At 60.1% G+C, this 53,400-nt stretch carries 68 protein-coding genes and 2 pseudogenes (2 of these 70 cut by a window edge); 10 read left to right on the forward strand and 60 right to left on the reverse strand.

Features of this window, described 5'->3' with window-relative positions:
- The 16 genes from FQ320_RS17400 to FQ320_RS17465 form a co-directional block, all read right to left on the reverse strand.
- Positions 1 to 54: the 5' portion of a GFA family protein gene (locus FQ320_RS17400; protein WP_148474538.1), read on the reverse strand. The gene continues 369 nt to the left of window position 1, outside the view; 54 of the gene's 423 nt are visible here — the first part of the coding sequence; its start codon is at positions 52 to 54; the stop codon falls past the left edge of the window.
- A 4-nt stretch (positions 55 to 58) separates the two neighbouring features.
- Positions 59 to 451, reverse strand: coding sequence for a VOC family protein (locus FQ320_RS17405; RefSeq protein WP_148474540.1), 393 nt, complete (start codon positions 449 to 451; stop codon positions 59 to 61).
- A gap of 59 nt (positions 452 to 510) precedes the next feature.
- Entirely contained in the window at positions 511 to 1,155 is a 645-nt protein-coding gene (locus FQ320_RS17410) for a dihydrofolate reductase family protein (RefSeq protein WP_148474542.1), read from the reverse strand.
- A gap of 89 nt (positions 1,156 to 1,244) precedes the next feature.
- The gene (locus FQ320_RS25740) at positions 1,245 to 1,388 is read right to left on the reverse strand and encodes a hypothetical protein (protein WP_187393941.1); all 144 of its coding nucleotides are present in this window, start codon (positions 1,386 to 1,388) and stop codon (positions 1,245 to 1,247) included.
- Positions 1,389 to 1,638: 250 nt separating this feature from the next.
- Entirely contained in the window at positions 1,639 to 2,142 is a 504-nt protein-coding gene (locus FQ320_RS17415) for a GyrI-like domain-containing protein (protein WP_148474544.1), read from the reverse strand.
- Positions 2,143 to 2,305: 163 nt separating this feature from the next.
- Positions 2,306 to 3,142 (reverse strand): alpha/beta fold hydrolase, encoded by an 837-nt coding sequence (locus tag FQ320_RS17420; protein ID WP_148474546.1) that lies wholly within the window; start codon positions 3,140 to 3,142, stop codon positions 2,306 to 2,308.
- A gap of 80 nt (positions 3,143 to 3,222) precedes the next feature.
- A complete protein-coding gene (locus tag FQ320_RS17425) occupies positions 3,223 to 3,627 on the reverse strand; it encodes a DUF1761 domain-containing protein (protein ID WP_148474548.1) in 405 nt (134 codons plus the stop codon).
- A complete protein-coding gene (locus FQ320_RS17430; RefSeq protein ID WP_148474550.1) occupies positions 3,624 to 4,277 on the reverse strand; it encodes a TetR/AcrR family transcriptional regulator in 654 nt (217 codons plus the stop codon). Before FQ320_RS17430 ends, FQ320_RS17425 begins: the two co-directional genes overlap by 4 nt.
- Positions 4,278 to 4,481: 204 nt before the next feature.
- A complete protein-coding gene (locus FQ320_RS17435; RefSeq protein WP_148474552.1) occupies positions 4,482 to 4,871 on the reverse strand; it encodes a hypothetical protein in 390 nt (129 codons plus the stop codon).
- Positions 4,872 to 4,958: 87 nt separating this feature from the next.
- Positions 4,959 to 5,375, reverse strand: a complete 417-nt coding sequence (arr, locus tag FQ320_RS17440) for an NAD(+)--rifampin ADP-ribosyltransferase (RefSeq protein WP_148474554.1) — start codon at positions 5,373 to 5,375, stop codon at positions 4,959 to 4,961.
- An 18-nt stretch (positions 5,376 to 5,393) separates the two neighbouring features.
- On the reverse strand, positions 5,394 to 6,014 hold the full coding sequence (locus tag FQ320_RS17445; RefSeq protein ID WP_148474556.1) for a GNAT family N-acetyltransferase: 621 nt from the start codon (positions 6,012 to 6,014) through the stop codon (positions 5,394 to 5,396).
- Between the two features lie 312 nt (positions 6,015 to 6,326).
- Positions 6,327 to 6,734, reverse strand: coding sequence for a DUF6463 family protein (locus tag FQ320_RS26875; protein ID WP_222861628.1), 408 nt, complete (start codon positions 6,732 to 6,734; stop codon positions 6,327 to 6,329).
- A 91-nt stretch (positions 6,735 to 6,825) separates the two neighbouring features.
- Positions 6,826 to 7,236, reverse strand: a complete 411-nt coding sequence (locus tag FQ320_RS17450) for an SRPBCC family protein (protein WP_187393942.1) — start codon at positions 7,234 to 7,236, stop codon at positions 6,826 to 6,828.
- Between the two features lie 38 nt (positions 7,237 to 7,274).
- On the reverse strand, positions 7,275 to 7,697 hold the full coding sequence (locus tag FQ320_RS17455; protein WP_222861629.1) for a cupin domain-containing protein: 423 nt from the start codon (positions 7,695 to 7,697) through the stop codon (positions 7,275 to 7,277).
- Positions 7,698 to 7,751: 54 nt separating this feature from the next.
- Positions 7,752 to 8,135, reverse strand: coding sequence for a hypothetical protein (locus FQ320_RS17460; RefSeq protein ID WP_148474560.1), 384 nt, complete (start codon positions 8,133 to 8,135; stop codon positions 7,752 to 7,754).
- Complete coding sequence (locus tag FQ320_RS17465; protein ID WP_148474562.1) at positions 8,132 to 8,470, reverse strand: helix-turn-helix transcriptional regulator; 339 nt, start codon at positions 8,468 to 8,470, stop codon at positions 8,132 to 8,134. Before FQ320_RS17465 ends, FQ320_RS17460 begins: the two co-directional genes overlap by 4 nt.
- A gap of 312 nt (positions 8,471 to 8,782) precedes the next feature.
- Between FQ320_RS17465 and FQ320_RS26510 the strand changes: the two are divergent.
- Positions 8,783 to 8,962, forward strand: a pseudogene (locus FQ320_RS26510) (LysR family transcriptional regulator); the annotation flags it as partial.
- A 39-nt stretch (positions 8,963 to 9,001) separates the two neighbouring features.
- Entirely contained in the window at positions 9,002 to 9,718 is a 717-nt protein-coding gene (locus FQ320_RS17470) for a LysR family substrate-binding domain-containing protein (protein WP_255509588.1), read from the forward strand.
- On the opposite strand, the gene FQ320_RS17475 is transcribed toward FQ320_RS17470, so the two are convergent.
- The 11 genes from FQ320_RS17475 to trbB are packed head-to-tail and all read right to left on the reverse strand — an operon-like array spanning position 9,696 to position 19,272.
- Complete coding sequence (locus tag FQ320_RS17475; RefSeq protein ID WP_148474566.1) at positions 9,696 to 9,953, reverse strand: DUF2274 domain-containing protein; 258 nt, start codon at positions 9,951 to 9,953, stop codon at positions 9,696 to 9,698. The genes FQ320_RS17470 and FQ320_RS17475 overlap by 23 nt on opposite strands.
- Positions 9,953 to 11,152, reverse strand: a complete 1,200-nt coding sequence (locus FQ320_RS17480; RefSeq protein ID WP_148474568.1) for a TrbI/VirB10 family protein — start codon at positions 11,150 to 11,152, stop codon at positions 9,953 to 9,955. Before FQ320_RS17480 ends, FQ320_RS17475 begins: the two co-directional genes overlap by 1 nt.
- Positions 11,142 to 12,128, reverse strand: coding sequence for a P-type conjugative transfer protein TrbG (trbG, locus tag FQ320_RS17485; RefSeq protein ID WP_148474570.1), 987 nt, complete (start codon positions 12,126 to 12,128; stop codon positions 11,142 to 11,144). Before trbG ends, FQ320_RS17480 begins: the two co-directional genes overlap by 11 nt.
- A complete protein-coding gene (gene trbF / locus FQ320_RS17490; protein ID WP_148474572.1) occupies positions 12,125 to 12,808 on the reverse strand; it encodes a conjugal transfer protein TrbF in 684 nt (227 codons plus the stop codon). Before trbF ends, trbG begins: the two co-directional genes overlap by 4 nt.
- A complete protein-coding gene (gene trbL, locus FQ320_RS17495; protein WP_148474574.1) occupies positions 12,808 to 14,124 on the reverse strand; it encodes a P-type conjugative transfer protein TrbL in 1,317 nt (438 codons plus the stop codon). Before trbL ends, trbF begins: the two co-directional genes overlap by 1 nt.
- Positions 14,125 to 14,128: 4 nt before the next feature.
- Positions 14,129 to 14,398: a putative entry exclusion protein TrbK-alt gene (gene trbK-alt, locus FQ320_RS17500; RefSeq protein WP_148474576.1), complete on the reverse strand. Its 270-nt coding sequence runs from the start codon at positions 14,396 to 14,398 to the stop codon at positions 14,129 to 14,131.
- Positions 14,399 to 14,400: 2 nt separating this feature from the next.
- Positions 14,401 to 15,174 (reverse strand): P-type conjugative transfer protein TrbJ, encoded by a 774-nt coding sequence (trbJ, locus tag FQ320_RS17505; protein WP_148474578.1) that lies wholly within the window; start codon positions 15,172 to 15,174, stop codon positions 14,401 to 14,403.
- The gene (gene trbE / locus FQ320_RS17510) at positions 15,171 to 17,693 is read right to left on the reverse strand and encodes a conjugal transfer protein TrbE (RefSeq protein WP_148474580.1); all 2,523 of its coding nucleotides are present in this window, start codon (positions 17,691 to 17,693) and stop codon (positions 15,171 to 15,173) included. The genes trbJ and trbE overlap by 4 nt, the downstream gene beginning before the upstream one ends.
- A gap of 3 nt (positions 17,694 to 17,696) precedes the next feature.
- Positions 17,697 to 17,966 (reverse strand): VirB3 family type IV secretion system protein, encoded by a 270-nt coding sequence (locus tag FQ320_RS17515; RefSeq protein ID WP_148474582.1) that lies wholly within the window; start codon positions 17,964 to 17,966, stop codon positions 17,697 to 17,699.
- Positions 17,966 to 18,298 (reverse strand): TrbC/VirB2 family protein, encoded by a 333-nt coding sequence (locus FQ320_RS17520; RefSeq protein WP_148474584.1) that lies wholly within the window; start codon positions 18,296 to 18,298, stop codon positions 17,966 to 17,968. Before FQ320_RS17520 ends, FQ320_RS17515 begins: the two co-directional genes overlap by 1 nt.
- Positions 18,298 to 19,272, reverse strand: coding sequence for a P-type conjugative transfer ATPase TrbB (gene trbB / locus FQ320_RS17525; protein ID WP_148474586.1), 975 nt, complete (start codon positions 19,270 to 19,272; stop codon positions 18,298 to 18,300). Before trbB ends, FQ320_RS17520 begins: the two co-directional genes overlap by 1 nt.
- Positions 19,273 to 19,470: 198 nt before the next feature.
- Here trbB and FQ320_RS25745 point away from each other — a divergent pair, with 198 nt between their 5' ends.
- Positions 19,471 to 19,608 (forward strand): hypothetical protein, encoded by a 138-nt coding sequence (locus FQ320_RS25745; RefSeq protein WP_187393943.1) that lies wholly within the window; start codon positions 19,471 to 19,473, stop codon positions 19,606 to 19,608.
- Here the strand turns inward: FQ320_RS25745 and FQ320_RS17530 are convergent.
- Positions 19,601 to 20,035 carry an Lrp/AsnC family transcriptional regulator gene (locus FQ320_RS17530; protein WP_148474588.1) on the reverse strand — a complete coding sequence of 145 codons (435 nt, stop codon included), beginning with the start codon at positions 20,033 to 20,035 and terminating at the stop codon, positions 19,601 to 19,603. The two genes, FQ320_RS25745 and FQ320_RS17530, sit on opposite strands and share 8 nt — an antisense overlap.
- A gap of 228 nt (positions 20,036 to 20,263) precedes the next feature.
- Here FQ320_RS17530 and FQ320_RS17535 point away from each other — a divergent pair, with 228 nt between their 5' ends.
- Positions 20,264 to 21,112, forward strand: coding sequence for a DMT family transporter (locus FQ320_RS17535; RefSeq protein ID WP_222861630.1), 849 nt, complete (start codon positions 20,264 to 20,266; stop codon positions 21,110 to 21,112).
- A gap of 125 nt (positions 21,113 to 21,237) precedes the next feature.
- On the opposite strand, the gene FQ320_RS17540 is transcribed toward FQ320_RS17535, so the two are convergent.
- From FQ320_RS17540 to FQ320_RS17580, 9 genes are all read right to left on the reverse strand, one after another.
- On the reverse strand, positions 21,238 to 21,663 hold the full coding sequence (locus FQ320_RS17540; protein ID WP_148474590.1) for a ribbon-helix-helix protein, CopG family: 426 nt from the start codon (positions 21,661 to 21,663) through the stop codon (positions 21,238 to 21,240).
- 10 nt (positions 21,664 to 21,673) lie between these two features.
- Entirely contained in the window at positions 21,674 to 23,659 is a 1,986-nt protein-coding gene (locus FQ320_RS17545) for a conjugal transfer protein TraG (protein WP_148474592.1), read from the reverse strand.
- A gap of 30 nt (positions 23,660 to 23,689) precedes the next feature.
- A complete protein-coding gene (locus FQ320_RS17550; protein ID WP_148474594.1) occupies positions 23,690 to 25,429 on the reverse strand; it encodes a VirD2 family relaxase/mobilization nuclease in 1,740 nt (579 codons plus the stop codon).
- 244 nt (positions 25,430 to 25,673) lie between these two features.
- Complete coding sequence (locus tag FQ320_RS17555) at positions 25,674 to 26,432, reverse strand: lytic transglycosylase domain-containing protein (RefSeq protein WP_148474596.1); 759 nt, start codon at positions 26,430 to 26,432, stop codon at positions 25,674 to 25,676.
- A gap of 4 nt (positions 26,433 to 26,436) precedes the next feature.
- Positions 26,437 to 26,775, reverse strand: coding sequence for a DUF736 domain-containing protein (locus tag FQ320_RS17560; protein WP_148474598.1), 339 nt, complete (start codon positions 26,773 to 26,775; stop codon positions 26,437 to 26,439).
- A 46-nt stretch (positions 26,776 to 26,821) separates the two neighbouring features.
- On the reverse strand, positions 26,822 to 27,367 hold the full coding sequence (locus tag FQ320_RS17565; RefSeq protein WP_148474600.1) for a S26 family signal peptidase: 546 nt from the start codon (positions 27,365 to 27,367) through the stop codon (positions 26,822 to 26,824).
- Positions 27,364 to 27,885, reverse strand: a complete 522-nt coding sequence (locus FQ320_RS17570) for a DUF2840 domain-containing protein (protein WP_148474602.1) — start codon at positions 27,883 to 27,885, stop codon at positions 27,364 to 27,366. The genes FQ320_RS17565 and FQ320_RS17570 overlap by 4 nt, the downstream gene beginning before the upstream one ends.
- On the reverse strand, positions 27,875 to 28,936 hold the full coding sequence (locus FQ320_RS17575) for a replication initiator protein A (protein WP_148474604.1): 1,062 nt from the start codon (positions 28,934 to 28,936) through the stop codon (positions 27,875 to 27,877). The genes FQ320_RS17570 and FQ320_RS17575 overlap by 11 nt, the downstream gene beginning before the upstream one ends.
- A 20-nt stretch (positions 28,937 to 28,956) precedes the next feature.
- Entirely contained in the window at positions 28,957 to 29,238 is a 282-nt protein-coding gene (locus FQ320_RS17580; protein ID WP_148474605.1) for an AlpA family transcriptional regulator, read from the reverse strand.
- Between the two features lie 313 nt (positions 29,239 to 29,551).
- Between FQ320_RS17580 and FQ320_RS17585 the strand changes: the two genes are divergently transcribed.
- A complete protein-coding gene (locus tag FQ320_RS17585) occupies positions 29,552 to 30,352 on the forward strand; it encodes an endonuclease/exonuclease/phosphatase family protein (RefSeq protein ID WP_148474607.1) in 801 nt (266 codons plus the stop codon).
- 92 nt (positions 30,353 to 30,444) lie between these two features.
- Here the strand turns inward: FQ320_RS17585 and FQ320_RS26515 are convergent, their stop codons facing one another.
- From FQ320_RS26515 to FQ320_RS17600, 3 genes and pseudogenes are all read right to left on the reverse strand, one after another.
- Positions 30,445 to 31,050, reverse strand: coding sequence for a DUF2285 domain-containing protein (locus tag FQ320_RS26515; protein ID WP_255509582.1), 606 nt, complete (start codon positions 31,048 to 31,050; stop codon positions 30,445 to 30,447).
- A 19-nt stretch (positions 31,051 to 31,069) separates the two neighbouring features.
- Positions 31,070 to 31,216, reverse strand: a pseudogene (locus FQ320_RS26880) (transcriptional regulator domain-containing protein); the annotation flags it as partial.
- 114 nt (positions 31,217 to 31,330) lie between these two features.
- On the reverse strand, positions 31,331 to 31,594 hold the full coding sequence (locus FQ320_RS17600) for a DNA -binding domain-containing protein (RefSeq protein ID WP_148474609.1): 264 nt from the start codon (positions 31,592 to 31,594) through the stop codon (positions 31,331 to 31,333).
- Positions 31,595 to 31,814: 220 nt separating this feature from the next.
- Between FQ320_RS17600 and FQ320_RS17605 the strand changes: the two genes are divergently transcribed.
- Positions 31,815 to 32,030 carry a helix-turn-helix domain-containing protein gene (locus FQ320_RS17605; RefSeq protein WP_255509583.1) on the forward strand — a complete coding sequence of 72 codons (216 nt, stop codon included), beginning with the start codon at positions 31,815 to 31,817 and terminating at the stop codon, positions 32,028 to 32,030.
- 395 nt (positions 32,031 to 32,425) lie between these two features.
- Here the strand turns inward: FQ320_RS17605 and FQ320_RS25750 are convergent, their stop codons facing one another.
- From FQ320_RS25750 to FQ320_RS17640, 6 genes are all read right to left on the reverse strand, one after another.
- Complete coding sequence (locus FQ320_RS25750; protein ID WP_187393944.1) at positions 32,426 to 32,860, reverse strand: hypothetical protein; 435 nt, start codon at positions 32,858 to 32,860, stop codon at positions 32,426 to 32,428.
- 119 nt (positions 32,861 to 32,979) lie between these two features.
- Positions 32,980 to 33,804: an IS5 family transposase gene (locus FQ320_RS17615; protein WP_148474613.1), complete on the reverse strand. Its 825-nt coding sequence runs from the start codon at positions 33,802 to 33,804 to the stop codon at positions 32,980 to 32,982.
- Between the two features lie 109 nt (positions 33,805 to 33,913).
- A protein-coding gene (locus FQ320_RS17620; RefSeq protein ID WP_148474615.1) for an IS5 family transposase occupies positions 33,914 to 34,737 on the reverse strand; the annotation gives its coding sequence in 2 pieces (ribosomal slippage) (positions 33,914 to 34,272 and positions 34,272 to 34,737; 825 coding nt in all).
- A gap of 501 nt (positions 34,738 to 35,238) precedes the next feature.
- Positions 35,239 to 35,553 carry an MmcQ/YjbR family DNA-binding protein gene (locus FQ320_RS26885; RefSeq protein ID WP_148474617.1) on the reverse strand — a complete coding sequence of 105 codons (315 nt, stop codon included), beginning with the start codon at positions 35,551 to 35,553 and terminating at the stop codon, positions 35,239 to 35,241.
- Positions 35,550 to 35,951, reverse strand: a complete 402-nt coding sequence (locus FQ320_RS17635; protein ID WP_148474619.1) for a nuclear transport factor 2 family protein — start codon at positions 35,949 to 35,951, stop codon at positions 35,550 to 35,552. Before FQ320_RS17635 ends, FQ320_RS26885 begins: the two co-directional genes overlap by 4 nt.
- On the reverse strand, positions 35,948 to 36,451 hold the full coding sequence (locus FQ320_RS17640; protein WP_255509584.1) for a VOC family protein: 504 nt from the start codon (positions 36,449 to 36,451) through the stop codon (positions 35,948 to 35,950). The genes FQ320_RS17635 and FQ320_RS17640 overlap by 4 nt, the downstream gene beginning before the upstream one ends.
- On the opposite strand from FQ320_RS17640, the gene FQ320_RS17645 reads away from it, so the two are divergent.
- The gene (locus FQ320_RS17645) at positions 36,443 to 37,042 is read left to right on the forward strand and encodes a TetR/AcrR family transcriptional regulator (protein WP_148474621.1); all 600 of its coding nucleotides are present in this window, start codon (positions 36,443 to 36,445) and stop codon (positions 37,040 to 37,042) included. The genes FQ320_RS17640 and FQ320_RS17645 overlap by 9 nt on opposite strands.
- A 199-nt stretch (positions 37,043 to 37,241) precedes the next feature.
- On the opposite strand, the gene FQ320_RS17650 is transcribed toward FQ320_RS17645, so the two are convergent.
- Both FQ320_RS17650 and FQ320_RS17660 read right to left on the reverse strand, forming a co-directional pair.
- Positions 37,242 to 37,562 (reverse strand): DUF736 domain-containing protein, encoded by a 321-nt coding sequence (locus FQ320_RS17650; RefSeq protein WP_148474623.1) that lies wholly within the window; start codon positions 37,560 to 37,562, stop codon positions 37,242 to 37,244.
- A 740-nt stretch (positions 37,563 to 38,302) separates the two neighbouring features.
- Positions 38,303 to 38,935: a glutathione S-transferase family protein gene (locus FQ320_RS17660; RefSeq protein ID WP_148474624.1), complete on the reverse strand. Its 633-nt coding sequence runs from the start codon at positions 38,933 to 38,935 to the stop codon at positions 38,303 to 38,305.
- Between the two features lie 147 nt (positions 38,936 to 39,082).
- On the opposite strand from FQ320_RS17660, the gene FQ320_RS17665 reads away from it, so the two are divergent.
- Positions 39,083 to 39,736, forward strand: coding sequence for a TetR/AcrR family transcriptional regulator (locus tag FQ320_RS17665; protein WP_255509585.1), 654 nt, complete (start codon positions 39,083 to 39,085; stop codon positions 39,734 to 39,736).
- Between the two features lie 157 nt (positions 39,737 to 39,893).
- On the opposite strand, the gene FQ320_RS17670 is transcribed toward FQ320_RS17665, so the two are convergent.
- The 12 genes from FQ320_RS17670 to FQ320_RS17725 form a co-directional block, all read right to left on the reverse strand.
- The gene (locus FQ320_RS17670) at positions 39,894 to 40,691 is read right to left on the reverse strand and encodes an SDR family NAD(P)-dependent oxidoreductase (RefSeq protein ID WP_148474628.1); all 798 of its coding nucleotides are present in this window, start codon (positions 40,689 to 40,691) and stop codon (positions 39,894 to 39,896) included.
- Positions 40,692 to 40,708: 17 nt separating this feature from the next.
- Complete coding sequence (locus tag FQ320_RS17675; RefSeq protein ID WP_148474629.1) at positions 40,709 to 41,239, reverse strand: SRPBCC family protein; 531 nt, start codon at positions 41,237 to 41,239, stop codon at positions 40,709 to 40,711.
- On the reverse strand, positions 41,236 to 41,592 hold the full coding sequence (locus FQ320_RS17680; RefSeq protein ID WP_222861632.1) for a helix-turn-helix transcriptional regulator: 357 nt from the start codon (positions 41,590 to 41,592) through the stop codon (positions 41,236 to 41,238). The genes FQ320_RS17675 and FQ320_RS17680 overlap by 4 nt, the downstream gene beginning before the upstream one ends.
- 135 nt (positions 41,593 to 41,727) lie before the next feature.
- A complete protein-coding gene (locus FQ320_RS17685) occupies positions 41,728 to 42,168 on the reverse strand; it encodes a hypothetical protein (protein ID WP_148474633.1) in 441 nt (146 codons plus the stop codon).
- 167 nt (positions 42,169 to 42,335) lie between these two features.
- Positions 42,336 to 43,277, reverse strand: coding sequence for a DUF2493 domain-containing protein (locus tag FQ320_RS17690; protein WP_148474635.1), 942 nt, complete (start codon positions 43,275 to 43,277; stop codon positions 42,336 to 42,338).
- A 336-nt stretch (positions 43,278 to 43,613) separates the two neighbouring features.
- Positions 43,614 to 44,696 carry a toprim domain-containing protein gene (locus FQ320_RS17695; RefSeq protein WP_148474637.1) on the reverse strand — a complete coding sequence of 361 codons (1,083 nt, stop codon included), beginning with the start codon at positions 44,694 to 44,696 and terminating at the stop codon, positions 43,614 to 43,616.
- Between the two features lie 60 nt (positions 44,697 to 44,756).
- Positions 44,757 to 46,859: a ParB/RepB/Spo0J family partition protein gene (locus tag FQ320_RS17700; RefSeq protein ID WP_148474639.1), complete on the reverse strand. Its 2,103-nt coding sequence runs from the start codon at positions 46,857 to 46,859 to the stop codon at positions 44,757 to 44,759.
- A 130-nt stretch (positions 46,860 to 46,989) separates the two neighbouring features.
- Positions 46,990 to 47,520, reverse strand: coding sequence for a putative immunity protein (locus tag FQ320_RS17705; RefSeq protein ID WP_222861633.1), 531 nt, complete (start codon positions 47,518 to 47,520; stop codon positions 46,990 to 46,992).
- Between the two features lie 235 nt (positions 47,521 to 47,755).
- Positions 47,756 to 48,514 (reverse strand): LytTR family DNA-binding domain-containing protein, encoded by a 759-nt coding sequence (locus FQ320_RS17710; protein WP_148474641.1) that lies wholly within the window; start codon positions 48,512 to 48,514, stop codon positions 47,756 to 47,758.
- Positions 48,511 to 49,281 (reverse strand): sensor histidine kinase, encoded by a 771-nt coding sequence (locus FQ320_RS17715; protein ID WP_187393945.1) that lies wholly within the window; start codon positions 49,279 to 49,281, stop codon positions 48,511 to 48,513. The genes FQ320_RS17710 and FQ320_RS17715 overlap by 4 nt, the downstream gene beginning before the upstream one ends.
- Positions 49,282 to 49,568: 287 nt before the next feature.
- Positions 49,569 to 50,195, reverse strand: a complete 627-nt coding sequence (locus FQ320_RS17720) for a class I SAM-dependent methyltransferase (protein WP_148474645.1) — start codon at positions 50,193 to 50,195, stop codon at positions 49,569 to 49,571.
- Between the two features lie 102 nt (positions 50,196 to 50,297).
- Positions 50,298 to 51,254: an ArdC family protein gene (locus tag FQ320_RS17725; protein WP_148474700.1), complete on the reverse strand. Its 957-nt coding sequence runs from the start codon at positions 51,252 to 51,254 to the stop codon at positions 50,298 to 50,300.
- A 366-nt stretch (positions 51,255 to 51,620) separates the two neighbouring features.
- Here FQ320_RS17725 and FQ320_RS17730 point away from each other — a divergent pair, with 366 nt between their 5' ends.
- Together FQ320_RS17730 and FQ320_RS17735 are read left to right on the forward strand one after the other, a co-directional pair.
- Positions 51,621 to 51,851 carry a hypothetical protein gene (locus FQ320_RS17730; protein ID WP_148474647.1) on the forward strand — a complete coding sequence of 77 codons (231 nt, stop codon included), beginning with the start codon at positions 51,621 to 51,623 and terminating at the stop codon, positions 51,849 to 51,851.
- Between the two features lie 14 nt (positions 51,852 to 51,865).
- On the forward strand, positions 51,866 to 53,400 hold the 5' portion of the coding sequence (locus tag FQ320_RS17735) for a hypothetical protein (RefSeq protein ID WP_148474648.1). Its footprint extends 331 nt past the window's final position; 1,535 of the gene's 1,866 nt are visible here — the first part of the coding sequence; it begins with the start codon at positions 51,866 to 51,868; its stop codon lies off the right edge, out of view.

Raw genomic sequence — 53,400 nt, forward strand, 5'->3', positions numbered from 1 at the left:
AACACACTGACCCCATAGCTTGCCGGTAACCGCCAATCGCGGATCGCTATTCATTCTGTCACGCTGCAAGTTTCTGGGCGACTTCCCATACATGGCCCGACGGATCAGCGAAAGCAGCGGTTCGGCGGCCCCAAGGTCGATCGGTAGGACCGTTCAACAATGTCACACCGCGCTTCGCCAGCATCTGGCAGTACAGATCGCAATCATCGACCAGGAGGGTGAAGAGGGTGCTGACACCGGCAGTGTTGCCGCGGGCAATTTGCGGGCTGACGAGCTCATCTGCCTCGGATAGCGCGAGGATGTTGACCATAATGCCGCCAAACTCGAAGACCGCCGACACATTGTCGTCAAACACAAGCGTAAGGCCCAGCGCCGAATGATAGAAATCACGACAGGCAGCGAACTTATCCGAGAACAGATTGACTGTTTCGAATACCTGTCTCACATTCATCGTCTTACCTCCGATTTGGCCCGCTACGGAATGAAAAGGATGGTCCTTTTGAGGCGAACTTAAGTGGATCGATAAACCAGCGCGATGGCACCGCCGGAAAAAGTCTTTGCACTGACGAGTTGCAAGTCCAATGGTTTTGATAATCCGGAAAACAGGGGAGCCCCCTTGCCAAGTGCAACTGGAGCAATCAGGAGCTGATACTCATCAATAAGACCGTGGGCCGCCAGATCCTGGGCAAGACTGGCACCCCCGAGAACCCTGATGTCCTTGCCGCGCTGCGCCTTGAGGCGCGCAACTTCCTCTGAGAGGTTTCCACTCACCACAATGGGATTGGACCAAGTGCCTTCACCCTCGACTATCGGCTCTGTCACATCGTAGGTTGACGCCTTTGCACTTATAGTTTCGGTCGAAGCCATAGTGGTTGCATGAGGGCTTTGTTGATCCGCGATGCCATTCTTGGTGAACACCACCTTTGGAATCTTGTTCATGGGTGGGGCAAAAGGCGTATTAGCATTGGGCCAGTAGTCCGCCATTTCAGAGAAAGAGCGGCGACCCATAGCAATGATGCCTGCCTGCCACAAATTTTCGACGATCCATTCGTCTGTAGAATCGTCCCCCGACTTGAAAATCCAGTCGACCTCCCCGTTGGGACCGCTAACAAAGCCGTCGACTGAAACAAACATCCCTAACACTAACTTTCTCATGACCACCTCTCATAGTTATCATTGCGGAACCCGGCAGATGACTGATCAGATTGCACCATAAGGTGCCTTGTCGTTAAGAAGGGGCGCGATCAGCATTGAATTCCGCCAACTGTGGGGCGAACACCAGCTTGTAGGCAGGCCGCAATTTTGCTCGGCGCTGATTGCAGTCTTACAAGCGCATTGGCTTCTGAGATGACCAACAGATTGATCTTGATGCCGCCAAATTCGAGCATTGCTGACACCTCCTCAAAAACCATCGGCAGGCTGAGGGACGACAAAAGTTTCCAGGCAAGACGCGAAGTTATCGGCGAACAGGGTGACTGTCTCGAAATTGGCCTTGCAAGCATCTTTCCTTCTCCATTCAAGCGGAGGGTCAAAAAATCTAGCCGAGTCTGAGCGCCAAGCTCCCATAGCCACACCTCCCAATCGCCGACGCGAAGCTCTGGTAACGATTTGAGCGTGGGACGAACCAATGACGGGCAATCAGTGACAAATATTATCCCGTAGTTTGATCGTTACGGTGGTTTGCAGCTTTTGCGGATCTGGCTCTTCGTCAGGACTATTATGATAAATTTCTAGACGATTTTCGAACCACTCGCCGCCATCGTTATGTTCGGAATCGAAGATAAGACCAGCCTGACGGGCCCACCCGATGAGGACGCCATTTACCGTCAATAGATTCTCATAGGGCCCAAAATATGTGGTTTCAGCATATCGGCCCGCCGGAAGAACGCCGCTCGTGAAGTCCTTAAAAGGCGCGATAGCGTGGTCGACCGGCACTCCGAATTCCATCTCAATATCGGGCATGTTGATTACATTATGCTTGAAGAAAACTGGCCCGGCTTCTTTCAGCTGGTTATTCTCGACGTGTAAGAAAAGGCGTTTCAGAATTGCGGGGATCTGATCGTCGAATGGAAGAGTGACGTCCGCCTTGAGCGCGACGTAGGTTACCGCAGGGCGGTCAACAATCCTAGGAACGGTTAGCATTAATTTTCCTCTTCAGTTTTGGGAGTTTATGATTTCAGGTCGCCACAAACTTTTGCGGCGGTGTACATGCCATTCACTTCCTTTACTGCACCGGGCACGTGCATGTTTCCTGTTAAACCCGTGTCGCGATCGGGCGAATTTTCGAAGTTGGTGATGGTTACTATTAGCCTTCTCCTGACAAATGTTCTTCCGTCTTTCGGGCTATCGTGACCCTGTCCTGATGCATCTCGATCAGAAAGGTCGCCACTGCTGGCGCGACGATCTGAGGCGCGGCCGAGTGGTCCGCGCCGGTGAGGACGGCAACGCGCGCGTCTGGGATCAATTGGCCCAGACGGTGGGCAGTTTCCTGAAAGAACACGGGGCTCTGGTCGCCGGTCAGAAGCAGTGTCGGCACTGGGACCCTTCGCGCAATATCCGCAGGCAGTCTGCCGCCAGTCGACACGCCCATGAGATCGAGGTCATTTGCCATGCTGGGGGCAGAGCGCAACCGTGCAGGGTCGGCAGCCATCGCTGCCGCCATTTCGTCAGGCACCCCCGATGCAGCTAAGAAGGCTTTGATTGCTTCGGCGTGACGACCAGCGTGCAGATGACCTTCAACCTCTGCAACATAGGTATCTTCGGCCTCAGGCGCATCCTCTGACGAGAACGGCGGCTCGTAGAGAATGAGGCTGTTGATTGGCAGGCCAGTGGCGGCGGCATGCAATGCCAACGCAGCTCCAGACGAATGGCCGAAAAGCGTTGGGCGGTTGCCTAAGGCCTCTATCAGCGCGGCAATGTCCTCGATTTCCTTCTTGACGGCGTAGGACTTCCCGTCGCCGCTATCGCCGCGTCCGCGCCGGTCGATCGCCATGGTCGTGAAGTGGTCCGTCAGCGCCTCGCTCAGCGCCGCCATCCCGCCGCGGTCGCTCAGAATGCCTCCGATGAGGATTATGGCGTGGCCGCTCCCGCTGCGCTCGAAAGCGATGGGGGTTCCGTCTCTAGAGATTACTTGTTCGGGCATGGGTTTCTCCTAACAAGGCGCGTCGCGCTAGTGGCTACGCAGAGGGATCTGTAAGTTCCAATAGTCGCCAGCATTTCGGTTCAGCCGAATCGAGTGGTGAGGAAGGTGATGAAAAGGCTGACCACGACTGCCTTGACCAACGCGTCTCCTGTGTGGATTGCGTAGAGCTTCGCCGGGTAGCCCTCGTGGACGACTGCGCCTGCAAGGCCTGCCGCTTGGAACCCGGCCCAGACAAGGAAGGCAAGGAGAAGGGCATGGGACAGGCTGTCGATCCCCGTCCAGCGGATCAGGATCGCCAGTCCCGCTGCCACTCCTAAGCAGCGCAGTGCCTCAAAAGCGACCGTCGACGCCTGTGGTGTCGCGGCTTCAGCGTAGGCGGGGCTTAGTGACGCGGCAGCCCCGCCGAAAAGTAATCCGTACCAAAGGGCTCCGACAACGAAAGCCAATACCGCGCCGGCCAACACGCTCCCAAGCCAGATCGTCATGGTTGATCTACTTCTGCACGAAATTCAGTATCATTCCGAGAGAAGAGCAATTCGATGTAGCGGCGCAGGTGGTCAACGCTCCCGATCGCGACATCAGCTGTGCCTTTGGCTTTTGCCATGACAAGGGCCCCTTGGATTACGGCTTGCACATGCAAAGCCAGGCTGGTGGCATCGTCTTCGTCACCCAGGCCATGGGCGCGAAACGCCTCAACCAGATCGGCCTCGATGATCCGCGCACCATCTGTAATGATTTCGTCACAGGCTCGGCGGATCGCATCGCTTGTCGAGTGGGCTTCTTGCACGAGTGTGCCGGCAAAACAGGTAAACTCAGCGATCTCACCAACAAGGAGAGATCTCCGCAGTTCGAGATAGGCCAAGATTCGATCGACCGGGTCGACCGGGTCACGCCATGGGATTGCGGCGAATATCTCGGAGGCCAGTGCGCCCCAGCGGTGTGTTGCCACAATACCCAACTCTTCCTTGGTCGCGAAGTGGTGAAAGAACGATCCTTTCGTAACTCCCGCAGCGCGACACAGATCTTCGACCGACGTGGCTGCAAAGCCGCGCTCGCGCACAAGTTTGATCGCCGCGAGAAGAAGTTTTTCGCGGGAGGAGAGTTTGGGTGTGGTATCAGTTTCATTCGCTGTCATGCCATCACCATACCGATCGGTATGGCGATGTGTCAATCACTCACTGATCGTGTTAATTGCCAAGCTGTTCAGGCGTTTTGGAAGTGCATTTGCCGAGGCTACCCGACCCTCAGATACGAGCCGATTGCTATGAAGCATTCCGGCCTTGTCAGTAGCGGTCATCGTACGCCGATTGCCAAGTGGAGATCGTTTGCAGATTTTTCGTCACTCGATGTAGCGTTTTGCGAACAATGCATCGGCGCGCAGCCGTTCGCCAAGATCTGGCCTGCCAACGCGTTCCATTTCGTCAGCGGCAATGTCTCTCTCTTGGATTTCAGTCAATAGGATCGCGTGCAACTGCTCCGGATCTAAAGTCAGTCGCTCGATCTCAGACGATCGTTCAAAGAAGCTATGTCGATCTTTCGACTCGGCGTCCGCCCGTATCGGCGGAGCTTCGGCATTATCGATCGCTGCCAAAAGTGCACCGATTAACTTGGCTTCATCCGTCCGACTGGCCTTCCTGGAATTGCGTAGGTCGAGCCGCATGCGGGCTTTCATTTCGTGTACGGCATCTCTCACCATATCCATCACCTCTGCGGCCACTTCTCGTTTCAATAAAGGTCCGTCCGGTGCTGCGCCATTCGGTCAGGCAAGCCGTTAGAAAACAATGGCAACTGTCTGGTTCGCACCGGGGTGAATCACCTAGTCGATGATTTCGCCAGTGCCTTCCGCTTTCATGCGGGCGAGCCCGTCCTTCATGCTTTTGACTTGTTCGGGCGTGTGTCCCTGCCACTTCGTCACTTCAGCAATGACCCTGAGGGGTTCACGCGAGCGGTAGGACATTGACGGATTGCCGGGAAATTTCTTGTCCGTAAGGTTAGGGTCGTCGACGATGGACCCAGTCGGCTCAACTAGGTAAATTCGCTCTGGTGCATCGCCAGCTGAAAGTTCCGCGCCCCAGATTGCAGTATCCATTGTAGACGTGAAATACACCCACGACAGTGGCTGTGTATCCGCAAAGTTTGACTGATAGCCTACCTGAATGAGGTCTCCGATTTTCAGGTTGGCCTTGGTTCCATGAAAGTATGTCTGTGCAAATACGTTTGGAGCGTTTGACATAATCCGTTTCCTTGTGTCTCAAGCGTCGCCGTGATCAGCCACTGAGTTGACCGTGACAATATGGTGTTGGTGCCAAGATTGGTTGAACCATTGCCGTCGCTGGGAACGTTGCCAATCAGCGCGCGTAAGCGCCCAAACCACTTCGTGCCATCCACGCGCGTCCATCCACCGCGGACCTTCGCGCTCGGCAACAATCTGCGCGCCAAACCAGCGGGAAATCTTCTCAACCCTTTCATTACCGCTGGCGGTCTCGCCAACAACCTGGTCCAGATTCAGACTATCGAACCCGAACTCGACCAGACATGCCGCCGCGTCCAGGGCAACGCGGTAGCGTCCCCAATCAGATGGAGCGAGCTCAATCCCAACCACAGCCGTTCCTGGATCTTCCAGCCGCACCCGCAGGCCTGCACACCCAATCAAGCGATCTGTGATGGTATCGAAGATTCCCAGCTGAAAATTTCTTCGATGAACTTCAGACTGCCAATCCATGAAAAGATTGAAAAGGCTCCTTGCTCGGTCGAGATCCTCTTCAAGATCGTAAAGGCGAAGGTATCGAGGGTCCATCTGATAGCCGACAAAGGCTGATTGATCGGCTAGTTCGAAGTCTCGAAGTATAATCCTGGGAGTAGAGATGAGCATGGGTTTTGTCTCGTGAAGAATTTTATTACAGTTCGAAAGGCCTTGGACAATGAGACGGCCGCCGTTCAAGCCTTGTAGAGTTGAATGCGCGTCCCACGTAAACGGCCTTGGTGAGGTCCACAAAGTCTGCACTCGAGTGGTGTTCGACGTCCTTGACGTTGCGGTCAGGAGCCTCGCCAAGCCGATGAACGAGTACAAACGGCGCGTCGCGCCCGCGTTGCTCAAAAGGGGCGTTCACCAAGGTACTGCGCCCGCTTTCGACCTTCTGCCAAGGAAGCGGGGCCATCGACAACGCCTCATATAGTTGACAAGTCAGGTTGCACCTCCTCGCCGACAAGGCGCCTTGCGTCGAGCCAGAAGTCCTAGAGAGATGAGAAGCGCGAGAGGGAATCCGCTCGGCGGCATCAGGAGGGTGCCAGTCACGGACCAGCCAACTATTGCGAAGATAACGGCGCGCGGTGCGGGCAATCCTCGATTGTCGATCCAGACCAGAAGGTAGCCGAGGCAGATGAAAGGCCAGGCGAAACTTCCAAAGGTGGACCAGAAGGCGAAGCCGCTGAGCATAAGCGGAGGTGACTGTTGAGCAACAGGCAGCCAATGATCAAAGGTCCACAGTGCTCCTCGACCCCAGCCCAAGGCATAGTTAGCAGCATCGCTGCCAAGAACGAGGAAATGAAGCACACCCAATGCTATCAGGGCGAAGCATGACACTCTGTACATTATGCGTGTCTCTCCGCATCGACAGCTTCAATCCCAAGACAATTTTCAGTCATCCATCCATTCCTTCGTCTGCTGAAGAGCCTGCCAGTTTTTAGTTCAACAGCCTTGCAAGGCTGGTAAAGTCTGCACTCCAGTCTTGCTCCACTTCCTCGACGATGCGGTCGGGCACCACGCCAAGCCTATGTACAAGCGTGAGAAACGTCCCGCCGTCCCGCGGCTCTATGGTGACGTCTACGACCGTATCGCGGTCGCGCCCGACCACCTGCCAGGTCAGGACAAGACGTGCGGGTCGGGAGATCTCGACGAAGGTCCCCGTATAGATGACGGGCGAACCGTCGCGCGACAGCTTGAATGTGAAGCTGCCACCGACCCGCGCGTCAAGCTGGATATCCTCGGCGCGCTGTTCGCGGTAGCCGGGGTCAAACATCCACTGTGCGATGAGGTCGGGATCGAGCCACGCGTCGAACACGTCTTCGGGTGCGGCGTCGAAGAAGTAGGTCACATGAGCTGATCTATGCGGGTCGGCAATCATACGGCTATCTACCGGATCGCATCTTCTGGGGGATGCTCAGCGAACCACTCAACGATCTTGGGCATATTCGCCTCGAACGCGCCCGGGGCAAAGATATTCAGGACACCGGCGCGGTCCTGGCTCCGGTTTTCGAAATCATGCTGAACGCCCGCCGGGACGAAGATGAAGCTGCCCTTGTTCGCGTCGCGCCAAGCATCGCCGACGAGAAAGCTCATCGTGCCGTCAAGCACATAGAAAATTTCGTTCCCGTGGTCGTGGGAATGCGCCCCGACACCTTTCGTATTCGCCTCCATCCACCATTCGGAGACCGAACACTGGTTGGCTGTCTCTTCGCCATCGGCTTTGAAGATCGCCGTGATGCGGCCCATGTCGTACGAACGCCCCTCGTTCGCGTCGAGGACAACCGGTTTTCCGGTTTGTAGTGTGTTCATGTCCGGCACCTCCCTTCATGGTCCGCAGACCGTCTTCCGCTAACCTTTCGCAAATCAATCATCAGGCATCACCGAAGATCCTCCGATCTCGCGGCATTTGAGATCGATCACCCGCCATGCCAGACGACTGGGTGACCCGCCAAAGCGTTCAACTTCCTCGTCCACGCAACGTTGAGATCGTGACCCGTCGTCTCTCGCCCGGAGAGCTCTGTCGAGAACCAGGATGTCTCGAAGGTCCTGCGGCGTAAGTTGGCCAAGCTGAATTCGTCCTTGCAACAAGGCTTCATAGTTCGCGCGGGCGCGATCGATCCGGGTTGAATCAGGTGCAGTGGCTCCCACGAGCGCCAATCCCGCCAACAGCATGAGAACGGTCGTGAAGGCTGATTTCATCCAGCGGGTTTCAAGAACTCGTGGAAAGGATATCATGTTGACCGTCATGTGCCTTCCGCCTTCTTCTTTTTGAGGAGGGCATCGAGGGCTGCAAAGCGTGTGAGCCAGAACGACTTTGTTTCCTCGATCCACGCAGCGACTTCGTCGAGCCCGTTCGGATTGAGCGACAAAACATGCTCCCGGCCGACCCTCTCGCGCTTGACCAGTTCGGCACGTTCTAACAGGCGGATGTGCTTGGAGACCGAGTTCAGCGAGATGGGAAACGGCTCCGCGATCTCGGTGACGCGCGCCTCACCCTCATTCAGCCGCGCTAGGATGGCGCGCCGCGTCGGATCAGCCAGAGCGATGAAGGTCTGGTCCAGCGATCCTTCCTTGAGGTTCATGTCGTCACGCCTCGTGATCGTTTCATGGTCTCGTAGCTACCTTTCTAGCTTTAATCTGCGTCACAACCGTCAGTCGCGCTGCTGCGATTTCACCATCCACCTCGGTCACGGTCATCCAGATGGCACGGCTTGCCGCCAACGATCTTGACTGTCGCATGATATATTCATACTTATGGATGAATATAGGTCAAGCCTGAAATCGCTCTGACCACTCGCTCCCTTCGCGCCTGGCTCAGAGGGTATGAGGGGCAGTGATCCAAGAAAGCCATACGCGGCTGAGAGAAGATATGTGACGGAAAAGGTGCAGATAGGGTGGTTCTTGAACTGAGACATCTGCGATACGTTATAGCGGCCGCGGAGCATCACAGTTTCCGGCGCGCAGCAAGTGCTATCGGAGTTCATCAATCCGCGATCAGTCGGCGCATTCGCAATCTCGAAGACGAGCTTGGAACCTCATTGTTCAACCGCCATTCGGGCGGAGTTGAATTGACCTATGCTGGCCGAAATTTTCTCGATCACGCCAGGCGGGCGATGGGCCAGATCGATCGCGCCGCAAAACTGGCCGACTCGTTCGGATCCGGCAGTGTCGGCATGATCCGTTTCGGCATATTCTCTTCCCTGTCATCCGGGTTTCTCGCCAACCTCTTGCGCGCCTATGAGCACCAGAACGCTAGTGTCCGCCTCGAGTTCGTCGAAGGGGCACCGGCGGAACACATCGCGGCGATCCGCCATTATCAACTCGATATTGCCTTTCTGACCTGCACGGCGGCGCCACCCTATTGTGACAGCGAGCATCTTTGGACCGAACGGGTCTATGTCGTTCTGCCTGAAGCCGATGATTTGGCCAGAAAGGCCGAGATCGGCTGGCAGGATCTGTACGAAAGGCGCTTTATCGTCAGCAGGATGGATCCCGGTCCCGAGATACACGACTATCTGGTCAAACATCTGGCGCGGCTTGGTCACCGCCCAAGTGTCGAATATTGCGCGGTCGGACGTGACAATCTGATGCAGCTCGTGTCCTTTGGAAAGGGTCTCACACTGACCAGTGAGGCGACGACGGGCACATCGTTTCCGGGCGTCGTCTACAGGTTGCTATCTGGGGAAGTACTGCCGTTCTGCGCAGTCTGGGCGCCGCAGAATGACAATCCGGCCCTGCGCCGATTGCTCAGCTTGGCGAGGGTGATGGCGCGGCGCGCTGGCCGATGTGACAGCACAACTAGCACTCTTACTGCGGGGCCGATGGCGTAGACGCACCGGTCCGTGTGGCAGGTGTTTGGCGCGCCTTGGCAAAGCCGCGATCGGTCGCCATGAACCGCTCGACCATGGGCGCGATCAATTTGGCCGGTTCTTTGACCGGTTGTCCGGTTTCAAGGCCCAGCACTTCGGCATAGGCGACGAGATCACGGTGCACGGCGGCAGCCAATTCGACTGTCACCTTCACCGGTTTGTCGTCGACAAGAGCGCCAAGTTTCAGCTTGGTCATTACAGACCCCTTTGTGGTTCGAGGATCAGATCGCGGGTCACGATGACGCGCACCGGGAAACCCGGACGAATGGTGAGCGTCGGCGCGCGCCCGACCTGGCGGCGCACGATCTCCTCGCCGGCATCGCCGATCGTGTCCTGCGCGCCGTCGCGGATGGCTGCGGCGATCTCGTTGCTGTCATCGGTGGCGAGTTCCGCCCCGATGTTCAGCAAGGACGACAGTGCGGCGGCTTTGGCGAGATCCCACCAATGATGGTCGACGCCATCCTCAAGCCCGGCATAGCCGCCGCCATCCGCGCCCGGCAGTCGTTCGAGCACGATCGAGTGGCCATTGGGCAGGATGAGACGGTTCCAGACCAGCAAGACGCGACGCTGACCGAAGCCCACCCCATTGTCATATTCGCCAATGAGACGTGTGCCTTGCGGCAGGAGCAGATAGCGCCCGGATGGGCTGTCATAGACGTTCTGCGTGACCTGGGCTGTGATCTGGCCCGGTAGATCGGAGCGAATGCCGGTGACGAGGGCAGCTGGAATGACCGCGCCGGCCTGAAGCACGTAGGGAGAAGCGGGTGGAGAGACGCGGTCGGGTGAAACGATACGGCGATCTACCGGGGCATTGAGGAATGCCAACTGTTGTTCCCGCGCGCTTGGGCCGCGCTGCTCTCCCGGAAACGCTGGCGGATATCCTCCCGCGAGATCGACACCAGTGCTGGTCGGTATCGGTGGTGTTCGACCGCCTTGGGCGTTGAAGAACAGCTCGCTGGTTCGCGCGGCCTCCATTTCCGCCAGCCTTAGTTGTTCTTCCGGATCGGGCCCGGGAACGACCGTGGCGGGCACGGGGCGGCCCTCTTCCTGCGCGCGTCGGATCGGGCGACCGAGATCGCCAGGGAGCGCCGGTCCAAGTTGCGGGATACCGCTGTAGTCGGATGGCAGGCGGCGCAACTCGTCGGCCGTCGGTCGGTTTTCGGTGGTGAACAATTCGTTCGGGCCGTCTATGCCCTGCCGACCCTGAAGGGCGAAGATCAGAGCGCCACCGATGCAGAGGCTGGTTACAATTGCGAGACCGGCCAGCACCTTTCGCGACAGGCGCACGACACGGGGCGGATCAGACCGCAACCGAAACGGATCGGTTCTGTCCGTCCGGCTTGCTGTGGTGTCAGCATCTGCGCCGGGGGCGAGTTTTTCAGTTTCATCGGTCATTGTGTCGGGCCTCCAGTGTCGCAACGGTCCGGTTACGACGCACGCCATCGGTTCGGACGATGCGGACCATCTGCTGGTTGTCCCCGCCAAGGCGCAGCTCGGCCGCCGCAAACAATTGATCGACGATGAGGACGTTCTGATAAATGCGGGTATTGACGATCTGTGTTTCCCCCGCGGCGCTGATGACGAAGAGCGGCGGCATCTCGCCTTGAACGATCCCGCGCGGGAAGACGATGTAGACCCTGCGGCCATCGTCGAACACCGATTGTGGCCGCCAGGGCGGTGTGCCGCCCTCAAGGCCATAGCGATACCGTCGCTGCGCTGCCGGTGGGATGGTCGGTTGGGTGACAGCAGGTGGTCGTGTCTGCGACCGCATCTGCGGATAGGACCAGGCGACCGAGGGCATATAGGTGTCTTCATCAGCGCGCAGTTCGATCAGATAGGTGCGCCGGTCGGTGCTGATGACGAGGTTGGTCGTGATGTCGGGGCGGGTCGGTTTCACGAGGATGTGGACGCGCCGCTCGCGCCCATTGCCACTTTCAGTATCGCCGATGATCCAGCGGGCAGTGTCGCCGGCAGCAATGGGCCCGGCTCCGGTCAATTGCTCACCCGGTTCGAGCGTAATGTTGGTGATCTGCCCCGGTGACGCGTAGATCTGATATAGTGCGCCCTCGCTATAGGGGAACACCTGGATCGCGTTATAGTAGCCTTCGCGGCGTGGCTCGACACGTGCGGCCGCATTGGCGTTGACCACGCGGGCTTCCGGTGTGCCTGCCGCATCGCCGCCGCGCGAGGGCGTCCAGGCGGGAGGTATGTGCACCGGTCTGGGGGCCTCTTCGACCACGGGTGGTGGCGGCACGGGAAGCGAGGGCACATCGCTGTCATAGCTGATCTCCGGCGGCGTGTAGGTCGCACATCCGGACAGCAGCAGCGCCGTGACCATGGCGAGCGGGAGTGTGGGAGATGCATGTCTCATTCCTGAAGCTCCCGTGACCAGTTTATGGCATGGACGTAGATGCCGAGCGGATTCTGGCGGAGCCGCTCGGCGGTCCGCGGTGGCTGGACCGAAATTGTCAGGATCGCGGTCCAGCGTTCCGTGCCTGCGAGACTGCCGTCCTGATAGCGCCGCTCGGTCCAGGCGATGCGGAAACTGTCAGGTGAGGCGCGGATGACGCTGGAGACATCGACGGAGATCTGTGTCTCGCCGACCTTGGCGAAGGGATCATTGGCGCGCGCATAATCATTGAGCGCGAGCGCGCCGCGGTCGGTGGTGAAGTCATAGGCGCGGAGCCAGTTCTGGCGCACGATCACCGGGTCGGCGGCGATTGAGCGGACCTGTTCGATAAAGCGCGCCAGATGGAAGGCGATCTGTGGATCGGTAGGGCGGTAATCGGCAGTGGCTGGCGCGACCGTTTGTGCTTCTCCCAGAGCGTCGACCTCCACGACCCACGGCTGGATCGTGCCGCGCGCCGATTGCCAGACGAGACCGCCAGCGAGCCCAGCAGCTAGGAACAATGCACCGAAGGCCATCAAGCGCCAGTTCTTGGCCTGCAGGCGGGCGGAACCGATCCGCTCGTCCCAGACCTGTGCGGCCTTCTGATAGGGGGTCTCGGGCTCCGGCGTCTTGCTGTAATGGAGGGAGGGTCGTTTGAACATCAGCTGTCCCTTTCGGAAAGATTGACGGACGCACCGCCGCCGTGGCTGTCGCCGGAGCGAACGGCATGCGCGGCGGCGGTCGCTCCGTGGTGGAGGGATTGGGAACGTTTCATCCGGGTTGCCCAGGCGGGCTGACTGGACGATGGGCTGGTCGCGCCCATGTCGGCAGCGCCGCCCTTGATGCTCCCGCCGCTCGCCTCGATCGCGGCGCGTGCACCGCCGCGTGCGCTGTCGCGCATCGCGCCGGCCATCTTCTTCAGGGGACTTGCCGCAACACCGGCACCGGCTCTGGCAACCCCGCCCAGCCCGCCCACCACACTGGCGGCACCGCTCTTTCCGGTCGAGCCGAGGCTATAGGCGGCAGAGGTTCCGCCTGTCATCGCCGCGCCGCCGCGCGCGCCTGCGACCACACCGCGAGCCGCGGCACCTCCCGCCATCCCCGTTCCGGCCACACCGGCGGCGGTCACGCCGGCGGCTGCCAGCCCGGTTCCGATGGCCGCACCTGCGCCGAGTTGCGGGCCGCCGGAGATCAGGCCGTTGGCGATGCCGGGACCGAAGATGCCCAAGCCCAGCAACGACAGTGCCGCCAGCACGATCGCCATGGCATCCTCGATATTGGGCTGCTCACCGCCAAAGCCTGCGGTGAACTCGGCGAAAAGCGTCGAGCCGATACCGATGATGACGGCGAGTACGAGTATTTTGACGCCGGAGGAGACGACATTGCCGAGCACGCGTTCAGCCAGAAACGCGGTCTTGCCGAAGAGGCCGAACGGGATGAGCACGAAGCCCGCAAGCGTCGTCAGCTTGAACTCGATCAGCGTGATGAAGAGCTGGATGGCCAGGAGGAAGAAGGCAAGCAGCACCATGGCCCAGGCGAACATCAGCACGATGATCTGGATGAAGTTCTCGAAGAAGCTGACATAGCCCATCAGATCGGAGATGGAGTCGAGGATCGGACGTCCGGCATCGAGACCGACCTGCGCAACCCGGCCCGGGCGCAGCAGGTCGGCCGTGGTGAATCCGGTGCCAGTCGCCTGCAGGCCGAGCCCCGCGAAACTCTCGAAGACGATCCGGGCCAGGAAATTCCAGTTGGAGATGATATAGGCGAAGATGCCGATGAAGAGCGTCTTCTTGACGAGCCTCGCGAGGATGTCGTCGTCTGCACCCCAGGCCCAGAATAGCGCCGCCAAGGTCACATCGATGACGATCAACGTGGTGGCCAAAAACGCGACCTCACCGCCGAGCAAACCGAAACCACTGTCGATGTAGCGGGTGAAGACTTCCAGAAAACGATCGATGACGCCGGTGCCGCCCATGATGCTACTCTTCCCTCTCGGATGTCGGGTCCGATCGCAGGAAGTCGCGACGTTTCTCAGCCCAAGCGTCGAGGCAGGACGGGTCTTCGAGCGCCGCCGCACCGAGCGCCTGACAGCGTCTCAAGTCAGCCTGCCGCAGATCGGTCTGCTCAGGTGTGACAGGCGCGGGCCTGATCACGATCTCGTCGTCACGGCTGATCTCCAGCAATGCGGCGAGGAGCGCGAACAGCACGAAGACGCCTGTGCCAAGCCGTATGAGCACTGCCCGTTTCATCGTTAGCCACCGCTAGGGAACATTTGGGCATTGCCCGGCCGGTAACCGGTGCCTGGTTCGAGAAACCGGCGGCGCTGTTCTCGGGCCTGTTCCTGGGCGGCGGCACGCTGCGCGGCTTCCAGATTCTGGGCGCGTCCCTGTGCTGCGACCACCGCCGTGAGGTCGGATATCTGCTGGGTCTGAAGCGCGAGCAGTTGATTGCCCGCCTGCGTTGCCTGCAAGGCTCCGGTCGCCGACTGGCTCGCGCCGACGAGCGCTTCCATCTGGGCGCGATTGCTGTCGATATTGCCGACAACGCCGGCCTGAACGCGCATCGCGTCCTGCAAGCCTCCAACCGTGGTTTGCCAGCGCTCCTTGGCACCGTCGATCAGGGCACGGTCGGATGCCGTCATCGAGGCCCCGCCATAGGTGGTCTCGAAAGCACGATCGATCTGCTGAACGTCGAAGGCGATCTTCTGCGCCTCGCCCAGGAGCTGCTGGGTCCTCGCCACCGATTGCTGCAACTGTTGCAGCGATGAGTATGGCAAGCTCGTCAGATTGCGGGCCTGATTGATCAGCATCTGCGCCTGGTTCTGCAGCGAGGTGATCTGGTTGTTGATCTGCTCCAGCGCGCGGGCGGCCTGCAAGACGTTCTGCGCATAGTTGGTCGGATCGTAGACGATCCGGCCGAACCCGAACGCCTGGGCCGGGGTTGTCAGAACCGGCGCTACCGCGAGCGGGCTGGCCAGCAGCAATGCAGCCGCAAACTGGCGCATGTGAAATCCTTTGGTGGTCATGGGGTCATCTCCTTCTTGGTGGGGGTGGTGGACTCGATGCCAAGGTCGAGCGCGATCTGGGCGTCTGCGTCCGACGCCGCCTCGCGAGTGTCGATATTGGCGAGATCGGGAATGAGATCGGCGGCCCATCCAACGCCGCGTTCGATGAGCCAAGCCTCGGCAAATCCTTCTCGTCCGTGTTCCGTAAGGATGCGGGCGATCGCGACCTGATCTGATTTCGCGGATGTGGTGGTGAAGGCGAGTGCGACCTCGCCCAGACCGAGCTCGAACAGCCGGTTGCCGCGCCGCGACTGGCAATAATAGTCGCGCTTTGGCGTTGCGCGGCTGAGGATCTCGATCTGGCGGTCGTTGAGGCCAAAGCGCCGATAAATGCTGGTGATCTGCGGCTCGATCGCGCGTTCGTTCGGCAGGAACAACCGGGTCGGACAGCTCTCGATGATTGCGGGCGCGATCGGTGAGCCGTCGATGTCTGACAGTGATTGCGTGGCGAAGACGACGCTGGCGTTCTTCTTGCGCAGGGTCTTCAACCATTCCCGCAGCTGCCCGGCGAAGCCTTCGTCGTCGAGCGCCAACCAGCCCTCGTCGATGATCAGCAGGGTTGGGGTTCCATCGAGTTGACCTTCGATCCGGTGGAACAGATAGCCAAACACGGCGGGCGCGGCCCCGGTGCCGATCAACCCTTCGGTCTCGAATGCCTGGACCCTCGCTTCGCCGAGCCGCTCGGCTTCGGCATCGAGCAGGCGACCGAAAGGGCCACCGACGCAATAGGGCTGCAACGCGCGCTTCAGATCCTGCGATTGCAGCAGTACGGAAAGTCCGGTCAACGTGCGTTCGCCGGCTGGCGCGGAGGCAAGCGATGACAGTGCCGACCAAAGATGATCCTTCACCTCCGGCGTCACGGTCACGCCTTCGCGCGCCAATATGGCTGCGATCCAGCCTGCCGCCCAGCTTCGTGTGGCCGCATCGTCGATGCGCGCCAGCGGCTGGAGCGCGACTGGCTCCGACGCGTCGTCCGACAGCGCGCCGCCGAGATCGTGCCAGTCACCACCCATGGCGAGCGCAGCGGCGCGGATCGAACCGCCGAAGTCGAAGGCGAAGACCTGGGCGTTCGCGTAACGGCGAAACTGCAGCGCCATCAATGCCAGCAAGACTGATTTGCCCGCACCAGTCGGGCCAACCACCAAGGTGTGGCCGACATCGCCGACATGAAGAGAAAACCGGAACGGGGTCGCGCCTTCGGTCTGGCCGAAGAACAGCGGCGGTGCTGCAAAATGCCCGTCTCGTTCCGGCCCCGCCCAGACCGCCGAGAGCGGGATCATATGGGCGAGATTGAGTGTTGAGATCGGCGGCTGCCGGACATTGGAATAGACATGGCCCGGCAGAGAACCGAGCCAAGCCTCGACCGCATTCACAGTCTCGGCGATGCAGGTGAAGTCGCGGCCCTGGATCACCTTCTCGACGAGGCGCAGCTTTTCGTCGGCGCTGCGAGAATCCGCGTCCCAGACCGTCACTGTTGCGGTAACATAGGCTTCCCCAATCAGGTCGGAACCGAGCTCTTGCAGCGCCGCATCGGCATCCATCGCCTTGTTATGCGCATCGGTATCCAGAAGCGCCGAGGCTTCGTTGGTCATGATCTCCTTGAGGATGGCGCCAATCGACTTACGCTTGGCGAACCATTGGCGGCGAATCTTGGCGAGGAGCCGTGTTGCATCGTTTTTGTCGAGCATCATCGCCCGCGTCGACCAGCGATAGGGAAAGGCGAGCCGGTTGAGATCGTCGAGAATGCCGGGCGTGGTGGCGCTCGGGAATCCGGTGATTGTGAGCACCCGCAGATGCGCATCTCCCAGCATCGGCTCGAGACCTGCGGTGAGAGGCTGGTCGGCGAGCAATGCGTCGAGATGCATCGGCACTTCGGGTACGCGGACCCGCTGCACTTTGGTGGAAATGGATGAATGTAGATAGGTCAGCGTCTCGGCATCATCGAGCCAGGCGCATTCGGGCATGAAGCCTTCGATGAGTTGCAGCACGCGGTTGGTGCGGTCGACAAAGCCCGCCAGGGTCTCGCGGGCATCGACACCAGCCACTCTTTCTCGGCCCTCATAGAGAAACCGTTCGGCGCGCGCTGCCTCTTCGGCGGGCGGCAGGAACAGCAGCGTCAGGAAATAGCGGGATTCAAAATGAACGCCTTCCTCTTCGAACTGCGCTTTGCGTTCGGTATCGACCAGGGCCGAGGCGGCGTCGGGAAAGCGGCTTTCGGGATAAGAGCTGGCAGGTACGCGCTGCGCCTCGACGAACACCGCCCAGCCAGAACCCAATCGGCGCAATGCATTGTTGATACGTCCTGCGACCGCGACCAGTTCCGCAGGTACGGCGCTATCGAGATCGGGACCGCGAAACCGTGCCGCGCGCTGGAACGAACCGTCTTTGTTGAGAACCACGCCATCGCCGACAAGCGCGGCCCAAGGCAGAAAGTCTGAAAGGTGGTTCGAGGTGCGGCGATATTCGGCGAGGTTCATCATCGATCACACCCCAAGATGGCCGGGGATGCGCACATGGCGGCGCACGACATCGACGAAAAGCGGATCGCGCTTCGCTGCCCAGACCGCCGCGAAATGCCCGATAGCCCAGATCAAAATGCCGACCAGCCAGAGACGCAGGCCGAGCCCGACGGCCGCGGCCAGTGTGCCGTTCAGAAGGGCGATGGAGCGCGGCGCGCCGCCCAAGAGGATCGGCTCGGTCAGGGCGCGATGCACCGGGATCACGAAGCCGGGGATGGGATCGGCATGGTCCATCAGATCACCGCCCCGCCGCCGAAGGAGAAGAAGGACAGGAAGAAGCTGGAGGCCGCAAAGGCGATCGAGAGACCGAACACGATCTGGATCAGCCGCCGGGCACCGCCCGACGTGTCGCCGAAGGCGAGTGTCAGGCCGGTGATGATGATGATCATCACGGCGATGATCTTGGCAACCGGGCCTTCGATGGACTCGAGGATCGATTGCAACGGCGCTTCCCACGGCATGGATGATCCGGCAGCGTGGGCTGTCGAGGCCATCGTGAGAGACACGAACGTGGCGATACAGATCGTGTCGACCCGTCGGCGGAAGGGGTGAGCGTCGTTGAGCATCATATCGATCCTTGTGCTGTTGTGGATGTGAGGCGGTAGTCGCCGTCGGCGCCGAGACCCTCGACGCGGGCGAGTTCGGAGAGGCGTCGGGCGGAGCCGCGGCCCGACAGGACGGCGACCAGATCGATGGTTTCGGCAATCAGTGCGCGAGGGACGGTGACGACGGCTTCCTGTATGAGTTGCTCCATGCGCCGCAGCGCCCCCAGCGCGGTCCCGGCATGGATGGTGCCGATGCCGCCGGGGTGGCCTGTGCCCCATGCCTTCAGCAGATCAAGCGCCTCGGACCCGCGCACTTCGCCGATCGGGATACGGTCAGGCCGCAGGCGCAGCGAGGACCGCACGAGGTCGGAGAGTGAGGCGACATTATCCTTGGTGCGCAGCGCCACGAGATTCGGTGCGGCGCATTGCAATTCGCGCGTGTCCTCGATCAACACGACCCGGTCATCGGTCTTGGCGACTTCGGCCAGCAATGCGTTGGTGAGCGTGGTCTTACCCGTAGACGTCCCACCTGCCACCAGAATGTTGTGACGCTCGGCGACGGAAGTGCGCAAAGTCGCGGCCTGCGCGCCGGACATGATCTTGGTTGCCACGTAGTCATCGAGTGTGAAGACGGCGACAGCGGGTTTGCGGATGGCGAAAGTCGGTGCTGTTACGACCGGTGGCAAAAGCCCTTCGAACCGTTCTCCCGTCTCGGGAAGCTCGGCAGAAACGCGCGGGCTCCCGGCGTGAACCTCGGCACCGACATGGTGGGCAACCAGTCGTATGATCCGTTCGCCATCGGCAGCGGAGAGGCAGTCATCGGTGGCGCAAAGACCTTCGGATAGGCGGTCGATCCAGAGCCGCCCATCGGGGTTGAGCATGACTTCGACGATTTGCGCATCGTCGAGATATCCGGCGATCGCGGGGCCGAGGGCTGTTCGCAACATGCGGCTGCCGCGTGAAATCGCCTCTGATTGTTGGAATAACATCGTCATGCTCGTCCCCGTGTGGTGGGACGTCATATGTCGGTCCCGGCTCAAGGACGATTAAAAGAACCGGAATTTGGGGCAGCGCAACAGCGTCAAGGGCGTAGTAGTGCGCAGGCGTGGAAAGACAGGGAAACGGCGGGGTTGCTCAAGAGATTGAGTGAACGACTTCGATAAAATGGTATACGAAACTGTTAGCAGTCGTTCGTGACGATTGCGGCGAACGTCTGGAGCGACCGCTCTGTGCCGGGTGCCATCGCGGATCCGAATGACCGCGTCTCGGACATTGCAGGGACACCGATCCTTCATCATGCAAGCTATGGAGAGGCCGACATACTCACGTGAGGGGCGGTGCGCGCCGTTCGACGATCTTGCGCTTCACCAGTGATGTGCTGGTCGAAGCCTTCTCGGAAATCTTTTCCAGGATCTTGTCGATCTCTTCCATGGAGCGGACGTGCAGCGTGGCAACGAAGCAGTCGTCGCCCGTAACCTTGCTGCATTCGATGATCTGAGGCGTTTCGATGATGAGGCGTTCCACCGGCTGGACCTTGCCCGGCATCGGTCTGATGCGAACCACTGCCTCTAGGGCATATCCTAAGGCTTTGGGATCGAGATCGACGGTGAAGCATTTAATGATACCGATCTGTTCGAGCCGCCGTATCCGTTCGGCAATGCTGGGCGAACTCAGGCCGATCTCACTTGCCAGATCTTTCAATGAGGTCCGGGCGTCGGCGGTGAGGCAGGCAATGATTCCACGGTCTTTCTGATCCATGCATTATTTCCTTAGTCAACTTTTCCTTTTTGCCTGCGGAAGTTTAGCCCATTCAGCAAAAAGCCTTTCCAGAAGCATATATCAGGCTATCCAACGCGGCTAGACTACCTTGTCCAGAAAGTAGGAGGCTCTATGACGACCCAGACGCGTGGCATCGCCGAGATGACCGTTGCAATGATCATCTCGGGCACCATCGGATGATTTGTGCTGGCTTCGGGACGTCCGGCATTGGACGTTGTTTTCTGGCGCTGCGTCTTCGCTGCCGGGGCTCTCGTGGCCTACTGCTATTTTACCGGAGCTTTCCGAGCGAAGGTTACGCGCCGGCAGCTTGCCATTGCGGTGCTTGGAGGCGTCGCCATCGTCTTGAACTGGCTGTTGCTATTCGTTTCCTATCGCTACGCTTCCGTCTCGATCTCGACAGCGATCTACAATGTCCAGCCCTTCATATTACTTGGTTTCGGGGTTTTCCTGTTTGACGAGCGGTTTACCTTCGCCAAGCTCAGCTGGCTCGGGCTGGCTTTCGCTGGACTGCTGTTGATCCTGCTCGAAAAGCCGACGGCCGATTACGTCCGGGGGAGCTACGCTTGGGGTGTGCTCTTCGTTCTCACCGCAGCTACCGGATGGGCCATAGCCGCTGCCACTACGAAGTATCTGACGGGAATGCCTCCTCAGTTGATCGCATTGATCCATGTCCTGACAGGCGTCGTCATCCTGCTGCCATTCGCCGACTTGGTCGATCTGCCGTCCGGGGGGCGGGCTTGGACGTTACTGGCGATCGTAGGGCTAGTCCACACCGGATTTATGTATGCGCTGATGTATAGCGCGGTGCAGCGCCTGCCCACACATCTTCAAGGCACGCTGACATTCATCAACCCCGTCGTCGCGATTCTCACAGATGTCCTCGCGCTTGGCCATTTCCTCCACTGGACGCAGCTTCTGGGCATTGGAATCATCCTTATCTCTGCCGCAGGCACGACGGTTCTTCCGCGCCTGATTGTCACGCGTGCGGCGCAAAGCGTAGCCGCTGCCGAGGGCGACCGAAGCAATATCAGTAACGCAGATCGTGCTGACCGGTAGTACTCAATGTGTCGCATCGAAAGCCGTCGTTCGTCCAACATGCTGTAATCGCAGCAACGTCCCGCATCGCGACAAGGAAGTTCAACTCGGCCAATGACTACATTGGCGGCTCTTTTTGATGACGATCAGAGTTGCCGTTGGTCAATATCCTCCGAAATCTCCTGCCTCAGTTTCGGTCCTTGCGCCATTCGTCGCCCGAGGGCGGCAACGAATGCATCATAGCGGCTTCCCGCTTGGGCTTTGGCCGCAGCTTGTAGGGGCTCCGGTAGAGGCGGTGTCGTCGTCAACCAGAACCGGATGAATACCGCCAGCGTCTCGACCGAGATACCGGTGTCGCGTTCCATGCGGGCAATACGGCGGTCGATTTGGTCGAGCCGCTTTGTGGTTGCCGCTTCCTGCCGTTCCGCCGCATCGGGCGAGAGAAACGATGCAATGGCGGCTTCGGCGACGAGGGATCGAGAGTGATCGCGCCGCGCCGCATAGTCGGTGAGCGCCGCCATGATGTCAGGATCGAGATAGACGGAAAGGCGTTGCTTCTTGCGTTGTTTCATCGCCAGGTCCTCACAAGTCAATGCCATCGTCAGGATCGAGCGTTGCTCTTTGAGCGGCTTGGCGCGCTTGTTGGTCGAATAAGCGAAGTTGCGCGGCTAGGTCGCTCGACGGCCTCTTGAGATCGGGTTCGAACTCATTGTCTATGGGTTTGACCGCGTCCGCCGTGTGCGCTTGGTCGAGCTCCGCCTGTTTGCGCTTTTCGTGCTGGGTGTCACCCGCTGCGTCCAGATCACCTGGTGCTACCGGATCGCTGATGTCCGGACGTGGCGGCAGCGGTCTCGCGCTCCAATCGTCGGCGTGACCTTTCGTAGCATTATCGAGATCGGGCGGTGCCAGAATGCGCGCCTGGAACTGTGGGTCCTCGAAGTAGCGTGCTTTCTTGGCTCGGATCGGCGGAGTGCCTGCGACCATGACGATCTCGTCGGTGGGCGGAAGCTGCATCACTTCGCCGGGCGTGAGGAGGGGCCTCGCCGTCTCCTGTCGGCTGACCATCAGATGGCCGAGCCAGGGCGACAGGCGATGCCCGGCATAGTTCTTCATCGCTCGCAGTTCCGTCGCGGTGCCGAGCGCATCGGACACGCGCTTCGCGGTGCGCTCGTCATTGGTGGCGAAGCTCACCCGAACGTGGCAATTGTCGAGGATCGAATTGTTGGGGCCGTAGGCCTTCTCGATCTGGTTGAGCGACTGCGCGATCAGAAAGCTCTTGAGACCATAGCCCGCCATGAAGGCGAGCGCGCTCTCGAAGAAATCGAGACGACCCAGCGCGGGGAACTCGTCCAGCATCAGGAGCAGACGCTGCCGTCTGTCGTGACCGGTCAGATCTTCCGTCAACCGCCGCCCGATCTGATTGAGGATCAGGCGGATCAGCGGCTTGGTCCGATTGATGTCCGATGGCGGCACGACGAGGTAGAGCGTCACGGGCTCAGCCCCATTCACCAGATCGGAAATACGCCAGTCACAACGGCGTGTGACCTTGGCGACGACGGGATCGCGATAGAGGCCGAGGAATGACATGGCGGTCGAGAGAACGCCCGACCGCTCGTTGCCGGATTTGTTCAACAACTCGCGCGCGGCGCTTGCGATCACCGGATGCGGGCCAGCCTGTCCAAGGTGGGCCGTGACCATCATGGCCTTGAGCGTCGTCTCGATGCCGCGTTTGGGATCGGACAGGAAATTGGCGACGCCTGCGAGAGTTTTATCCGCTTCAGCATAGAGGACATGCAGGATCGCGCCGACCAGCAGTGCGTGACTGGTCTTCTCCCAATGGTTTCGTTTCTCCAGCGAGCCTTCCGGGTCGACCAAGATGTCGGCGATGTTCTGGACATCGCGCACTTCCGATTCGCCGCGGCGCACTTCCAGCAACGGGTTGTAGGCAGCAGATTGAGCGTTGGTGGGATCGAAAAGCAACACGCGGCCATGCCTGGAGCGGAAGCCGGACGTGAGTTGCCAGTTCTCGCCCTTGATATCGTGGACGATGGCCGAGCCCGGCCAGGTCAGCAGCGAGGGGATGACCAGTCCGACGCCCTTACCGGACCGGGTCGGCGCGAAACAGAGCACATGTTCGGGTCCGTCATGGCGCAGATAATGATGATCAAGTTTTCCGAGTACGACACCGTCCGGAAAGAACAGTCCTGCGTCTCTGACGTCTCGTGTCTCTGCCCAGCGCGCCGATCCATAGGTATCGACATCTTGGGCTTCCCGAGCGCGCAAGACGGACATGAAGATCGCGACGCCAACCGCGAGGAATCCACCAGATGCCGCGATGATCGCACCTTCAATGAAAATGGGCGGGGCATAGGCGTCGTAGGCGTACCACCACCAGAAGAAGGCCGGCGGATAATACACCGGCCACCCAAGCAAGTCGAACCAGGGTTCGCCGAGCTGCGGCTGGAAGCCGAGCCGCAGCGCGGTCCATTGGGTCGCAGTCCATGTCGTGGTCAGCACGATCAGCGACACGATAATGATCTGGCCCCAGAGAATTTTCGTCGCTTGCATGTTCCTATCCTTTCCCGGTGGTCGACGCCGCTAGTGACCGAGCCCTCGGTTTCCTCCCAAGGCCCAATCCACCCCGCCGCTGCCGCGCGCGATGCCGGAGATGTGCTTGCCAAGATGCCTCTCGATCGAGGGCGTCCAGGGCACAAACTGGAAGCCAAGCCCGTCATCGATCATGGCGAACCGGCCTGAGGCGAGTGCGATGCGGCGCTGATAGGTCCCGGAGACGTATTCGTCGCTCGCGGACGGCGTGTAGGGACGACCGATTTCGGCTGCGAGTTTCTCAGCGACGGAATCCAGTTCGCGCTTGCGTAGCGTATTCAGAAGATCGCGATTGAAGATCACGCGCCGGCCCTGTCTCTTCGCCAAGCCTTCACTAATCAGATGCTCGGCGCGCCGTTCCAACGCGTCGCTGACTTCAGTGCCGAACCCGCCGCCACCGATCGGCATCGGTTCGCTGGAGATGGCCTGCCGGTCGAGCCAGGTCGCACCGGTCGCCGTCACCTGCCGTTCGATGGCGAGATCAGATCGCACCGCGAGCGCTACCCGGCGGCGGCCTTTCGCATCGCCGAACTTCCGCAGTTCAACAATCGATCCAGGCGCGCTGTCTCCAGCGGCATCAATGTGAGGAAGGCGGATGTGATGGGTGCGCCCATCGATACCATCGATCACGGCAAAGGCTGTGCCCTTCAGTTCATCGTCGAGGCCTCGATCGACGAGTCGTCCGATAACCGGATCATTGAGGCTTTCACCGGCGAGTACGTAGCTCGCTGCTCCACGTTCGATGCCGCGTTCGGTGAGGCTGCGATGAATGCGCTTGATGATATCGCCGCGTTCGCCGAGTTCTCGCAAGGTCGTCTCAGCGCTCTCGTCAATCACCCATTGGCCGGGGCCGATCTGGTCGGCGAGACCGAGGGTTTCCAGCTTGCGCAGCCGCCCAACTTTCAGTGCGTGATGATCATCCGGCTGACGGCCGGGCTGGGGTGCGAGATCGATGACGCCGTGTCGACTGCTGTCTCTCTCAAGCTGTCGGTCCATACTGGTCCAGCGCTCGCTTTCAATTTGCCGTTCGAGCGTACTGCGGATGTCGAGATCGGTGCGTGGTCCGAGTTCGAGCGTGATGAAATCGCGCGCCCGATCGCGCATACCCTCCTTGATGTAGTCGCGTGAAATGACAAGGTCCTCGCCATTATCCTGGACACCGCGCATGATGAGATGGATATGCGGATGCTCAGTGTTCCAGTGATCGACGGCGACCCAGTCGAGTTTCGTACCGAGATCCTTCTCCATCTGTCCGGCAAGATCGGCGGTGAAGGATCGAAGGTCCGCCATCTCCAACGCGTCATCAGGCGAGACGATGAAGCGAAAATGGTGGCGGTCGTCTTCGCAGCGCTCGGCGAATGCCTTCGCGTCTATCTCCTCTTCGTCTGGTCCGAAGAGTTTTGCCTTCTCACCGTCGCGGGTGACGCCTTCGCGACGCAGATAGGTTAGATGGGTGGCAAGCGGTGCACCGCGTCCATTGTTGCGTACGACGCGCGCCTTGACGACGGCACCACGGGAACGCGCCGTGATAAACCTGTTGGCCTGCACGGTGGCCCGCTGCCCGCGTCCGAAACGCGAGCGACTGCCGGAGACGATCGTTCCCCTGCGCGAGAAGGAGCCGCCGGCCTTTTGTGCAGCGGCCAACGCCTGAGCGATGAAGGGTCGCGCGCGCTGACTGGACGATGATCGAATGCGCCCCGGTCGGATGCGGAACTCGTCTTCGCCACTCATGACGAAGACCCCGCACATCGCGCAAACGGCTTGGAACTATTGGAAAAGAAGGGGAATCGCAGGCTGCGCCCAAAGTGCACACATCGTGTTTGCGCGAAGTAACCCCTTGATAAACCACGACCGCCCATGGCCACACATCGTGGCCTTTTATCCTGCCATCCCCTTCCTCTGTCTTCTGTCGCTCCCCTCAACACACGCCACGCCACGCTGCTGCTTTCGGACGTGCGAATTGCGGATGCTCTCGTCATGGCGAGTTCTCCCCGCGCGACTGGTCGACGAACACGGGTTCGTGCTGCGCATTGTTCGTGTCGTTAGGGCGCACGCGTGATGTCACTTGGCCGTCTGCCGAACCGCTCTCGGCCTGCGCCCGATCTGCAGCCGATTTACGCTGCGAGCGGTCGATGAACAGCGGCGCTTCGCGCCAATCCGGGGGTGGAGGAGCGACAGTGGCCGTGCTTTCCGGTAGTGCCAGACCGAGCATCGGCAGCAATCGTGCCATGTAAGCCCGTGTCTCGCGCGGGAGCGCGCGACCGCGATCGAGATGCTGTTGGTAGCGCTCGGGACCGGCATTGTAGGCCGCGAGGAAACCGGGCGATCCGAAGCGGTCATACATCTCTCGCAGATACGCCGTGCCGCCGAAAATGTTGGCGCGGGGATCGAAGGGGTCGCGTCCGAGACGGTGGCGCGCGCTTAATTCGGCCCATGTCTCGGGCATGATTTGCATCAGCCCCATCGCGCCCGCGCTGGAGACGGCACGGGTTCTGCCCGCGCTTTCGACCTGCATGACGGCGCGGATCCAGCGCTCCGGAATGCGAAACCGTTGCGAGGCTTCGGCGATGTGCGCCGCATGGGAAGTCTGCGCGGATCGCTCGGCGGGGGCACTTTGCGCGAACGTGATCGTCGGCAGAGCGGCACCGCAGAAAAGGCCGGAAAGGAGAAGGAGGGCTGCATACCGGACGGCAAGCGGCCGCCCGGTGGCTGTGCGATGACGTGGAATGGGCATCGCACTATGCCGTTTCGCGGCGTTTCGGTGGCCGGTTCCAGGCCAGCAAATAGGCGTCGTTGTCGCTCACCGAGTGGAACAGGTTGGCGTGAATCGGATGCGGCAAAGCCGGATCGTCGATCAGCACCGAAACGTAGTCGCCTGCCCTTTCGCCGGTGCGCTTCCAGCCTGCACCGACTTCCAGCGCCTGTTCGTCGTTGCCGATATGGACGCGGTAGTCCGGTGCGTTCTCGGCATCGGTTCGCTCTGCCGGAACAAGCGTCAGTTGGGCGCTGAGGGTGAGCGTCTTGAGGTGTCCGCGATATCCGTCGCGGGTGCGGGTGAAATGTCCGATATGTGCCATGGTATTGTCCTTTCATCTGGTGTTGGAGGGAGGTTGAGTGCACCGATCAATCGGTGCCGGTGCGCCATCGGTAACGGCCCGTGCCGGGCTCAATGGTCCAGACCGGGACCGCCGTTCCGATGATCGAACTGGCCGGGATCGGCCCGAAATACCGCCCGTCGAGGCTGTTCCGGGCGTCGCGATTCATGAGGAAGACTTCATCACGGGCGATGCGCCGACAGCCGTGCCAGACCGGCATAAGGCGGCCGAACGTGTCTTGTTCGAGCGCGTCGCCCATCGCGATGCCGTCGACGGTGATGGTGCGATTAATGCGGCAAACCGTCTGTCCGGGCAGTCCGACAACACGTTTGAGCAAGAGGATATCTGGCGGCAGATAGCCACGCTCGACGGCGAAGCGTTCGAGCGGTTCGGGTGCATCGACGACGACAAGATCGGGGATTTCGAGACCGTCCGCTGACCGCACCTGATAGAACCCGATCGGCGCGGAAGGGCTGGCGTTCCAGATGATCGCCGTGGGAAGTTCGACAAATGCCGGAATAGCGATGGCAGCGATTGCGACCGCACCAACGCGTGACCATGTGCGGCGCTTCATCGGCTCGCCCTCCGACACTTCAGCCAAGCGGAATGACGTGCCTGCGTGTAGGTTCGGGGTTCCAAACGAGCGGTGAGCCGGTTATGAACGTGCCGCCAGTGATCGGGCGAAACGTCGGCGGGATCGATACCCTGCGCCTCGATCGCATCGATGATCTGGAGAATGCGTTCGACCTTGGGCCAGCTCTCGGCATTCAGCAGGATGTTTCCACCGGGACGCACGTAGGGCAGTGTCTGGTAGGGCTCATTGGGGCGAACGGCGCGCACGATGGCGATGCGCGAGAGGATCGTGCCGTAGTTGTTGGACTGCCAGCGGAGGAAGGCGAAGATGCTGCCGGGCGCGAAACTGACGATACGGCGACGTCGATCGATGATGCGTTCCTTGGCGACGCGGCCGAAACGGATCCAGTGTTCGATCGTCTTCTCGACCCAGATCAGTTCGACATGGGTGAGCGTGTCTCGATTGTACGCCGTGGGCGTATTAATTGCAGAAGTGTTGTGGGGGCAATCACCGGTCATTGCGCGTCTCCGCAGTGCCGGAAACGCGCGTCTCAACGCGGTTTTCCACATGATCCCGAGCTCTACAAAAGTTAGATTCTGGGTTAGACTCTAAGTTAAGGGTGCGATTTTCGTCGCTTTTGCAGTGAGTTAAGCCCGATTTCGGTTCCCGATAGCACGACACCCCGGTTCCCGATGGCACGATAGGTCGGGTTCCCGATAGCACGAGGCCGTCCCCAGTTTTTCCACAGGGTGCGGGCTCGAAGGCGAGCAAGGTCTTGCCGCCGATCTCGAACTCGATCGAGAGGATGTATCCCGGCAATGGCTGACGGCGGACGATGTCGCGCAGTTCGAAAGCGAAGCGCTTGAACGGCGATAGGCTCCCGGACTTCAGATAGAGGTGTCGAAACTCGAACCGCCAACCGCCGCGTTGGCGTCCGCCATGCTTGCGCACGATACGATAAAGCCAGCGATCAAAACCGCCTGTGAGGGAGAAATAGGAGGGGTCGATGGTAAGGATCAGCGTATCGTCGAGGACGGCGCTGTAGAACCAGTCCGGAACGATCAGTTCGATTCCTAGCGGGCGACCGGCGTGATCGGTGCGCTCGACCCACTCGTTGATCCACGAGAAACGGTGCCGCCGTCCCGATGCCGGTTGCCGGATCGTTGTCGCCACTGTTGTGGATTGCAGACGGTCGAGCGCCGCCTTGAGACGCATATAATCGCGCGCGCTGACGCCACGGCCAATGAAGGTGAGAATCTCGTAGGGCGTTGCGGCCATGAGGCGCGACGTGCGCAGCCCGGCGTCGCGTGCTTCGACCAACTGGCTGGCGGCCCAGATCAGGATGTCGGCATCCCAGATCGTCGCCATCCCGTGTTCCGGCACGGCTTCAACCCGGATGACCACACCGGCGACAGCGTAGTCGATGGGCTTGACCCGATGCGATTTGGACAAGCTGAAGAACGGATAGGCCATCAGGTCCTGCGCATCGCGTGGGGCGGGATCGGCGCTGCAAGCATAGAATAGCTCGAGCTGTGCGCGGTCGGACGTGGTTGGCTGCTTCTTCGTCATGACGAAATCTGCCGAATCGATCAGCGAGACCAGTCGCCGGAACCGGCGAGTGTTCTTTCGTCATGGCGTTTGGCGGGCAGAACCGATCCGCGTGGATCAGACGTCGAAGTGACGGTGCCGCGATCGGCCCAGGCCTGCAGGTCCTCGATGGAGTAGACGACGCGCCCGCCGAGCTTGCGATAGGCGGGACCGGTGCCATAGGTGCGGTGTTTTTCCAGCGTCCGGCCTGACAGGCTCAGGAAATGGGCGGCTTCGGGAGTACGCAGATAGCGTGGCGGCAAGCCGGTGGGATTGGCGGACATGATCGGACCTCCGTGGGTTGCGTTCAAGCCGCTGAGAAACAGCGGCGGATTGCGGCCACGATGGCGAAGAGAAGCCGGAAAGGGGGATGGGGAAGTAGCGGGGGGTAAAATCTCACCCCCGCGATTTGGTCAAGTCCATGGCCAAATGCTCGGAACGCGGTTGATCGACGCTGCTTGCGCAGGCCAGCATTATTTCCAGACGGTGCCTAAAACTTAGAATGTCACAGTTCAGGAATGGCGGTACCGAGTCGATCTTGCAGATCTTCCGGAGAGCAGCGAATGTCACCTTTCGATACTGACGAAGGATCAATTTATGAAGATCATGTGTTTGAATGGCTGGGGTGGCAAGTTGCATGAGGCCTTACTGCCTTATCTCCAAACGTGCGCCCCTGAAATCCTTTGCTTGCAGGAAGTCATTCATAGCCCGAGTTCAGATAAGGGCTGGCTAACATATCGCGATGGTGATCACGTCTTGCCGCAGAGGGCGAATTTCTTTCGCGATGTGTGCAAAGCCTTGCCAAATCACGTCGCAGTGTTTTGTCCGGCAGCGCAGGGTATTCTTTGGGACGAAGACCAGTCCATCCCCTCACGATTTGGGCTGGCGACATTTGTGCACGAATCGGTCCCGATTATCGGTCAGTTTCAGGGTTTCGTCCACAAGGGCTATTCGCCGGTCGGATATGGTGAACACCCGCGGTCGCGCAACGCCCACGGCATTCGGGTCTTTGACTACAGTTCAAATCGTTCAATTAGCATAACGCATATGCACGGTCTGCGCGACCTTAATGGAAAGATGGATACGCCGGAGCGAACGAAGCAGGCACGTCGGCTTCTGGACCTTTCTCGGAGTGTATCGGAGCCGGACGACCTGGTAGTGGTTTGTGGTGACTTCAACGTCGAACCTGACAGTGAAACGCTTCGAATATTGAATGATGCAGGACTGTTTGAATTGGTGACAGGGCACGGGTTTACGAGCACACGGAACGCACAATACAAAAAGCCCGGCAAGTTTGCCGACTACATGCTGATCAGTGACGCTGACGCCGTGCAAGGGTTTGAAGTGGTTTACGATGTAGAAGTTTCGGATCATTGTCCGCTCGTTCTCAGCCTTTAGTAACGGTTGTGACCAATGCCGTAACTCAAGTTCCTACATCAAACGCCTGGCAAATCCGGAAGGCGCTGTGAGGGCTCGCAATTGCGCACTAATCACGACCGTCTCCGATGGCGGAGGAGCGTGCGATATCCGCCGTCAATCAAAGTGCGCCCGTCGGTCACAAGGGCGATCGTGGCGTCGCGCAATGCGGACGTTTTCCAAGGCTCCGTGGACACCCGCGACGTTCCGAAAATCACATTGGCAATTTCCCGGTAGGTCGCTCCGGTTTGATGCCCGTCAATGGCCTGAAGCATGCGGCGCAGTCGACGGCGGCGTTGCGTAGTTAGCCGTGTGTCGGCGGTCAGTCGGCGATCCCGCAGAAGAAGTGAAAGCCGCTTAAGCGCCTCCATGCGGTCAATGCAGCTGTCATCGATCGGGATGAGTGCCGCGAGTGGCATCCCCGGCTGCGCTCCGTCGATGAGCAGTAATCTGATTTTTTCTCCATTATCGTCGATCCGCAGACTCAGTCCATTCGGGTCATGACGCGTGTGGTTCTTATCGATTTCCGGCAAAGATACGGGTTTCTGCCCCGAAATCGGTGTGTTTGCAGTGAGGATGACAGTGCCCGGATCGACCTCCGGTTGCCAATAGACGGCAGCCCGCAACGCATCGTGAAGAGGATCGATCGGGAAATCGCAACCCCCAAGACTGGCGCACAAGTCGCGTCAGGTCTTGGGGGTCCTCTTTCTTCCGTTTGGCGCTGGCATAATCGTGCTGATAATCGATATTGCGGCGTAGCCATTCCCAGGCAAGGTCCGGCGCAGTCAGGGATTCCACATAGTCGTATTCGGATGCCGAACGCCACTGAGATGGGTCAAGGGACATGATGATCCTCCAGACTCGCACATCTGATGCGTCTCTGCAGTTTCAACTCTAGGGGGAATTAAAGGAAGTCAGCGGGGCAACAACGTGTGATGCCGTGGCGGCATCACACGCTTGTCAGTGGCTTGCACCGCGCAGAAGCTGCCGATAGCCGTGCTCAGTCATCCAGCGTGCGCGGGCGAGGTGAGCTTCGTGGATTTCGTGCGCACGGCTGGGATTTTCTTCTGGATCGATTTCGAAAACGATGGAAACGACTTCCCGCCAGTCCGCTCCATCGGCGGCGGCATCGAGCAGGCGCATGTAGAGCGTCGCATGTGCCCGGTCGTATTCTGTCAGTGCCGCGCTTTCCGGCGGCTTGTCGAGGAACTTATCGTTCGACACCCTGATCCCCCCTTTTCTTCGCAAGATAGGCGGAAATTCGCCTCATGTTAACTGGTAACTGAATAGCTATTTGCCGATAGCCATCTTGGCGGCATCACGCGATGAGTGTGTGGCATCGAACGAGTTGCTCGATCGCCGTGAACGTCGGTCCAAGCCTTCAATTACATATTATAGTTGATAAACTTATAGTATGTAAACTGCGACTTGTCTGTGCATGGATATGCGTAAACTGGTCGGCCGGAATTTTTCCCGCCTGCGTCGGGAGAAAGGCCTGACGCAGGAGCAGGTGGAAGAACGTTCGGGCTTCAGCCAGCAATATCTCAGCAGCCTCGAACGGGGCCGACGCAATCCGACGGTGATCACGCTTTATGAGTTGGCTCAGGCGCTGGGAGTAGGGCACGTCGAATTGGTGGAGCCAGACGGCGAGGAAGGCTGACTGCTTCGCGCAGGCTCAATAGGCCGGTATGCGGAACAAAGCGGACTCCTGATGCCATCCGAAAGTTCTCGTGCGAGGGACGGCTATGTCGATGTCGGGCAGGTGTTTCCAGGATTCCACGCTTTGATTTGCTCGCGCGTTTCAACTACCCGAACGGCCATGATGTTCACGTCCACATTCTTCCCCCGATTCTGAGCGACTTCCAGTCGTAAGTGCTTCGGCATCAACTGAGTTGTAATGGTTCCGCTTTGCGCGAGCCAAATGGAGAACGTGTAATGTCCATTCACCAGGAAAAGGACCTGACCCAGAGTCAGGTCGAAAACTTCATTGAGCACGGTTTTGTCAAGCTCGAAGCTGCCTTCGACGGCGATCTGGCCCGAGACTGCCGCGACGAATTATGGGCCGATATCGGTTTGTCCCAAGCCCGGCCCGAGACTTTTACGAAGCCGGTCTTCAGCATAGGCTCCAAGTCGTCGCCGCCCTTCATCGCCGCCGCCAATACGCCGCAGCTCCATGCCGCCTACGACAGTCTCGTCGGCGAAGGTCGCTGGCTCTCTCCGCACGGGCTTGGAACTTTCCCGATCCGCTTCCGGTCGAACGAGCACATCGGCGACCATGGCTGGCACGTCGACATGGGCTTCGGCACCGAGAACCCGGATTTCATGAAGTGGCGAGCGAACGTCAAAAGCCGTAGTCGCGCCCTGCTCATGCTCTTTCTGTTTTCGGATGTCGGCCCGGACGATGCACCGAACTGCATACGCAAGAGCTCGCATGCGACCATTGCCCGTGAACTTCTGCCGCATGGCCAGGAAGGCGCAACGCTCGGACAACTCTCGGCCGATGGCTATGCATCGACCGAAGATTGCGATGTGGCGCTTGCAACGGGTTCTACGGGGACCGTCTATCTATGCCACCCCTTAGAGCCTGATTCAAAACTCCGCGAATGTTGTCATGATCTTGCGAGATGGCGTGTAACGCGTCGAATGTGGGCGATGAGCACCCAACCCTCGGCGCTTGCGATGGATTTTTCCCAGTCCTTTGAGAGGCGGCGGCATCGCCCCAGCCATGCAAGGGTCCGCTCGACCACCCAGCGACGGGGCAGGATTTCGAAGCCTTCGGCGGTATCGGAGCGTTTGACGATTTGAACGGTCCAGCGACCGATGGCCTTCAGAGCGTCGCGCAGCTTGGGGCCGGCATAACCGCCATCTGCAAAGATGTGACGCAGCATTGGGTAACGCGTGGCGATGGCTTTCAGCACATCCGGTGCCCCGTCACGATCCTGAATCCCGGCACTATGGAGTTCAAGTCCGACGAGCAATCCAGTCGTGTCGGTCACGATATGACGCTTGCGCCCCTTGATTCTCTTTCCGGCGTCATACCCTCTAACCCCGCCACTTTCCGTGGTTTTTACGCTCTGACTGTCGATGATCCCTGCCGTCGGCTGGGCTTTTCGCCCGTCGGCCAGACGCGCGACCTCGACAAGCTTGCGGTTCATCTCATCCAGCAGGCCGTCATTGCGCCAAGCGTAGAAATAGCCCCGGACCGTGGAGACCGCCGGGAAGTCGTTGGGCAACATACGCCATTGGCACCCGGTCGTTGCCATGTAGAGGATCGCGTCGAACACGTCGCGCAGACGTGTCGTGCGGGGCCTGCCGGTTGTTTTACGTGCGGGCATCAGGGGTTGAATCACCGCCCATTCGGCATCGGTCAAATCGCTTGCGTATTTGCCGCCTGCTCGGACATGTTGGCGACGGGTGAGTTCGGTCCAGGCCATGTGGTTCTCCGTTCAGCTTCTCAACCGAACTGAATCACAACCTGCTGAACTCACTCAATTAGTTTCAAATCAGGCTCTTAGAGGCCGATTCAAAACTATTTGTTTAATTTCAGCTTTTTGCGAGATGCCGCGTGACGCGTCTAATGTATGCGATGAGGATCCAAGCCTCAGCGCTGGCGATGGATTTTTCCCAATCTTTCGACAGGCGGCGACATCGGTTCAGCCAAGCGAAGGTGCGCTCGACGACCCATCGCCATGGCAGCACTTCAAAGCCCTCCGCGGTATCAGAGCGTTTGACGATCTGGACGGTCCATTGGCCGACGGCTTTCAACGCGTCTCGCAGTTTGGGCCCTGCATACCCGCCATCCGCAAATACATTTCGCAATGATGGATAGCGCGACGCGATCGTTTTCAGCACATCGGGTGCGCCATCACGGTCCTGAATTCCAGCGCTGTGGACCACAAAACTATCAACAACCCAACCGTATCGGTTATTATATGACGCTTGCGCCCCTTGATCCGTTTGCCCGCATCATAGCCCCTAACCCCACCGCTTTCAGTGGTTTTTACGCTCTGGCTATCTATGATCCCGGCTGTTGGCTGGGCTTTTCGGCCCTCGGCCAGACGTGCCATTTCGACCAGGTTACGGTTCATCTCATCAAGCAGGCCGTCATCGCGCCACGCGTAGAAATAGCTCCGCACTGTTGAAACCGGTGGGAAGTCATTGGGCAACATGCGCCATTGGCAGCCGGTCGTTGCAATGTAGAGCAGCGCGTCGACTACGTCGCGCAAACATGTTGTACGAGGCCTACCAGTTGTCTTGGGCGGTGGCGTCAAAGGCGCGATCCGCGCCCATTCGGCGTCGCTCATATCACTTGCGTACTTATCGCCATTTCGGTCATGTTGACGACGGGTGAGTTCAGTCCAGGCCATTGGGATCTCCGTTCAGATTCATAACCGAATAGAATCACAACCCACTGAACTCACTCAACTAGTTTTAAATCGGGCTCTTAGTGGTCCATGCAGCGCAGCCTCACTGTGGACAAGAGCCACGGTTCATGGCGCAACGTCCGCTGTTACCCACCATGGGCTTCGATCCGGCCCTGCCACCGTCGCCGGTTCAGGTTGCCATTCGGAGGGCAGGCGGCCTAACGATATAGGTCAAACTGGCTCCGGGACCGCAGCACGGTTCCGGAGCCTCGATGCTAAGGTCGCAGAAGGGCTCGATGCGGTCGGTCCATGGTGTGGAAAGCCCAGCCCGAGATTTTCGGTTGGGCCGTCGAAATGGCCACCCAATCCCCGTTACGGAGGATTGGGCGGGACCAGATAATGCTGAAGTCTTCGCTGCCCCGGTCGTCTGAGATGGTCGCGCGGCCCCGCACCGAGAAGCTCAACTTTGTCAGTTCACCACCAAGGGCGTTTCAACAACCAGTTTCATTCCGCGCCGCCACAGTTTGACCATGCGCGACGCAATGCGGCATGAAGATCGACTGACTTGATTTGAGCAAGCCTAACCTGTGTCCAACCTCTGGAGCCCCACTTGTTAAAGACGGGCGCGAATGCTTCAGGAAAAAGTTCGCACCACTGCTCTTGTTCGAATGGCGTGAGGTAAAGGTTTGCAGTGTCCCCGTCCGGCCCAAGCGAGGCGAATATTCGGCGAACCTTGAAGGCCCGTCTGTCGAAATGTGCCACTTCCTCCGTGCCATGGAGTGAAAGCGCCAACTCACGAAATGTCTCCCCCGTTGTCATTGGGCGATTCGCACCTCAGGCTTGGCAAGGGCAGGTGCAAGATGGGTCAACACGCAGCGCCACGTGCCATCCACCTTCTGGTAGACATCCGTGATCCATTCGTCCGCTGATATGGGTTCGCCATGAAACCGGCCGGAATTCTGACCGCGACCGGTGACAGTCGCGACGTCGCCCAGGATGTGCCTGTGATACGTCGTCTTGGTCATCGTGTCATGGGTGAGATTGCCCGCAGCGATCAAGTCCAGAAGCTTCTCTGCTGATACGGGGCCGCTTTCCGGGGTGACGAGTATCCAGTCGTCCGTAATGCATTGCCGGATGGCATCCGGATCATTGCTGATCATGGCCGCGCTGAAAGCTTGCTCGGCGGCCTCAAGCTGCTCATTGATGTCCTTGTTCATGCTGAGGTTTCCTCGTCCCAGCGTGACTGCATTTCGGCTGGTGTGATCTTCTCGATTGTTTGGGAGAGCATCCAGCGATGGCCGAATGGGTCCTGCAGGGTCGCACTGCGTTCGCCAAAGGACTGATCCTTGGGTGCGCGTAGAAGCAGAGCACCGGCCGCGACGGCACGTTCCACATCGGTATCAACCGTTTCCGTTGACAGATGAAGTGTGACCGGCGAGCCGCCAATCGTGTCCGGGCTGACCGCGCCGAAGTCAGGATACTCGTCAGCCAGCATGAACTGACTGTCATCAATGGTCAGTTCCGCATGGCCGACGCGCCCGTCACCAGGGTCGACCATCTTGAAGACTTCCACAGCTCCAAACGCCTTGCGATAAAATTCAATGGCGCGCGCGGCATCCTTTGCAACGAGATAAGGGACGAGAGTTCTGACCATCGAGTAATCCTCCTCTTGATGTGATCTTATATTTACGTTACGACTCGTAATGAAATGAGTCAAGACAGTCCCAAGCTCCGCGGTCGTCCGCCCAGCAAAACCGCCCGGCGCAAGGCGCTGGCGGCCGCATACGAGATATTGATGCAAGATGGTTTGGGTCGCATTTCGATTGAGGCAGTCGCGGCCCGGTCCGGTGTGGGCAAGCCAACGATCTATCGCAATTGGGCTAATGCCAGCGAACTTGCCATGGCGGCACTTATGGAGGGTCACCCCGAAATTGCAGCCGCCAAGAAGCAGAGCGGCCTTGGCGATGCCCTCATGCGCCAGATCAAAGACATCGTTCAGGTTTTCGCAACGACCCGCGGTCGGCAGATTGCGTTGGCTTTGGCCTCGGCGGATCCGGACAGCGAGATGACCCGTGCGTTTCGCAACCGGATCATCCTCTCAGGGCGCGAGGCAGGTCGGCAACTGCTTGACGCGGCAGTGCAGCGCGGCGAAATCCAGACGCCGTCGGATATCGAAGTCGTGCTGGACATGATCTACGCGCCCATTTTCTACCGGCTACTTGTTGGCCATCGTCCGTTGGACGTCGGTTTTGCGGAAGCGCTGGTGGAGAAGGCGGTCGAACTCCTGAAATGCCAATCGGGTCCATAGTCTGGCTAGCTGGGGTCAATCGCTCAGAGCAATCAGGTGATCGAGCGCCGTGCCGAATCCTGCCTTTGACGTGTCACGATGCGACGTCCCAAGGGTTAGCTTGTTGCCCGCAAATCAGGCGCCGATGAACTGCGGCAAGCCCTTTAGAGTATCGGAACGCCCCGCCCGGATCGTCCGGGCGGGGCGTCGAACTGGTCGCTTAGTCGCCGTTGCGGCGGTCGGGACGGGACCAGATGAGGCTGTAGGCGTCGTCCTCGTCGTCGAAGAGGTTGGCGTAGATCGGAGCGGTGAAGCTCGGATCGTCCAGCTTGAGGCCCAGGTAGGCGCGGCCCTCGTTGGAGGTTTTGGACCAGGCGGCTCCGATTTCCGCGCGGCCGACAAGGACGCGGTGGCTCGGGGCGTTCTCGCTGGTCTGGCCGGTTTCGGGAACGATGCGGACGTTCTTGGCCTGCACGTTGAGGGTGACGATTTCGCCGGTGTATTCGTTGCCGGACTTCTTGAAGGTGCCGATGGTTGCCATGGTAATTCTCCTTGATCAGATGTTTTCAAGCCCGCACCATTGCGGCCTCGATGGCGATCGAGAGGCCGGAGGCGACCGACGGCTCACCTACAGGGCCGCAACGTCAGTGGAGGACGGCGAACGGAGACATTCTTGTCGTCGCGAGGAATGGCGGCGCAGCCGACAGGGGAAGAAAGTTGACGTGCGCCGTTGAGCCTTAGGCGGTCGAGGCGAAGCCGCCCTTCGGCCAGATCAGCCCACTGAAGAGGCCGTTTGGAGCGGTCGACAAAGATGCAAGATGTTCACGGAGAACTTGGCAATCGAAGAGCACTAGTGAGTCTGGCTGTTTGAGAATTGCACCGGTCATCGGCACCTATATCAGGATCGATCAGTCTGTCTTTGAAACCAAGCAGTCAGGTTTTGCGAGGAAGCCGACACCGCGCTTCGTGGCCGGCCAAGCTTTCGTCAGCCCACCCGAAGGCTCGCGACACGAATTTCCCGCGCCTCGGTGGAAACTGGACACCATGCCGTCCCCCCTCATTCGGCAAGCAAAGAAGCCGTGTGAACGAAGGCTCAGCCACCTACGTCCCGTTCCAGCAGCGCTCGACAATCAAGCGCCGCCAGCACGCGCCTCTCCCGACTCGGGCGGAACTGAGGCATGCTCGAAGAAAGCTGGCGTGGTTCAATTTCAGTCCGGCGAGGCTTTGCGGCCCTTCGGTTGGTTTCCTCGACAAACGTTTAGTCTGAGCGCGCGTAAGCCGTCACGCGATCTGACGCTTCAATTCGTCCCAAGCTTCTTCGATGGTCGGGGGCGCTTTAGGACGCGTGTACATTCTCTCGACATAGGCGTTCAGTCCTGGCGCGTCACCCAGGATGCCCCCTTCTCTTGCCCAGTTCAGGGTATAGGCGGCGTTGAAATCGGCGACGCTCAGCCGGTCGCCCACGATAAACTCACGGTCCTTCATGTGGTCCTCCAGGACAGCGATCATCGCCTCCCCGTCGCGCTTCGCAAGCGGAACGTCAGCTGCGAGGCGCTCATCTTCCGGGTACATCCTTGTATGGAGTCCGACACGCCAGAGAGGCTGCTCGATCTCGGTCGCGAGGAAGAACATCCAGCGATATATCTGACCGCGTTCCGACAGGTTGGCTCCCATGAAGCCTTTCTCCGGGAATTTTTCCGCGAGGTAGAGCTGAATTGCACAGGATTCGCTGATGACGTCGTCGCCGTCGACCAGGACCGGCAGCTTTCCAGTGGGGTTCAATGCCAGCATCTGGGGGTTCTTGTGCTCCCCAATACCCATGTCGACCTCTACGATCTCGCAGTCGATCTCCAACTCGTTGATCAGCCAGATCGCGCGTAGGGCGCGCGTGGGGGGTGTTCCGTAGAGTTTCATTCAGACAGGTCCTTTCGCGATGATCGTATCTGGCACAAGCTCCAAGCGCTTGAGTCCAGCCGACGGCTGATATAGATTAGAATGAACGTTCCATTTAACGGTGTCAACTGGCGGCGGCAAGGTTGGTGCGTGAGAGGAGAATCCGTAGTGTCGAACGGCGCGCAAACACGCATTGAACGCAGCCGCACCAAGATCGTCGCGGCTGCGGCGGACGTCTTCCTGAAGGAGGGCTTTCTTGGCGCGACGATGGATCAGATCGCATCACAGGCAGACGTGTCGGTTCAGACCATCTACAGCCGCTTCCAAAGCAAGGAGACACTGTTCCACGAAGTCGTCGATGCCTTGGCTGGCGCTGCGACGCGAAGCATCAACCGCGACGTGGATGAATTGCCGGACGGGATCGATTCGGAAGACTGGCTTCGCAGGTTCTCCATCAAGCAGTTGCGGACAGTCCTGACGCCACGATTGATGCAGCTACGACGGATGGTCATCGGTGAGAGCGGCAGGTTTCCGGAACTCGGCGTGGCGCTTTACAGGGAAGGGCCGGGACGCGCGATCGAACGCCTCACAGAGGCCTTCACGCATTTCGCGGCCATCGGAGAGCTTTCGATAACCGACCCGAAGCTAGCAGCGGAGCAATTCAATTGGCTTCTCATGGGTGGCCCGACAAGCGAAGTCATGCACCTCGGCGACGCCGCGATCCCGACGAAGCGACAGATGGAAAAGCACGCCGAGCAAACCGTCGATCTGTTCATGGCGAAGTACTCTGTCGCTGATCGCCAGATTGAAAGGCGCCGTTGATCTGAAGGTGTCTGCAAGCGGGCATATTCTGACGTCGCAAATGTCCTTGGAAACACCGGTGCCGATCCTAGCGTCAGCGCAGGTCAAGGCGCATCAAGCGCCGCGCGCAGATCCTGTCCACATACCGCTCGCTTTCCACTGCGACCTCGGCGGTCATTCACTCTGTCGTCAGCCCGGCGGTCATGTTGACGACCGATGCGGTCATGGCCCCCGCATGTTCCGAGGCGAGGAAGGCGATGGTTTCGGCGACCTGCGAAAGCGTCGGCAAGCGCTTCAACATCGTGCCTTGGGCCGCCCCGCCGAGCCAGTCCTGCACCGACAGCCCCATCGCCTGGGCCTTGGGTGCGAAGAGCTCTCCGGTATAGGACCCGGCCTCCAGCGCATCGGCGATCGCATGCGACCGCAAGCAGAGGACGCGGATGTTTCGCGGCCCGAGTTCGCTGGCGAGCGCCTTCGTAAAGGCCTCGATGCCAGCGCAGGCGACGATATGGCCGAGATGTCCAGGTGCCGCCATGCGGCCGCCCGGGGCCACCACGTTAATGATCGTTCCGCCGCGCTCACCGCCCATATGGGGCGCAACTGCCTTGGAGATGTTGAAGAGCGACGTCATAAACGGGACCATGCCCTGCATGAACTCGGCCATTGACAATTCGCCGATCTCCTTGCCCTGATCATGCATGAAGCTCGTGGCGTTGACGACGATGTCTATTCCGCCAGTGCGCTCGGCCAGCCGGGCTGTCTGATTCAATGTCGCCTGTTCATCGAGCGCATCGACCTTGAACGTGTCCGCCTTTCCGCCTTCCGCACGAATGACCAGCGCTGCGCGCCGCAATCTTTCCTCGGTTCGTGCACCGAGATGGACATGCGCTCCTTCGCGCGCGAGGGCGTGTCCGACCGCGCTGCCGATCGCACCGCTACCGCCAAAAATCATCGCTGTTTTGTTTTCCGCCAACATGGCATTTCTCCCTTTGGTCATTTTGGAAGTCGATCGTCGTAAAGTGCTTGAAGCTCCGACCAGCCCGACCAGAAGGAAGCGGGTTCTACGCCGGAGAGCTCGGCGGAAAGAATGTCGAGATGCATATGCCATCCCGGCGCGGTCATCCGGCGCATGTTCCGGTCGTCGAGGCCGCGATGCGTGACCGTTAGCAGGACGCGGTTGCCTTTCTCCTTCAGCATGAAGGTCACGTCGCCTTTGCCCCAGGCGATTGTCAGCATTCGCGGCGGATCGACCGCGACGATACTGCTTTGCATACGCTGTTCTTCGGCAAATCCCGAAGGGCGGGTGTCGTCGGCATCGCTCAAGGTGTCGTTGCGCCAGACCAGTTCCAGCGGCGCGCCCGGAACGAGGTCCATTCCTCCGGCGGCCAGCCATTTCCGTCGAAGGTCGCTGTCGGTCAGGTACCGCCAAACCCGGTCCGCCGGACCGGGAAGCCAGCGCTGGATGACCAGCGTCGAGTTGTCGGTCATTTTAGCGAAACGGTCGACGTCGTCTTGCTCAGTCATGTCTGGTCTCCCTCGCATGGTTCGGCGAGTGCGGGCTGCATGGTCTGCGCATCTTCCTCTCGCAGCATGTGTTCCAATGTATCGAGGCGGCTGGTCCAGAACCGCTCGTAGAAGGCCAATTCCTCGAGTGCCTGCTTCACAGGTGTCGCTTCAAGGTGGCAGACATGGGTCCGCCAGCGGATTTCGCGGCGGACGAGTCCGGCCTTCTCGAGGACCCGGATGTGTTTCGACGCTGCGGCGAGCGTCATGGGAAAGGGCTCGCATAATTCACCGACGGTACGCTCGCCCGTCGCGAGGTCGCGGAGCATCGCCCGCCGGGTGCCGTCGCTGAAAGCCTGAAATATCTCGTCCATGGAGTGTGATTCTCGTTCAACCATACGGTATAATTAAATAAGATACGATCATCATTCAACAAGAAAGTATAATGATTTGGTGCACGACCTTCATTGGTGCGAAGAACCAGCTTTTGTCATCGTTCAACGTCGCCCTCAAGAACCGCTCGCTCGTTCGAAGTCCGGCTCGGATGATGCGGCTCCCGCCATCCGAAACAAGGAGGTGATGCCCACCGCGCCCGCACCGATAATGGAGAACGCCATCTGCCAGCCTTCGGACGGTATGAGGTATTTGGCGATCCCATGGGTAGCGGCATACCCAGCAACGGCGGCCGGTCCGGCAAACACCAGTGCGACGATCAGGCGAATCCAGAGCGGGCGCGCGAAGGCTAAAATGAGTTGCCCGAGAATGGCAACTGCACCGGCGGCGACGGCGCCAACGATGAAGCCGCCGATGTATCCGGCTCCGGTGCCATAGGTCCATATGCCGACGGTAACACCGACAAACAGCGGAAGCGCGTAGACGGCAAATGTAAACAGGAGCCAGCACAGTGTGCCGATGACTCCGACCAGAAGTAGGATGTTGAGAAAGAGCATGGTGACTGGCTCCGTGCAAAAAACGTTGGACGGGTGCGCCTTCCACCACCACCTTGACGCAGCGTTTTCATAACAGAAAACGGCAGGAATTGGGAGCGTATTCGTTGGTTCCGCAACAGAGACCATCTGGCAAACCGGTCGGTTTGGCGTTGATGTTGGGGTGGCGCTCACGCGCCACCCTTTTTGCGGAAATCACAGGCCTTGATACCGAGCTTGCGCGCCTTGTCGGCGAAATTGTCCTGAATGCCTGTGCCAGGGAAGACGATGACGCCAATCGGCGGGGTATCGAGGATCGCATCGTTGCGCTTGAACGGGGCCGCTTTGCCATTACGTGTCCAGTCGGGCTTGAAGGCGACCTGCGCGATCTTGCGAGTCTCGGCCCATTTGGCGGCGATCAGTTCCGCGCCCTTGGGCGATCCGCCATGCAGCAGGACCATGTCCGCATGTTTGGCATGGACCTTGTCGAGCGTGTCCCAGATCAGCCGGTGATCGTTGAAGTCGAGCCCGCCGGTGAAGGCGATCTTCGTACCTTGCGGTAGATGTACTTCCGTGTCGGCGCGCCTCTTCGCGGCGAGGAAGTCGCGGCTGTCGATCATCGCGGAGGTGAGGTTGCGGTGGTTCACGCGTGACCCGGATCGCTGAGACCAGGGGGACCCGGTCAGGCGGAGATAATGATCGGCGGCGCTGTCACGATAGACCTCCATGCAGTCACGGCGTTCGAGGAGTGACTGGCCGACGCCGATCAGATGTTCGAGCTGGACGGATTTGACCTCGGAGCCGTCCTGTTCGCGCTGGCGGCGTTTCTGCGCCTGTTCGTTGTCGTCGAGTTTGCGTTCGATCCGGTCGGTGGCGCGGTGGAACATATTCACCGCCGACCAGAGCAATTCGTCGAGATCGTGATCGAGGCTGGTGTCCGCCATGGTCGCCACGAGGGCGTCGAAGATGTCGGCGACGGCGGCTTCGACCCGGTGGTCTTCGGGCACGTCGCGGGGGTCGGGATCGTTCTCGGAATGCCGGTAGCCGTACAGTTGGAGGTCGGTGCAGATCGCGTCGGTAGGAGATGCGCTGTGATGCGGCTCGTCATGGGTGTTGTCGGGATCAGTAAACATGGGATGCTCCTTCGTCGGGTGACCGCGACCGCCGCGGCCTTCATGGCGACGAAAGACGGTGGGCGGGGCGGACCTGCACCCGGACGCGAAGCGGGAGGGCCGCAGCGCAGCGGAGGATGGCGGAGACCGGTTCTTTTGGCTCGCGATGGAAAGGCGGGCCATCCGGGGCCCCCATGCGAGGTGTCGCTGGGGTGGTGGGCCGCCGCCGGAAAAGAACCGGACGCAGCCATTGCCGGTCAGCGCCGTTTGCCGTTCTGTCGCCCACTCAAGAAGGCCGAGGTCGCGGGTCTCTTCGAATGCAGGTGAATATCCCTGAGCGATCGCGACACGGACCGATCAGCCTGTCACGACCTTTCGTCCGGCCCAGGGCGCATCGTCCATGAAACGGTCGACATCTTCCGGGGCGATCTGGACCCTCACTGCGCTTCGAAGTGCATCAATGCCAAGGAGGCGCAGGTCATCGTTGAAGTCTCCGAGCCGCGGCGACAAGGTGATCGGCTCGATACCGGCTTTGCATGCTCTGTCGATCAGAGCTTCCATCGCTCCGTCTCCGGCCGGGTCGTCATCACGCGCGACATAGAGGCGGCGCAGGGATGCAGGAAACAGGAGGGCGGCGAGATGGGCTGCCGAAAGCGCGGCCACCATCGGCATCCTGGGCAGGACCATCCTCAGCGACAGCATGGTTTCGATGCCTTCGCCGGCTGCCATGACATCCTGAGTCACGCCAAACCGGACTGCATGGCCGCGCAGGTTGCCCATCGCGCGGCGCGGTGTGTCGATCGGTGCCTTGCCGAGGGTCGCCTCCGAGAAGCCATCCGGATCAAGCCAGGTGCGATGCGCGCCGGTGATCGTGCCTTCGAGATCGGTGACCGCAGCAACAAGCGCGGGCCATATCTCGGGCTCGGAATGGCGGTCAGGTCGATAATAACAGCGAGGATGGAACCGCAGGCTTCCGGTCTCGGGCAAAGCCGTGATGCCGCGATTTTGAAAATAGGTTTCCGCAAGTGTGCCCACGATCGGCTGGGCCATCGCAAAGAGCCGCCGCGCGGCTTTGGGTGATCCGGTGGGGACTGATGCGGGTCGCGGATTCGGACCGGTCTGCGATTCAGGCTGAGGCAGACTGAGAAATCGCCGCGCTTCGTCGGCAACGTCCTTGAAATCGGAGAGCCCGCAGCTCTCGCGGATTATATCGAGCAGGTCGCCATGTTCGGAGGTGGCCGCATCGGTCCACTTGCCTGCTGCTCCCTTGCTGCTGTCCGATCCTTTCAGGCGCACAAACATTGACCGACCGGGCGTGCCGCGGACATCGCCGACCATCCAGTAGTTTCCTTCACGGCGACCTTTCGGCAAATAGTGCCGGCATACCGCCTCGGCATTGCGGGCCAGGACTTCTGTCAGTTCCAATGTTGATCGTGCCATGACGATACCTCCAAAGAAAAAGGGGCCCACCTTTCGGCGAGCCCAGTTGTGGGAGGTTTTTTATTCGGCGGCGACCATCTCGTCATCCTGTCCCGCTTCTTCAGTGTCGGCGGGATCATCTTCCTGGTCCATGGCCGTTTCGCCGTCGTTTGCCGCCGATGGTGCGCCACCTGCAGCTTCACCGCCTGCAGCATCATCGGATGGCACTTGGACGGTCTCTTTCGGCGTGCGCAGCGGCTCGGGCAGCCAGCCGGTGTCGGCCAGCAATTCCTCCGCCTGTGCGACCATCGCGCCTTTCTTGAGCGCTTCGAGGTCGGATGCGATCTTGTCGCCCTTCACCTCGGCCACCGCAGCGGCAATGCGCGCCTTGGTGACCCGGCCGAGATAGGCCTCGGCCGTCGGCTTCCAGCCCGCGGCCGCCATGTCGAGACCGACGGTGGCCGCCAGCCGGTCGGCGTCAGCAATCGCCCGCGGCCTGCGGTTGTAGGTCTCCACCGTCGCGTTCGCCGTCAGGGCCACGCAATGCGCGAACAGCGCCTGACGCGTGTCGTTATCAAGCGCGTCCAGATGGTCCCGCAGCTTATCGGGATCGTTCGGCAGGTTGCTTCCGAGGGCCTCATGCCGTTCGTTGAGCGCGATGGCATAGGGCGTTTCACCCAGGCCCGGCGCCTGCGATCCGAAATAGATGCATTTCGCCGAGAGTTCGAGACAGCTGTCCTGCGCGTGGCCGTAGAACTGATCCAACACGAACTTGTGCAGACAGGTGAGGAACGCCGTGTCGAAGGATCCGCCGAGCGCAAGCCTTAGTGCCACGGTGCGATGCGCGGTCAGTTCGGTGACGAGCCGGTCGGGGATCGGTTTCAGGCCTTCATCCTCATCCGGTTCGTTGGCAGGATCGACAGACTGCGATCCGCCAGCCTCGGTTTCACCGTCACCGGTGCTGGACGTCTCCGTCTCATCGGCGTCCGGCGCGACCGGCAACTCATCATCGGGCCGCACGAATCCGCGCGCGACATGCAGGTGACCGCTCGGGCTGATGCTGATGAACGCACCGGCGCGCGAGACCTCATCGGCATCGTAGACCAGCGGACGATCGTCGATGGCGTCGATCGCCGTCTCGATCTCACCCAGGCGTTCGTCGATCTCGTCGGGCAGCTCCGGTGCATCGGCATACTCGGCCTCGAGCTTGTCGAGTTCTTCCTGCAACGCGTCGCGCGCCGCCTGCTGCTCATCGGTGAGCGGCTCCTGTTCGCCGAAAAGACGCCGCAGCCCATAGGTGTGGCCGTAGGGGAAATCGAGACCGACCTCGATCCATTTCCAGCCTTCGGCCCGGATCGCCTCGGCCTCCTCATTCAGCTTCTCGGTCACGAGCATATCGACCAGGCCGATATCCTCGAGCCAGCCGCCATCGTCGCTTTCGAACAGGTCGCGCATCACGGCACCGCCTGCCTCGACATAGGCGTCGATGCCGATGAACTGCGCCCGCTTGTCCGACGCTCGCACCGCGTCTTCGGTCAGTATGCGCCGGATCTGATAGGGCTGCTTGGTATAAGAGTCCTTGATCGCCTCCCACACTTGAACCTGGCGCGCATGGTCAGGATTGACCGTGAACGCCATCAAATGATCGAGGGTCATCTCGTCGGCGGCATAGGCGTCGCGCAGGGTCTCGCTAACGGACGCCAGTCGCAGCCGTTGCTTGACGACATGGACCGAGACGAAGAACGCGGCGGCGATCTCCTCCTCGCCCATGCCCTTCTCCCGCATCGCCTGGAAGGCGCGGAACTGGTCGAGCGGATGCAGCGGTGCCCGCTGAATGTTCTCGGCGAGACTGTCCTCCTCGGCGAGTCCCTCGGTGCGGATCACGCAGGGGATGGGTGCGGTCCGGGTCAGGCGCTTCTGTTTCACCAGCAGTTCGAGCGCGCGGTAGCGCCGCCCACCGGCCGGGATCTCGAACATGCCAGTTTCCGCGCCGTCCGCGTCGAGGACGGGCCGCACGGTCAAGCTCTGCAGGAGCGTGCGCCGGGCGATATCCGCCGCCAGCTCCTCGATCGCGACGCCGGCCTTGATTCGCCGCACGTTCGACTGGGACAGCACCAGCTTGTTGAAGGGAATGTCGCGCGACACGCTAAGCGCGATCTTCGAATTGGGGTTCTTCGTGGTCATCGGTTTTCTCCGCGACGGGCGGCCGGGAGCCTCTCTCTCGACCTCCAACCCGTTACGAAAACCCCCTCACTCCTCTCCCTCTCTCCCTACGGAGCCGCCGAGCGCAACCCCGAAGAAAACCCGACCATGGTCAGGAGTTGAGCCGGAGCGATGCGTCCAATTGGCGTATCAAATCTCCTACCCGCCCACCGCCCGAAGGGGCTGGTGGGTAGCGCTGGAGGACGTCGATCACGACCGGTGGCGCAAGGGCGTGTGACTGCGCGATCTGAGCAATTCCTGCATCCCGAGAACTGCCGGTGGAGAGTTCGACCGCTCGTGCGGCGTGACCGGCTGATCCGAGTATATGTTTGACCTGGGTCGCATTGGGGAGCGGATGGAGAAACGCCGCACCTGCCGCGGCGAGGGCGGCGCGCGCAGCCTCACTGGCTGCTGATTGTCCCGCGTCTCGAGCATCGCGGGCGGCCAGCTGGGCTGCCCATGCACAGTCACGTATCGACTTCGACCGCTTGGCGCCATTTGCGAAAGCCTCGGCCGCGTCGATTGCAGCGCGCGGACGCCTGTCGTCGGGGCGGTCACCTTCGAAGATCGCCAGAACGGGCCGCGCGCAGGCTGCCGCGAAGCCGGCCACCGCCCGGAGTTCGGTCATGCTGAGGTCGATCATCTTGGGCCCATCCGTCATGCGGCTGAATTTACAACCATTTGGAGCCGTGTACATTATCCGCGCTCGGTCTGGTCTTCATTCGGGTTCAGTTCACAGGTTCGTACGTCACCAAATCGGAGGGGTGATGTGCAGCCTCGATCACGTTCGGCGGCAAACCGGACCCGCGCACCGAAGCGATCAGTGACTTCGCGATCGGCGGTTCCGAAATGGTGCTGTCTGCCCTCGGCAGGAACCGTTACCGATCAGCGACGATGTCCTGGACCCGGTCCTTGCGGGACCGGGAAACCGGCACGAGGATACCGTCACTCATCTCGATCGACGCCCGACCGCCGCCAGTGGACCAGACACGTATGTGATCGACATTCACGATGTGGGAGCGATGCACCCGCAGGAAGGGGAGGGAAAGGGTCTGCTCCATGGCATTCATCGTGACCGAAAGCAGGTGCGACGAGGACGCGAGATGGGCCTCGACATAGTCGTCGACCGCCTGGAAGCGCAGGATATCGGCGGGGCGGACCGAGACGAGCTTCGACCCGCTGCGCAATGTCAGACGCTCGGGCCGTTCGGATGCCAGCGCACCGTTCAGACGATCCAAAGCGTCGCGCGCCGTCGATGCCTGAACGATGGCCCTAGCGCGGTCGACGGCAATCCCGAAGCGCTTGGCCTCCACGGGTTTCATGACATAATCGATGGCCGAAAGCTCGAACGCCGCAATTGCGTGCTCGTCATGGGCGGTGACGTAGACAACGACCGGCGGCCGGGCCATGGCGGAGAGCCGGTGGACCAGTTGCAACCCGTCCATACCCGGCATGCGGATATCGAGAAACGCGATGGCGGGCTCGTGCTGCAGGATCAGGTGCAGCGCATCGGTTCCGTTGCCGGCGCTGGCGACAACCTTCAGGCCGGCCGCTTCCGCCAGACGGCAGATTCGGTCGCGGATATGCGGTTCGTCATCGGCGACGAGGCAATGCAGAGAATTGTCGTCGATCCTCATTCCGCCTCCACCGCCGGTATGGCAATTCTGACGGACACGCCGCGGCCCGGGGACGCCGCCACATCGAAGGTGGTCGCGCCCGGAAAATGCGCCTCAATCCGCGTGCGCAGCAGGCTGAGACCGAGGCCGCCACGCATTATTGCGGCTTCTTCCGCGCCAAGGCCATCATCTGACACGGTCACGACAAGCTGGCCGCCTTGATGCGCTGCGGTCAATGAGATGGTTCCGCCGTCCGGTTTCGGCGCGATGCCGTGCAGGATCGCATTCTCGACCAGCACCTGCAGGCAGAAAGCGGGAAACCCCAGATCGTGCGTATCGGCGTCGATTTTCTCGATGATCTGCAACCGATCGCCGAGGCGCAATTGTTCGATGGCAAGATAGTCGCGCACCAGAATCAACTCCTCCTGCAATGCGATGAGAGGATCACCGGCCTCCTGTCCGGTCACATCGAGCACCCTGCGCAGCAAGCGGCCGAGTTGCCCGATCGCGGTCTCTGCGGCGTCCGGCTGGTGCCGGATCAGTCCCGCAATCGTCTCAAGGGTATTGTAGAGAAAATGCGGCTCGACGCGGGCGCGGACGGCGGCGAGCTCGGCTCTGACCCGTGCGGCGTCACTTTCCGCCGCATGTTGGCGGGTCCGGACAAGCGTGAAGATGAAAGCGATCACGGTATAGACGAAGAGGCCCGACATCAGCGTTCCGGGCGACGCTGCGCGGGCGACATGCCCGAAGATGTCGGGTTTGGTGATGAGCGTGATCGCCAGCGTCATCGCGAGCCAGAAGAGGCCGGTTCCGATCGCGAGAAGTCCGTGCGCCAGCCAGATCGGCCTCCTGCCGGTGATCCATGACTGAAGAAGCCAGGCCGCTATACAGGCGATCGCCCCCGGGATGACATGGGCCGTGGCTGCCCCGATGGCGTCGGCCCATGGAAAGGATGCCGCCCGAAATCCGAGGCTATAGGCGATGAGAGCCATGCCTGTGAGGGTGATCGCAATGACCCGGCCGTTCTGCCAGAAGCCGCGCTGTCGAGAGGGTAAACGGTCGGACCCGGTCATGGTCAGGCTCCTTTGCGGGCGAGGAGCGCCGTTGCAGGGCCACGGCATGCAAGCCGTCGGATCTGATCGGCGCCGCTGGCGACGAGTTCGTCCACGACCGCGTCGGTCTGGAGGAATTGGCCGGTGCCCTTGAGAATGACCGCGCGTTCCACGATGCGGTCGATCATGTCACTCGTTTCGGTCCGTGCACAGAACAATAGCCCGACATGGCCACCGGGCCGTGTGATGCGCAGGAGTTCATGGATCGAGCGGAGCGGGTCGCCGCTCGCTTCGACGACCCAGAGCGCAAGCGTCAGATCGAAGTGCCGATCGGGCAAGGCGAGGTTGGTGAGGTCGCCATAGAGGCGGCGAACGGGAAGGTCGCAGGACGCGCGCAGCAGCTTGGGGCTGCAATCCAGCAGGGTCATATCGAGCTGTGGCTCCGTCTCCAGGAGCCGCCGTGCAAGGCGACCCGTTCCGCATCCGGCGTCGAGAATACGCATGCCCGGTCGCAACAACGCGGTGACCGCCCCTTCGATGGCGCTTTGACCCTCGCCGCCGGACAGCCGTAGAAAGCGGGCATGGAGGCGGTCATAGAGCGGCGGCGTGAAATGGTCGTATGCGGCCTGGGTTGAAGAGTGCGAATTCATCGGAATAGTCTCTGTTGGGTTCAGACTTCAAAATACGCGGTTCGCCCGGTCTTTTCGAGGCCGGATCGGGCAATGGTCCCTTGAGGTCGGTGAACTGCTCGGTCACGCATTCGCACGGGCGACCTCCGCCGCAGCGACCGGGTCTTGCGGTTCGGGTGTTGGCAGAAACCCGAGCAGATAATCCGCCGCCTTGCTGGCCTGACTGGCCGCCCGGACGATGGCGCGGTTGTCCTCTTTCAAGACGTCGAGCCAGGATCCGATATAATCGGCATGGCGCACCGTCGGCACGATACCGAGCGAGGCGCAGCAGAAGGCCGCATTTATTTCCGCGACGAGTTCTTCAAACGCGTATGCCTTCGACCCGAACGAGCCGGACATATCGCGGCCGAGCCGGGACGGATGGCCTGACGCGTGCCCGAGCTCATGCAGCGCGGTGCGGTGCCAGTTGATTGGTTCGAAATAGACCTGCGGGGGCGGCACCTGCACATAGTCATGGGTGGGTGCATAGAAGGCGCGGTTGCCGCCGATCCGGAAATCGATGCCGGTCCTTTCGATCAGGGTCTCGACCCTTGGCGCGATCAGACCGGGTGGGGTAGGTGGTGCGGCAACGGCAACCTCTTCGGGCAGGTTCTCGCATTGCGCCGCGTTGAAGACGGTGAAGCGCTTCAGGAACGGGATCGCCTGCGGATCGTCTCCGGTCTCGCGGGCGCGCCTTTTCTCATCGTCGGGGATGAACCGGTCGGCATAGACGACGGTGGTGCCACGTTCGCCTTTCCTGACATTCCCGCCGAGCGAGAGCGCCTGGCGAAAGGTCAGCCAGCTCTGGCCGGGAAAGCCGTGTTCGATGACCGCGCCCCAGAGGATGAGGATGTTGATGCCGGAGTAACCACGGCCGGTCGCGGCATTGTTGGGAGTGGCGAGCGGCGCTTTGGCGGCCGCCGTTCCCCAGGGCTGGACCCAGGGCACGCGGCCCGCCTCCAGCTCGCCGATGATCTTGGTGGTAATTTCGTCATAGAGGTTCGTCCGGTCCTTTGTGAACCGGGATTTTCGTTGGGACATCACGGGATACTCCGTGACGGGCGCCGGAAGCCTCTCCTCCAGCTCTAGACCCGTCACGGCAAACCCGTCCGCACTCTCCCTCTCGAAAGAGTCGGGCGAGACTACAGGCTCGGCCGCAGGGGAAGGCTTTCACCTGAAATTACAAAACACGCTGCTCAGCAGGTAGAGTTGCATGCAGCGGTGGGCGGATTTTCCGTTCATGGAACCGCACAAAATTCCATAACATGCCGCCACAATATGACGATATTCCGACCAATGTGATGAACATCGTCCGATATATGTGATGAAATTCGATACACTGTTGACGATAAAGGTAAGGCTATTATCTGAATTTCATCATAATATTCTGAAAATGGTGACGATTCGATGGCTAAAGGCGATGAAAAAAGAGAGAAATTTGTTCGCTTGGCCGAAGGGCGAACTCAGTCCGCGCTTGATGCAATTCGCAAGCTTGGCAATCTGTCGAACCGCCGCGCATACGAGTATGACGACGCAGACGTGAAGAAGATCATCAAGGTTCTTCGAGACGCGACGAACGACATTGAGCGAAAGTTCGGATCAACCTCCGGCGACGGCGCTGACAAATTCAAGCTGTAGGGGGCAAACAATCTATGAAGGCCGAACCACTTAACATTCGCGACAAGCGTTTTCTCATAAACCGGCTGATCGAACAGGCGCCCGTGAGCACGCTCGTGCGCGAGTTCTTCAAGAACGCCGACGAAAGCGCTGTTCAGGCGGAAGCGGGAAACCGTCGTATCGAAATCTATCCCACGATGATCTCTGGAGTGCGCAAGCTGACCTTCTGGAATACGGGCCTTGGCATGGACGACGCGGAGTTGAAGCTAGCTACGGATCTGTCTTCTTCCGTCAACAAAGAGATGGCGCTTGATGGTAACTTTGGGATCGGAGCCAAAGTCTCTGGCCTAACGATGTCCCGGGAGGGCATTCGCTATCGGTCCTGCAAGAATGGCGTCGTTAATGAGGTCACGATCGGCTTTGACGCCGACGAGGGCACCTATGTCCGCTTTCCCGTAGAATTGCCCGATGGCAGCTACGACACGGTCTACGACGTCACCGATGTGGCGCGTCAAGCGGGGCAGGACATCAACTTCGATTGGACGGAAGTCCTGCTTATCGGGCAAAGCGAAGATCATGACACCGTTGCCGAACCGTTGGGCAAAGGAAAAAGCCTAGACCGTAGCTTCATCGCGTCGGCAATCTTTCGGCGTTTTGCCCGTTTCGGCGAGGGAGTCGAAGTTCGCGTCGATGTCGCCATGACCAAAGGCGGCGGCAAGGGTGAGACGGGACGTACGCGCCGGCTCAAGACTCTTGAAGATATAGTCGATGAATTGCCTAATCATGAGAGGGTCGAAGCACCGGGTGGCGAGATCACGGTGCATTATATTCACGATCCCAAGCATGAGCGGCACAGCCATTCCCTCAGCGCGCTCGCCAATCCAGCGACGAGTTCCACTACATTTTGCGCGCTGGTGCACAAGGGGGAGCGCTATGACATCAAATCGAAGAAGGCTTGGTCGGCCGCAGCCCCAAACTTCGGGATCCCGTTCGGCTCTAAGGTCCTCACCATTGAAATCGAACTTGCCGACACGATCGCTATGCCAAATCAGTATCGTGACGGATTGACATGGCCAGATGATCGATCCTCAATGATTGCCGAAGATTTCGACGCATATGTCCGCGAACTCATGCCGGAATGGGTTAGGGATGTTATTCGCTCCGAGTCGCCGTCCTCTGATGACAATTTGGATGATCTCCAAACCGACCTTCAGAAACTCCTCGACGAGTTCCGCGTCCCCACCGCTACCCTGAGTCCGTCGCGTCGCCAGGCAGCATCTCGGACGGAAGATACCGCCGAAGGCAGCGAAACGTCCGACCCAGTCGATCTCGATACGGATTTCGCAGAGACGGGTGAGGACACCGACAAGAGTGGTACCAAGGGCGACCCGAACAAGAGCCAACGCGCCAAGCACAAGAAGGTCCGTAAGGCGCCCGAGGGGGCAAAACTCTCACGTTCCGCTCAATCCCTGGAACGCGTGCCGGAGATCAAGATCCTCATCGATCCTGAGGAGATCGCCGAGAAAAATCTGAAAGGCCGTGCTGGGCGCTTTTACAAAGACGCCCAAAC

Source organism: Oceaniovalibus sp. ACAM 378, from assembly GCF_008085915.1.
In the GTDB taxonomy this organism is placed as follows: domain Bacteria; phylum Pseudomonadota; class Alphaproteobacteria; order Rhodobacterales; family Rhodobacteraceae; genus Oceaniglobus.

Coding starts and splice junctions, on each gene's coding strand:
- FQ320_RS17730 (WP_148474647.1), top strand. CDS start 51,621: ATGGCTAAAGGCGATGAAAAAAGAGAGAAATTTGTTCGCTTGGCCGAA.
- trbE (WP_148474580.1), bottom strand. CDS start 17,693: ATGATGAACCTCGCCGAATATCGCCGCACCTCGAACCACCTTTCAGAC.
- FQ320_RS17585 (WP_148474607.1), top strand. CDS start 29,552: ATGAAGATCATGTGTTTGAATGGCTGGGGTGGCAAGTTGCATGAGGCC.
- FQ320_RS17550 (WP_148474594.1), bottom strand. CDS start 25,429: ATGAGTGGCGAAGACGAGTTCCGCATCCGACCGGGGCGCATTCGATCA.
- FQ320_RS17700 (WP_148474639.1), bottom strand. CDS start 46,859: ATGACCACGAAGAACCCCAATTCGAAGATCGCGCTTAGCGTGTCGCGC.
- FQ320_RS17605 (WP_255509583.1), top strand. CDS start 31,815: ATGCGTAAACTGGTCGGCCGGAATTTTTCCCGCCTGCGTCGGGAGAAA.
- FQ320_RS17650 (WP_148474623.1), bottom strand. CDS start 37,562: ATGGCAACCATCGGCACCTTCAAGAAGTCCGGCAACGAATACACCGGC.
- FQ320_RS17725 (WP_148474700.1), bottom strand. CDS start 51,254: ATGTCCCAACGAAAATCCCGGTTCACAAAGGACCGGACGAACCTCTAT.
- FQ320_RS17645 (WP_148474621.1), top strand. CDS start 36,443: ATGAGTCAAGACAGTCCCAAGCTCCGCGGTCGTCCGCCCAGCAAAACC.
- FQ320_RS17570 (WP_148474602.1), bottom strand. CDS start 27,885: ATGACCGGTGATTGCCCCCACAACACTTCTGCAATTAATACGCCCACG.
- FQ320_RS17680 (WP_222861632.1), bottom strand. CDS start 41,592: ATGGACGAGATATTTCAGGCTTTCAGCGACGGCACCCGGCGGGCGATG.
- FQ320_RS17575 (WP_148474604.1), bottom strand. CDS start 28,936: ATGACGAAGAAGCAGCCAACCACGTCCGACCGCGCACAGCTCGAGCTA.
- FQ320_RS26875 (WP_222861628.1), bottom strand. CDS start 6,734: ATGTACAGAGTGTCATGCTTCGCCCTGATAGCATTGGGTGTGCTTCAT.
- trbJ (WP_148474578.1), bottom strand. CDS start 15,174: ATGACCACCAAAGGATTTCACATGCGCCAGTTTGCGGCTGCATTGCTG.
- trbG (WP_148474570.1), bottom strand. CDS start 12,128: ATGAGACATGCATCTCCCACACTCCCGCTCGCCATGGTCACGGCGCTG.
- FQ320_RS17660 (WP_148474624.1), bottom strand. CDS start 38,935: ATGAAACTCTACGGAACACCCCCCACGCGCGCCCTACGCGCGATCTGG.
- FQ320_RS17710 (WP_148474641.1), bottom strand. CDS start 48,514: ATGAGGATCGACGACAATTCTCTGCATTGCCTCGTCGCCGATGACGAA.
- FQ320_RS17715 (WP_187393945.1), bottom strand. CDS start 49,281: ATGACGCTGGCGATCACGCTCATCACCAAACCCGACATCTTCGGGCAT.
- FQ320_RS17530 (WP_148474588.1), bottom strand. CDS start 20,035: ATGGATCAGAAAGACCGTGGAATCATTGCCTGCCTCACCGCCGACGCC.
- FQ320_RS17475 (WP_148474566.1), bottom strand. CDS start 9,953: ATGACCAAGCTGAAACTTGGCGCTCTTGTCGACGACAAACCGGTGAAG.
- FQ320_RS17520 (WP_148474584.1), bottom strand. CDS start 18,298: ATGCTCAACGACGCTCACCCCTTCCGCCGACGGGTCGACACGATCTGT.
- FQ320_RS17470 (WP_255509588.1), top strand. CDS start 9,002: ATGGGCCAGATCGATCGCGCCGCAAAACTGGCCGACTCGTTCGGATCC.
- FQ320_RS17460 (WP_148474560.1), bottom strand. CDS start 8,135: ATGACGGTCAACATGATATCCTTTCCACGAGTTCTTGAAACCCGCTGG.
- FQ320_RS17420 (WP_148474546.1), bottom strand. CDS start 3,142: ATGCCCGAACAAGTAATCTCTAGAGACGGAACCCCCATCGCTTTCGAG.
- trbL (WP_148474574.1), bottom strand. CDS start 14,124: ATGGGCGGCACCGGCGTCATCGATCGTTTTCTGGAAGTCTTCACCCGC.
- FQ320_RS17565 (WP_148474600.1), bottom strand. CDS start 27,367: ATGAAGCGCCGCACATGGTCACGCGTTGGTGCGGTCGCAATCGCTGCC.
- FQ320_RS17685 (WP_148474633.1), bottom strand. CDS start 42,168: ATGCTCTTTCTCAACATCCTACTTCTGGTCGGAGTCATCGGCACACTG.
- FQ320_RS17480 (WP_148474568.1), bottom strand. CDS start 11,152: ATGACCGATGAAACTGAAAAACTCGCCCCCGGCGCAGATGCTGACACC.
- trbB (WP_148474586.1), bottom strand. CDS start 19,272: ATGACGATGTTATTCCAACAATCAGAGGCGATTTCACGCGGCAGCCGC.
- FQ320_RS17465 (WP_148474562.1), bottom strand. CDS start 8,470: ATGAACCTCAAGGAAGGATCGCTGGACCAGACCTTCATCGCTCTGGCT.
- FQ320_RS17405 (WP_148474540.1), bottom strand. CDS start 451: ATGAATGTGAGACAGGTATTCGAAACAGTCAATCTGTTCTCGGATAAG.
- FQ320_RS17615 (WP_148474613.1), bottom strand. CDS start 33,804: ATGGCCTGGACCGAACTCACCCGTCGCCAACATGTCCGAGCAGGCGGC.
- FQ320_RS17580 (WP_148474605.1), bottom strand. CDS start 29,238: ATGTCCGCCAATCCCACCGGCTTGCCGCCACGCTATCTGCGTACTCCC.
- FQ320_RS17455 (WP_222861629.1), bottom strand. CDS start 7,697: ATGAACACACTACAAACCGGAAAACCGGTTGTCCTCGACGCGAACGAG.
- trbF (WP_148474572.1), bottom strand. CDS start 12,808: ATGTTCAAACGACCCTCCCTCCATTACAGCAAGACGCCGGAGCCCGAG.
- FQ320_RS17560 (WP_148474598.1), bottom strand. CDS start 26,775: ATGGCACATATCGGACATTTCACCCGCACCCGCGACGGATATCGCGGA.
- FQ320_RS26885 (WP_148474617.1), bottom strand. CDS start 35,553: ATGACAACGGGGGAGACATTTCGTGAGTTGGCGCTTTCACTCCATGGC.
- trbK-alt (WP_148474576.1), bottom strand. CDS start 14,398: ATGAAACGGGCAGTGCTCATACGGCTTGGCACAGGCGTCTTCGTGCTG.
- FQ320_RS17410 (WP_148474542.1), bottom strand. CDS start 1,155: ATGAGAAAGTTAGTGTTAGGGATGTTTGTTTCAGTCGACGGCTTTGTT.
- FQ320_RS17415 (WP_148474544.1), bottom strand. CDS start 2,142: ATGCTAACCGTTCCTAGGATTGTTGACCGCCCTGCGGTAACCTACGTC.
- FQ320_RS17690 (WP_148474635.1), bottom strand. CDS start 43,277: ATGTTTACTGATCCCGACAACACCCATGACGAGCCGCATCACAGCGCA.
- FQ320_RS17695 (WP_148474637.1), bottom strand. CDS start 44,696: ATGGCACGATCAACATTGGAACTGACAGAAGTCCTGGCCCGCAATGCC.
- FQ320_RS17720 (WP_148474645.1), bottom strand. CDS start 50,195: ATGAATTCGCACTCTTCAACCCAGGCCGCATACGACCATTTCACGCCG.
- arr (WP_148474554.1), bottom strand. CDS start 5,375: ATGTCAAACGCTCCAAACGTATTTGCACAGACATACTTTCATGGAACC.
- FQ320_RS17670 (WP_148474628.1), bottom strand. CDS start 40,691: ATGTTGGCGGAAAACAAAACAGCGATGATTTTTGGCGGTAGCGGTGCG.
- FQ320_RS17430 (WP_148474550.1), bottom strand. CDS start 4,277: ATGACAGCGAATGAAACTGATACCACACCCAAACTCTCCTCCCGCGAA.
- FQ320_RS17635 (WP_148474619.1), bottom strand. CDS start 35,951: ATGAACAAGGACATCAATGAGCAGCTTGAGGCCGCCGAGCAAGCTTTC.
- FQ320_RS25740 (WP_187393941.1), bottom strand. CDS start 1,388: ATGCTCGAATTTGGCGGCATCAAGATCAATCTGTTGGTCATCTCAGAA.
- FQ320_RS17425 (WP_148474548.1), bottom strand. CDS start 3,627: ATGACGATCTGGCTTGGGAGCGTGTTGGCCGGCGCGGTATTGGCTTTC.
- FQ320_RS17705 (WP_222861633.1), bottom strand. CDS start 47,520: ATGATCGACCTCAGCATGACCGAACTCCGGGCGGTGGCCGGCTTCGCG.
- FQ320_RS17545 (WP_148474592.1), bottom strand. CDS start 23,659: ATGCAAGCGACGAAAATTCTCTGGGGCCAGATCATTATCGTGTCGCTG.
- FQ320_RS17675 (WP_148474629.1), bottom strand. CDS start 41,239: ATGACTGAGCAAGACGACGTCGACCGTTTCGCTAAAATGACCGACAAC.
- FQ320_RS17555 (WP_148474596.1), bottom strand. CDS start 26,432: ATGCCCATTCCACGTCATCGCACAGCCACCGGGCGGCCGCTTGCCGTC.
- FQ320_RS17445 (WP_148474556.1), bottom strand. CDS start 6,014: ATGCTCATCTCTACTCCCAGGATTATACTTCGAGACTTCGAACTAGCC.
- FQ320_RS17515 (WP_148474582.1), bottom strand. CDS start 17,966: ATGGACCATGCCGATCCCATCCCCGGCTTCGTGATCCCGGTGCATCGC.
- FQ320_RS17540 (WP_148474590.1), bottom strand. CDS start 21,663: ATGAAACAACGCAAGAAGCAACGCCTTTCCGTCTATCTCGATCCTGAC.